The sequence below is a fragment of the Kribbella pratensis genome, from assembly GCF_004365355.1.
Classification (GTDB): Bacteria; Actinomycetota; Actinomycetes; order Propionibacteriales; family Kribbellaceae; genus Kribbella.
The window spans coordinates 1,442,679-1,499,064 of sequence record NZ_SODP01000001.1 but is presented as its reverse complement, the minus strand read 5'-3'; the positions used below and the strand labels follow the sequence as shown (position 1 = coordinate 1,499,064).

57 protein-coding genes (1 of these 57 running past the window's edge) are annotated in these 56,386 nt (G+C 67.9%); 25 read left to right on the top strand and 32 right to left on the bottom strand.

The genetic code is table 11. The features are described 5' to 3' along the window. Nucleotides 1–344 precede the first annotated feature (344 nt). Nucleotides 345–2,954: a P-loop NTPase fold protein gene (locus EV653_RS06995; RefSeq protein WP_134099080.1), complete on the top strand. Its 2,610-nt coding sequence runs from the start codon at nt 345–347 to the stop codon at nt 2,952–2,954. 534 nt (nt 2,955–3,488) lie between these two features. On the opposite strand, the gene EV653_RS06990 is transcribed toward EV653_RS06995, so the two are convergent. Then, nucleotides 3,489–4,001: an IS3 family transposase gene (locus EV653_RS06990; protein ID WP_134099078.1), complete on the bottom strand. Its 513-nt coding sequence runs from the start codon at nt 3,999–4,001 to the stop codon at nt 3,489–3,491. After that, nucleotides 3,998–4,330, bottom strand: a complete 333-nt coding sequence (locus EV653_RS06985) for a transposase (RefSeq protein ID WP_166679305.1) — start codon at nt 4,328–4,330, stop codon at nt 3,998–4,000. The genes EV653_RS06990 and EV653_RS06985 overlap by 4 nt, the downstream gene beginning before the upstream one ends. A gap of 327 nt (nt 4,331–4,657) precedes the next feature. Between EV653_RS06985 and EV653_RS06980 the strand changes: the two genes are divergently transcribed. Beyond that, nucleotides 4,658–6,073, top strand: a complete 1,416-nt coding sequence (locus EV653_RS06980) for a restriction endonuclease (protein ID WP_134099074.1) — start codon at nt 4,658–4,660, stop codon at nt 6,071–6,073. A 629-nt stretch (nt 6,074–6,702) separates the two neighbouring features. Here EV653_RS06980 and EV653_RS06975 read toward each other — a convergent pair. The 5 genes from EV653_RS06975 to EV653_RS06955 form a co-directional block, all read right to left on the bottom strand. Next, nucleotides 6,703–7,587 (bottom strand): carbohydrate ABC transporter permease, encoded by an 885-nt coding sequence (locus EV653_RS06975; protein WP_134099071.1) that lies wholly within the window; start codon nt 7,585–7,587, stop codon nt 6,703–6,705. Further along, on the bottom strand, nt 7,587–8,555 hold the full coding sequence (locus EV653_RS06970) for a carbohydrate ABC transporter permease (protein ID WP_130450307.1): 969 nt from the start codon (nt 8,553–8,555) through the stop codon (nt 7,587–7,589). The genes EV653_RS06975 and EV653_RS06970 overlap by 1 nt, the downstream gene beginning before the upstream one ends. Next, nucleotides 8,552–9,835 carry an ABC transporter substrate-binding protein gene (locus EV653_RS06965; protein ID WP_134099069.1) on the bottom strand — a complete coding sequence of 428 codons (1,284 nt, stop codon included), beginning with the start codon at nt 9,833–9,835 and terminating at the stop codon, nt 8,552–8,554. Before EV653_RS06965 ends, EV653_RS06970 begins: the two co-directional genes overlap by 4 nt. A gap of 208 nt (nt 9,836–10,043) precedes the next feature. Further along, nucleotides 10,044–12,179, bottom strand: a complete 2,136-nt coding sequence (locus tag EV653_RS06960; RefSeq protein ID WP_134099067.1) for a 3-hydroxyacyl-CoA dehydrogenase NAD-binding domain-containing protein — start codon at nt 12,177–12,179, stop codon at nt 10,044–10,046. After that, nucleotides 12,176–13,393 carry an acetyl-CoA C-acetyltransferase gene (locus tag EV653_RS06955; protein ID WP_134099065.1) on the bottom strand — a complete coding sequence of 406 codons (1,218 nt, stop codon included), beginning with the start codon at nt 13,391–13,393 and terminating at the stop codon, nt 12,176–12,178. Before EV653_RS06955 ends, EV653_RS06960 begins: the two co-directional genes overlap by 4 nt. A 62-nt stretch (nt 13,394–13,455) precedes the next feature. On the opposite strand from EV653_RS06955, the gene EV653_RS06950 reads away from it, so the two are divergent. Next, nucleotides 13,456–14,205, top strand: coding sequence for a MerR family transcriptional regulator (locus EV653_RS06950; RefSeq protein ID WP_166679304.1), 750 nt, complete (start codon nt 13,456–13,458; stop codon nt 14,203–14,205). Between the two features lie 135 nt (nt 14,206–14,340). Here the strand turns inward: EV653_RS06950 and EV653_RS06945 are convergent, their stop codons facing one another. The 3 genes from EV653_RS06945 to EV653_RS06935 are packed head-to-tail and all read right to left on the bottom strand — an operon-like array spanning nt 14,341 to nt 15,931. After that, nucleotides 14,341–14,607, bottom strand: coding sequence for a DUF6510 family protein (locus tag EV653_RS06945; RefSeq protein WP_134099063.1), 267 nt, complete (start codon nt 14,605–14,607; stop codon nt 14,341–14,343). Beyond that, nucleotides 14,607–15,365, bottom strand: coding sequence for a ferredoxin reductase (locus EV653_RS06940; protein WP_134099061.1), 759 nt, complete (start codon nt 15,363–15,365; stop codon nt 14,607–14,609). The genes EV653_RS06945 and EV653_RS06940 overlap by 1 nt, the downstream gene beginning before the upstream one ends. After that, nucleotides 15,335–15,931: a sulfite oxidase-like oxidoreductase gene (locus EV653_RS06935; protein ID WP_134099059.1), complete on the bottom strand. Its 597-nt coding sequence runs from the start codon at nt 15,929–15,931 to the stop codon at nt 15,335–15,337. The genes EV653_RS06940 and EV653_RS06935 overlap by 31 nt, the downstream gene beginning before the upstream one ends. 147 nt (nt 15,932–16,078) lie before the next feature. Here EV653_RS06935 and EV653_RS06930 point away from each other — a divergent pair, with 147 nt between their 5' ends. The 3 genes from EV653_RS06930 to EV653_RS06920 all read left to right on the top strand — a co-directional run bounded on the left by EV653_RS06930 (nt 16,079) and on the right by EV653_RS06920 (nt 17,918). After that, on the top strand, nt 16,079–16,282 hold the full coding sequence (locus tag EV653_RS06930; protein WP_134099057.1) for a hypothetical protein: 204 nt from the start codon (nt 16,079–16,081) through the stop codon (nt 16,280–16,282). Nucleotides 16,283–16,470: 188 nt separating this feature from the next. Continuing rightward, the gene (locus tag EV653_RS06925) at nt 16,471–17,184 is read left to right on the top strand and encodes a GAF and ANTAR domain-containing protein (protein ID WP_134099055.1); all 714 of its coding nucleotides are present in this window, start codon (nt 16,471–16,473) and stop codon (nt 17,182–17,184) included. Next, complete coding sequence (locus EV653_RS06920; protein WP_134099053.1) at nt 17,184–17,918, top strand: GAF and ANTAR domain-containing protein; 735 nt, start codon at nt 17,184–17,186, stop codon at nt 17,916–17,918. Before EV653_RS06925 ends, EV653_RS06920 begins: the two co-directional genes overlap by 1 nt. A 257-nt stretch (nt 17,919–18,175) precedes the next feature. Here the strand turns inward: EV653_RS06920 and EV653_RS06915 are convergent, their stop codons facing one another. From EV653_RS06915 to EV653_RS06885, 8 genes are read right to left on the bottom strand one after another with little or no spacing between them, the layout of a single operon-like run. After that, the gene (locus EV653_RS06915; protein WP_134099051.1) at nt 18,176–19,318 is read right to left on the bottom strand and encodes an acyl-CoA dehydrogenase family protein; all 1,143 of its coding nucleotides are present in this window, start codon (nt 19,316–19,318) and stop codon (nt 18,176–18,178) included. Between the two features lie 19 nt (nt 19,319–19,337). After that, nucleotides 19,338–20,456, bottom strand: coding sequence for a CaiB/BaiF CoA transferase family protein (locus EV653_RS06910; protein ID WP_134099049.1), 1,119 nt, complete (start codon nt 20,454–20,456; stop codon nt 19,338–19,340). A gap of 34 nt (nt 20,457–20,490) precedes the next feature. Further along, nucleotides 20,491–20,709, bottom strand: a complete 219-nt coding sequence (locus EV653_RS06905) for a hypothetical protein (protein WP_134099047.1) — start codon at nt 20,707–20,709, stop codon at nt 20,491–20,493. Further along, a complete protein-coding gene (locus EV653_RS06900; protein ID WP_134099045.1) occupies nt 20,706–21,452 on the bottom strand; it encodes an SDR family oxidoreductase in 747 nt (248 codons plus the stop codon). Before EV653_RS06900 ends, EV653_RS06905 begins: the two co-directional genes overlap by 4 nt. A 24-nt stretch (nt 21,453–21,476) precedes the next feature. Next, entirely contained in the window at nt 21,477–21,632 is a 156-nt protein-coding gene (locus tag EV653_RS41010; protein WP_166679303.1) for a hypothetical protein, read from the bottom strand. After that, the gene (locus EV653_RS06895) at nt 21,625–22,188 is read right to left on the bottom strand and encodes a DinB family protein (protein WP_238159607.1); all 564 of its coding nucleotides are present in this window, start codon (nt 22,186–22,188) and stop codon (nt 21,625–21,627) included. Before EV653_RS06895 ends, EV653_RS41010 begins: the two co-directional genes overlap by 8 nt. Continuing rightward, nucleotides 22,185–23,636, bottom strand: coding sequence for a cobyric acid synthase (locus EV653_RS06890; RefSeq protein WP_134099044.1), 1,452 nt, complete (start codon nt 23,634–23,636; stop codon nt 22,185–22,187). The genes EV653_RS06895 and EV653_RS06890 overlap by 4 nt, the downstream gene beginning before the upstream one ends. Before the next feature lie 9 nt (nt 23,637–23,645). Then, nucleotides 23,646–25,139, bottom strand: coding sequence for an MFS transporter (locus EV653_RS06885; protein ID WP_370357368.1), 1,494 nt, complete (start codon nt 25,137–25,139; stop codon nt 23,646–23,648). Nucleotides 25,140–25,283: 144 nt separating this feature from the next. Here EV653_RS06885 and EV653_RS06880 point away from each other — a divergent pair, with 144 nt between their 5' ends. The 5 genes from EV653_RS06880 (at nt 25,284) to EV653_RS06860 (ending at nt 29,826) form a co-directional block, all read left to right on the top strand. Continuing rightward, the gene (locus EV653_RS06880; RefSeq protein ID WP_134099039.1) at nt 25,284–25,586 is read left to right on the top strand and encodes a GNAT family N-acetyltransferase; all 303 of its coding nucleotides are present in this window, start codon (nt 25,284–25,286) and stop codon (nt 25,584–25,586) included. Then, nucleotides 25,583–26,113 carry a YbaK/EbsC family protein gene (locus EV653_RS06875; RefSeq protein WP_134099037.1) on the top strand — a complete coding sequence of 177 codons (531 nt, stop codon included), beginning with the start codon at nt 25,583–25,585 and terminating at the stop codon, nt 26,111–26,113. The genes EV653_RS06880 and EV653_RS06875 overlap by 4 nt, the downstream gene beginning before the upstream one ends. Nucleotides 26,114–26,123: 10 nt before the next feature. Further along, nucleotides 26,124–27,740, top strand: a complete 1,617-nt coding sequence (locus tag EV653_RS06870; RefSeq protein WP_134099035.1) for a LuxR family transcriptional regulator — start codon at nt 26,124–26,126, stop codon at nt 27,738–27,740. A gap of 52 nt (nt 27,741–27,792) precedes the next feature. Next, nucleotides 27,793–28,902: a flavin-containing monooxygenase gene (locus EV653_RS06865; protein ID WP_134099033.1), complete on the top strand. Its 1,110-nt coding sequence runs from the start codon at nt 27,793–27,795 to the stop codon at nt 28,900–28,902. A 99-nt stretch (nt 28,903–29,001) separates the two neighbouring features. Beyond that, nucleotides 29,002–29,826: a helix-turn-helix domain-containing protein gene (locus tag EV653_RS06860; protein WP_134103981.1), complete on the top strand. Its 825-nt coding sequence runs from the start codon at nt 29,002–29,004 to the stop codon at nt 29,824–29,826. Nucleotides 29,827–29,828: 2 nt separating this feature from the next. Here the strand turns inward: EV653_RS06860 and EV653_RS06855 are convergent, their stop codons facing one another. Together EV653_RS06855 and EV653_RS06850 are read right to left on the bottom strand one after the other, a co-directional pair. Continuing rightward, nucleotides 29,829–30,260: an organic hydroperoxide resistance protein gene (locus EV653_RS06855; RefSeq protein ID WP_134099031.1), complete on the bottom strand. Its 432-nt coding sequence runs from the start codon at nt 30,258–30,260 to the stop codon at nt 29,829–29,831. Between the two features lie 10 nt (nt 30,261–30,270). Continuing rightward, nucleotides 30,271–31,224 carry a quinone oxidoreductase family protein gene (locus EV653_RS06850; RefSeq protein WP_134099029.1) on the bottom strand — a complete coding sequence of 318 codons (954 nt, stop codon included), beginning with the start codon at nt 31,222–31,224 and terminating at the stop codon, nt 30,271–30,273. Nucleotides 31,225–31,274: 50 nt separating this feature from the next. Here EV653_RS06850 and EV653_RS06845 point away from each other — a divergent pair, with 50 nt between their 5' ends. Continuing rightward, nucleotides 31,275–31,925: a TetR/AcrR family transcriptional regulator gene (locus EV653_RS06845; protein ID WP_134099027.1), complete on the top strand. Its 651-nt coding sequence runs from the start codon at nt 31,275–31,277 to the stop codon at nt 31,923–31,925. Here the strand turns inward: EV653_RS06845 and EV653_RS06840 are convergent. The 4 genes from EV653_RS06840 to EV653_RS06825 all read right to left on the bottom strand — a co-directional run bounded on the left by EV653_RS06840 (nt 31,909) and on the right by EV653_RS06825 (nt 35,699). Further along, the gene (locus tag EV653_RS06840; protein ID WP_134099025.1) at nt 31,909–32,655 is read right to left on the bottom strand and encodes a sulfite exporter TauE/SafE family protein; all 747 of its coding nucleotides are present in this window, start codon (nt 32,653–32,655) and stop codon (nt 31,909–31,911) included. The genes EV653_RS06845 and EV653_RS06840 overlap by 17 nt on opposite strands. A gap of 147 nt (nt 32,656–32,802) precedes the next feature. Then, on the bottom strand, nt 32,803–33,957 hold the full coding sequence (locus EV653_RS06835) for an SPFH domain-containing protein (RefSeq protein WP_134099023.1): 1,155 nt from the start codon (nt 33,955–33,957) through the stop codon (nt 32,803–32,805). A 158-nt stretch (nt 33,958–34,115) separates the two neighbouring features. Beyond that, nucleotides 34,116–34,643 (bottom strand): NfeD family protein, encoded by a 528-nt coding sequence (locus tag EV653_RS06830; protein WP_134099021.1) that lies wholly within the window; start codon nt 34,641–34,643, stop codon nt 34,116–34,118. Between the two features lie 273 nt (nt 34,644–34,916). After that, on the bottom strand, nt 34,917–35,699 hold the full coding sequence (locus EV653_RS06825; protein ID WP_134099020.1) for an ABC transporter ATP-binding protein: 783 nt from the start codon (nt 35,697–35,699) through the stop codon (nt 34,917–34,919). 61 nt (nt 35,700–35,760) lie between these two features. Between EV653_RS06825 and EV653_RS06820 the strand changes: the two genes are divergently transcribed. From EV653_RS06820 to EV653_RS06785, 8 genes are read left to right on the top strand one after another with little or no spacing between them, the layout of a single operon-like run. Beyond that, a complete protein-coding gene (locus EV653_RS06820; protein ID WP_134099017.1) occupies nt 35,761–36,495 on the top strand; it encodes a hypothetical protein in 735 nt (244 codons plus the stop codon). A 53-nt stretch (nt 36,496–36,548) separates the two neighbouring features. Next, nucleotides 36,549–37,772, top strand: coding sequence for a phosphoserine phosphatase SerB (gene serB, locus EV653_RS06815; RefSeq protein ID WP_134099015.1), 1,224 nt, complete (start codon nt 36,549–36,551; stop codon nt 37,770–37,772). A 57-nt stretch (nt 37,773–37,829) separates the two neighbouring features. Then, nucleotides 37,830–38,702 (top strand): GNAT family N-acetyltransferase, encoded by an 873-nt coding sequence (locus tag EV653_RS06810; RefSeq protein WP_238159606.1) that lies wholly within the window; start codon nt 37,830–37,832, stop codon nt 38,700–38,702. Nucleotides 38,703–38,744: 42 nt separating this feature from the next. Continuing rightward, nucleotides 38,745–40,103: a glycoside hydrolase family 16 protein gene (locus EV653_RS06805; protein ID WP_134099011.1), complete on the top strand. Its 1,359-nt coding sequence runs from the start codon at nt 38,745–38,747 to the stop codon at nt 40,101–40,103. Nucleotides 40,104–40,128: 25 nt separating this feature from the next. Then, nucleotides 40,129–41,187: a cyanophycinase gene (locus EV653_RS06800; RefSeq protein ID WP_134099009.1), complete on the top strand. Its 1,059-nt coding sequence runs from the start codon at nt 40,129–40,131 to the stop codon at nt 41,185–41,187. An 8-nt stretch (nt 41,188–41,195) separates the two neighbouring features. After that, nucleotides 41,196–44,015, top strand: coding sequence for a cyanophycin synthetase (gene cphA, locus EV653_RS06795; protein ID WP_134099006.1), 2,820 nt, complete (start codon nt 41,196–41,198; stop codon nt 44,013–44,015). A gap of 45 nt (nt 44,016–44,060) precedes the next feature. Beyond that, nucleotides 44,061–44,579 carry a SigE family RNA polymerase sigma factor gene (locus EV653_RS06790; protein WP_134099004.1) on the top strand — a complete coding sequence of 173 codons (519 nt, stop codon included), beginning with the start codon at nt 44,061–44,063 and terminating at the stop codon, nt 44,577–44,579. Continuing rightward, nucleotides 44,579–45,316, top strand: coding sequence for a hypothetical protein (locus EV653_RS06785; RefSeq protein WP_134099002.1), 738 nt, complete (start codon nt 44,579–44,581; stop codon nt 45,314–45,316). The genes EV653_RS06790 and EV653_RS06785 overlap by 1 nt, the downstream gene beginning before the upstream one ends. A gap of 3 nt (nt 45,317–45,319) precedes the next feature. Here the strand turns inward: EV653_RS06785 and EV653_RS06780 are convergent, their stop codons facing one another. From EV653_RS06780 to EV653_RS06760, 5 genes are all read right to left on the bottom strand, one after another. Next, on the bottom strand, nt 45,320–46,171 hold the full coding sequence (locus tag EV653_RS06780) for a hypothetical protein (protein WP_134099000.1): 852 nt from the start codon (nt 46,169–46,171) through the stop codon (nt 45,320–45,322). Nucleotides 46,172–46,221: 50 nt separating this feature from the next. Further along, the gene (locus EV653_RS06775) at nt 46,222–47,907 is read right to left on the bottom strand and encodes a Mur ligase family protein (RefSeq protein WP_134098998.1); all 1,686 of its coding nucleotides are present in this window, start codon (nt 47,905–47,907) and stop codon (nt 46,222–46,224) included. A 3-nt stretch (nt 47,908–47,910) separates the two neighbouring features. Further along, nucleotides 47,911–48,681, bottom strand: a complete 771-nt coding sequence (gene fabI / locus EV653_RS06770) for an enoyl-ACP reductase FabI (RefSeq protein WP_238159795.1) — start codon at nt 48,679–48,681, stop codon at nt 47,911–47,913. Nucleotides 48,682–48,728: 47 nt separating this feature from the next. Further along, nucleotides 48,729–49,433, bottom strand: coding sequence for a 3-oxoacyl-[acyl-carrier-protein] reductase (gene fabG / locus EV653_RS06765; RefSeq protein ID WP_130450391.1), 705 nt, complete (start codon nt 49,431–49,433; stop codon nt 48,729–48,731). Between the two features lie 104 nt (nt 49,434–49,537). Further along, nucleotides 49,538–49,750, bottom strand: coding sequence for a dodecin (locus tag EV653_RS06760; protein ID WP_130450393.1), 213 nt, complete (start codon nt 49,748–49,750; stop codon nt 49,538–49,540). A 74-nt stretch (nt 49,751–49,824) separates the two neighbouring features. Here EV653_RS06760 and EV653_RS06755 point away from each other — a divergent pair, with 74 nt between their 5' ends. Beyond that, nucleotides 49,825–50,196: a DUF3099 domain-containing protein gene (locus EV653_RS06755; RefSeq protein WP_134098994.1), complete on the top strand. Its 372-nt coding sequence runs from the start codon at nt 49,825–49,827 to the stop codon at nt 50,194–50,196. A 190-nt stretch (nt 50,197–50,386) separates the two neighbouring features. Then, on the top strand, nt 50,387–50,590 hold the full coding sequence (locus EV653_RS06750) for a hypothetical protein (RefSeq protein WP_134098992.1): 204 nt from the start codon (nt 50,387–50,389) through the stop codon (nt 50,588–50,590). A 48-nt stretch (nt 50,591–50,638) separates the two neighbouring features. Here the strand turns inward: EV653_RS06750 and moaA are convergent, their stop codons facing one another. Beyond that, a complete protein-coding gene (gene moaA, locus EV653_RS06745) occupies nt 50,639–51,658 on the bottom strand; it encodes a GTP 3',8-cyclase MoaA (protein WP_134098990.1) in 1,020 nt (339 codons plus the stop codon). 57 nt (nt 51,659–51,715) lie between these two features. Here moaA and EV653_RS06740 point away from each other — a divergent pair, with 57 nt between their 5' ends. From EV653_RS06740 to EV653_RS06730, 3 genes are all read left to right on the top strand, one after another. Further along, nucleotides 51,716–52,507, top strand: coding sequence for an SURF1 family cytochrome oxidase biogenesis protein (locus tag EV653_RS06740; protein ID WP_238159605.1), 792 nt, complete (start codon nt 51,716–51,718; stop codon nt 52,505–52,507). Further along, nucleotides 52,434–54,278 carry a glycoside hydrolase family 15 protein gene (locus EV653_RS06735; protein ID WP_134098988.1) on the top strand — a complete coding sequence of 615 codons (1,845 nt, stop codon included), beginning with the start codon at nt 52,434–52,436 and terminating at the stop codon, nt 54,276–54,278. Before EV653_RS06740 ends, EV653_RS06735 begins: the two co-directional genes overlap by 74 nt. A gap of 63 nt (nt 54,279–54,341) precedes the next feature. Then, nucleotides 54,342–55,097 carry an SDR family oxidoreductase gene (locus EV653_RS06730; protein WP_134098986.1) on the top strand — a complete coding sequence of 252 codons (756 nt, stop codon included), beginning with the start codon at nt 54,342–54,344 and terminating at the stop codon, nt 55,095–55,097. A gap of 91 nt (nt 55,098–55,188) precedes the next feature. On the opposite strand, the gene EV653_RS06725 is transcribed toward EV653_RS06730, so the two are convergent. Together EV653_RS06725 and EV653_RS06720 are read right to left on the bottom strand one after the other, a co-directional pair. Next, on the bottom strand, nt 55,189–55,662 hold the full coding sequence (locus tag EV653_RS06725; RefSeq protein ID WP_134098984.1) for a carboxymuconolactone decarboxylase family protein: 474 nt from the start codon (nt 55,660–55,662) through the stop codon (nt 55,189–55,191). A 65-nt stretch (nt 55,663–55,727) separates the two neighbouring features. After that, nucleotides 55,728–56,386 carry the 3' portion of a DNA polymerase domain-containing protein gene (locus tag EV653_RS06720; protein WP_134098982.1) on the bottom strand. It continues 433 nt past the right edge of the window, so the window shows 659 of its 1,092 coding nt (coding positions 434–1,092); the start codon falls outside the window, past its right edge; the stop codon is at nt 55,728–55,730.

Sequence of the window (56,386 nt, the reverse complement as noted above, 5' to 3'; positions counted from 1 at the left end):
GCCACAATCGTCGTACCTCGAAGTCGTCGACGAACTCATCCAGCTCAGTCGTCCGCTCCGCACAACCACCAAAGTGGTAATCACACTCAAGCCGTCACGAGCCCTTCCGCGCGCCGTGCACCCCTCCGCAGCCGAACAACGTCGGCCTCCAGGAACGCCCCACCCTTCAACACCGAAACCCCAACCACCAACTGCTCCGGCCGCACCCCTGCAGCCACACCCGCGAGCTTCCCACCCGTCCCCACCGCACAGAACACCACATCGGGCACATCATCGGTAACTGTCTGTATCACCAGGTGTCGTTGAGCCCTCGGTACAGGGAACGACTGACCGAGAGGGAGCGGATGGCCACCGAAATTGAGCAGCATGCGTCAGATCTGCTCGAGCGTCTGTACGACAGTGACCGAGCGGGCGAGGACGGGCTCGAGGCGATGTCTGCTTACCTGGACAGCCTCGGCGTCGACAACTCGTACGGATATGACCTGATTGACCTACTGAATGATGCCGGCTATGTCAGGCAGGCCAGCACGCTGGGCGGTGCCTTCGGCCTAATCACAGCGGCCGGGAAGCTCGCTGTTCAGCGGTTACGATCCAGCCGCGCCGATCCGAAGATCCGCGAGGAGGTACTACACCGGGCGATGTTGCTGTGGCTGGACGAGCAGGAGAACAATCACGTCAGCCCATCGAGTTGGGAGCCATTTGTGCTCCTCGCATCGACGGCAGAAGGCGGCGGTTACAGCGAACGGCAGGTGCGGCACGCCGCAGAGTACCTCGCGGAGCGCGGCCTGATCACTGCCGTCAGCGTGGCCCAAGAGCGAGACGGCTGGGTCAGGCCGACCCTACCCGTCGCCGGAAGAACCTATCTCACCGAGACCTCCAGGGCGCGGGAGGTCGTACCGCTTGGCGACCGCGGATCACAGCGGCCACAGACCGGAGACGCCACCACCGCTGAGCAACCGAAGCAGGACAGTGAGGCGACCGCAGCTAACAGCACGGCGCCATTGCGCGCACTGGCCGCGCAACGGGTCGATATGGGCGACACAGACGGCGCTCACAGGCTCTATCGCGAAGCGATAGAGGCTGGCGACAGGGAAGCAATCCTTGAACTCGCCGTCATACTGATCCGCAGCGGCAACATCCGCGAGGCCTCCGATCTCTACAACGACGCGACGGCGACCAACGATCCTGTCGTGATCCGCGACCTCGCACGCGTGCTGGCCGAGGCTGGCGAGAGTCTCACGGCTGAGAGCCTCTATCGCCGGGCGATAGAGACTGGCGACAGGGAAGCGATGCGCGAACTCGCGAGCCTCATCCGGATCTACGATCCCGATGAGGCCGAGCGCCTGTACCGCGAGGCGAGTCAGGCCCGCCACCCGTCCAGGCAACATGCTGAACATCCCAGCTCACGCGAGGCAGCACGGACAGCAGACGACGAAAAGGAGCCGTCACGAGCACCGCTCCTTCCCGGTGCGATGGCTGACACCGTGCCGGAGCCTGGGGACGGGCGGGTCAAGAGTGCAGACACGCTCGATGTTGCACCCGAGGTCGAGATGCTTGTGTCCGTCCTGCTCGCGCGTGAGACGCCCTTGCCGCTGGCCGTCGGACTCTTCGGTGACTGGGGTAGCGGCAAGAGCTTCTTCATGGCACTGATGCAGGAACGGATCGACGAGCTCGCGAATCTTGCCAAGGCTGGGAGGCGAGATGCCTGGCCGTACTGCAAGGAGGTGAGACAGATTCGGTTCAACGCCTGGCACTACGTTGATACCGACCTGTGGGCGAGCCTAGCTGCGACCCTGTTCGACGAGCTGGCCAGTGCCGGCAGGCCCGATATGACCACCGCAAAGCTGAACGAACTCGATCAGGCGCGACGGAGAGTTGTCGAGACCAGGACCGAACGCCAGCGGCTGCAGCGTGAGGTGGAAGAGCTTGAGTTGAGGACAAATCGTCCGGTCGCCGCCACACGAGCTGCGCTCGCTGCCGCGCTGCGTGCGGTACGCGGTGAAGAAAAGCTAACCGACAGGCTTCGTGAGATCGCAGAGCAAGGCGTTCAAGTCTCGGATGACTCGGCAACGGAACTCGTCGACACCCTTGACGCGGTAGATAGAACGATCGGGAAGGCCCAGATCACCTGGCGGCTTTTCAAAGAAGAGGTGCTGTACCAGCGACGGAAAACAACTCTGATCACCTTTGTCGTGTTCCTCGCCCTAGCGGGCGCGGTATGGGCTGTAACTCAGTGGTCTCCTGGGGTCGCCGCACTCGGGCTAATCGGCGCCGTTATAGCCGCGGTGACGCCAGCGTTGAACGGTGCTTGGCGTGTGCTGCATTTGGCGCGTGAGGCACGCGCAGCTCGCCAGCAATCTGTGGATAAAAGACGCGCAGAGCTCACCCAAGCAGAGGCTGCAGAGCGGACGGCAAAGCAAGAGGTATCCCGCGATGAGCAGGAGCTTGCTGACGCAAGGAATAAGGGCTTGCGACTGCAGAAGCTCGTGCGCGAGCGGGCCACCAGTTCGGACTACCGCGATAAGCTGGGCGTGATGTCACGCGTCCGTCGCGACTTCGAGGACTTGGTCAGTCTGATGCCCAGTGGCAATCCAGGCGGCGCAGCGCAACTGGCAGAAAGTACAGAGATCCTGAGCCCGGGTAGTCCAGAGGTTCCCGATGTCGAGAGAATCTTCCTCTACGTTGATGATCTCGACCGTTGTCCACACGATAAAGTCGTCGAGGTTCTTCAGGCAGTCCACCTGCTGTTGGCGTTCAAGCTCTTCGTAGTCGTCGTCGGAGTCGACAGTCGATGGCTTACACGGTCGATCGCCGCACACTACGACAACCTTCTCGACGAGCCGGACAGCTACCTCGAGAAGATCTTCCAGATCCCCTTCGCGCTAGGAGCGATGACACCGCCGCTACCGGGAACTCATCGTCGCTTTAACCCCGCCTCTAACCCCCGGCAATGAGGGTCCTATCGGCCCCTTCGCCTCGCTCCCCGGAACTAGCGCCGACGCGGACGGCGCAGACGTCATGCCTGATCATGTCGTCTCCGCCGGTGACATCTCGGGCGGCGCTCCCGGCTTGACAGACACGACCGATCTCGTGGCAGTTCAACCGACGCCGCCCCGCCCTGAGTTGTTGTCGATTACGAAATCTGAGCAGGACCTCCTCGGCATGGTCAGCGACCTTGTCCCCACACCTCGCGCCGCGAAGCGTCTTGTGAACATTTATCGGATGTTGCGAGTCTCTGTGCCCGATAGCGAGTTGCCGGCATTTCTCCCCCGCGATGCTGCCACTGCGACGGACGATGGCGAGTACCAGGCTGTCATCCTTTTACTAGGCATCCTGATCGGACGTCCATCGGTCGCCCAGCAACTCTTCAACTCGCTGGCTGGGTCATCCGATGAGAGCACCGTCTGGCAGTTGCTCGACAAGTTCCCAGAGTTACACCAGCCTCTCCAACGCGTCCGCGGCCACATGACTGTCTCGCGTATCGATGCCTACCGTCGCTGGGCGCCTCGAGTGGCTCGCTTCTCGTTCCGCACGAGCACGATCCCAACTTCAGCATAGGGATGAGAACGCATCATCCGATCGGACAGCCCGACAACATCGGCCTGACAGAGATCGATCGCGAAGTCGCGGCCGATCAGGTCCGGGCGGGCGGGGGCGGCCGGGTCGGCGATGGTGGTCGTCTTCCACCGCCGGGGTGCCCGCCCGCGCCGGTCGGCGGCCCGCATCAGCCGGGCGACCCGCTTGCGCGAACACGGCTCCCCCTGGGCCCGGAGCTCGTGGTGGACCCGCGGTGCCCCGTAGGTGTGGCGGGAGTCGTCGTGGATCGTGGCGATCTTGCCGGTCAGCTCGGCGTCACGCTGCGCACGCATCGAGGGCCTGCTGGCGCGGTCGGCGTAGTAGGCGGAACGAGAGACCTTCAGCAACTCACACGCACGCTTGACGTTGTGGTCGCGCTGCTTCTCCGCCTCGATGAACGGGTAGCACGCAGCTACCCTGGTCACCGGGTCTCCTTCGCGAAGAAAGCCGTGGCCCGCTTGAGGATCTCGACGTCCTCGCGCAGCCGCCGGTTCTCCCGCAACCGCGCCAGCTCCTCCTTCCCGCTCGAGGTCAAGCCACCGACACCGGCGCCGGCGTCGCGTTCGACCTGCCTCAGCCACTCCCGGACCGCTGTCTCGGTCAGGTCGAAGTTCTTCGCGACCTGACCCACCGACCGGTCGCCGCGCTGGCACAGCTCGACGATCTCGGCCTTGAACTCGGGTGTGAACGATCGACGAGGCCGCGGCTTCTTCTTGCCATGGACTCCATGATGAACATCCTTTCCGGAGCACAAGCTCCTGATCTCGGATGTCCGTCAAACGGGTCAGGCCCACCCGGCGACGTACGGCGGCGAGGACTGAGGCGCTCTTCCCGGTTCCGGAGGCACCACGGACGACTGCACCCGATCTCTCTGAGGCCACCCGTTTCTATCAGCGTTGCCAGGTCGGCGTGCTGCTGAGGACGGTCCAGCTGAAGGACCGGCGTCTCACCCGACTCGGGGCCGATCGAGCCGCTGACGGCGTCGAAGGCCGAGGTAGCTCCACGAGAAGTCAATTGCTATCCAGGACTCCTGAAAAATGGGCTCTCGGTTCATGACGAGCACCGGCGCTACCATCCGACGGTGTTGAAATCTTCGAGCCTAAGTGATGCCCTCGCGCGGCTGGCGCTCATGTCTGACCGCCAGCGGGCTGGCCGGGAGTTCGAGGGCGTGGTCGCGAACATGTTTCGGCAGCAGCACTTCACGGTCGATCGCAAAGCAGGAGCCGCAGCCCCCCGCCAGACCGATCTGTTCGTCCGTCGGTCGAACGACGTCGTGTACCTGATCGAGGCCAAGTACCACCGACGGAAGGCCACTATCGATCACGTCGACTCGCTCTTCACGCGGCTCGAGGCGACGCCACCCGAGGTCATTGGGATCCTCTGCAGTAACAGCGGCTTCTCGGACGCCGTCATCGACCGTGTTCGTGAGCGCTCGAAGCGACCAGTCCTCCTGCTGAGTGGAAACGAGCTGCTCGCCATCGCGGATGGTCGTGAGGACCTGACCCGCCTGCTGCGCCGGAAGAAGGCAACGCTCCTGACACATCGTGAAGTTGAGCTCGATCGCCATTCGAACCGACTCACACGCAAGCCTTCAAAGCGCGCCGACCTGCCGGTATCTCACGGGCTATTTCGGCTCCCAGACGGGCAACAACGTGATGTACTCAGCAGTGGTGGTGACTTCGGACCGTTCGTCTTCGCTCCTAGCCTCTTAGACATCGACTGGGTCGCCGGCGGCGGAGTGGGTGTGTTCGCAGAAATCGAACTCGACGTGGGAGATGAAGCCGCGCTGATAGCACTCCTCCACGAACTAGCTGACATGGGTTGGATCACGCCGAAGGGACGATGGTCGATACAGCAGGCGACGACCAACTGGCACGGCTCCGGCGCAGGTATACTCGCACGGGAGATCAGAGGCTGGCGCCGACGCTACCGAGGTATCGACTCTCTCCATCACACCGAGGAAGCCACGTACTTCGACGTCTGTGACGGTGGCTTCTACACGCTCACTTGCGACCTCTCTGCGTCGAAGGAACGCATCGTCAGGCACGCGACCCTGTCGTTCCAACTGGTTGGGATACCGATCGACACCTCACCCCTTCGGCACCTCTGCGAGACGTTCGAAGTACGACACTCCGTCTTCTTTCGGCCGCGGGAGACGAAGTCGGTCGAAATTACGCACGCCGGGAAGATTCGAGACCACTCAGTCTCCCCGGTGGCGCTGGTGGTGCAGGAGGACGACGAGAACGGAGAGGTCTGGGTACGTGGCATCGTTGTCGAGCAGCCAGGATTCATACCCCCGACCGTGGATGGCAGACGAGGCGACAACTGGCTTGGCGGACACGCGGGTGACAGCCAGTACCTGATCTGCGACCTCCGCTCCTGGCATCCGCTTGGCCACCTCATCGACAATTATGAACTTCACTACTACGAAACTGCCTGGACGTCGGAAGCGCAGTTGGTTCATGTCGTCGCAGATTGGCGTGGACCAATCGGCTAGCGACGTCAAGACGCTGCCGCTCACGTGTCAGGGTTCGATGGCGGATGGAGGCTGACGTCAGAGTCCGGACGGCTAAGTGGTCCGGCAGGCGTGTCGCGCTTCGGAGCTCAATCAGATGAGCGGCAAACCGGTCTTCCATGCTGGTGAGGTAGTCCTGCGCCCGACAGGACATCTACGTGCAGCCCGGCCGCCGTGAAGCGCTGTCTCTCTAGACAGTTCGGCGAGACGCAGCGGGCGCGCTGCACTCCCCGCCGTCGCCTGCGATCGGCAGAGCGATTGCACGGTGGACCGGCTTGTGCGCCGCCGGAGCTGGCCAACAAACAGCCGCCGCGAAGCGGTGTCCTTTGGAGCCTGTCCGGTGAGACGCGGCGGGGAGCCTGGTGGACTCCCCGCCGGGTCGGGCGATTCGCCGGGGCAGCTGCCAGGGTGGACGGACACACACCGCCGGAGGCGGCCAATAGAACAGGCGCCGCGGAGCGGTGTCCTTGGGCGGTGAGCGGCATGGGGCGGCGGGGAGCCTGGTGGACTCCCCCGCCGTACGCGGGATTCGCCGAAGCTTTCCCGTTGGTGCGACCTACACGCCGCCGGAGGCGGCCAATCAGAAGAGTCGCCGCGTTGCGGTGTCAGTTCTAGTCTTTGATGCCTGACTGGGTTACGCCCTGGATTAGGTAGCGCTGGAGGAAGGCGAAGATGAGGACCAGCGGGAGGATTGAGACCGCTACGGCCATGAAGAGTTCGTGGATGTTGATGGTTTGGGCGGTGATGAACGTCGACATGGCCACCTGGATCGTCCATGACGACGAGTCCTGGCCGATGACCAACGGCCACAGGAACGAGTTCCAGTTGCCGATGAAAGTGATCGCCGCCAGTGCCGCGAAGAACGGCAATGAGTTCGGTACGACGATCCGCCAGAACACCCCGAAGTACCCAGCCCCGTCGACCCGCGCCGCCTCCTCGAGCTCCCGGGGGAAACCGAGGAAGTACTGCCGGAACAGGAACGCCGCGAACCCGCTGAACAGCGTCGGGATGATCAGGCCCCGAAGGGACGATACCCACCCGAGCGACGACACCACGATGAACGACGGGATGAAGGTCACCGCACCCGGGATCATCAGCGTGGCGACGATCGCGTAGAAGATCTTGTCCGCGTGACGATAAGGGATCCGCGCCAACCCGTACCCAGCCATAGATGCCAACAGCAACTGCCCCGCCGTGCCCAGGACGCCGACGACTGCAGAGTTGTACAGCGCCCGCGCCATCGGGACCTGGGTGTCGTCGAACAGTTCCTTGATGTTGCTCCATTGCAGATGCGACGGGAACAACGTCCAGTTCGGCGCCGTGATGTCGGCCTCGGTCGACAGCGCATTGCGCAGGATCAGGTAGAACGGCAGCAGGAACAGCACGACCGCGATGAACAGCGCGATCCATCGCAGCACCATGCCGACCCGTCCGAGAGTGCTCTGGGTAAACCCGATCGGTTGCGGCGTTCCCGTCGTACGTTCCGAGACTGCCATCAGTCGCCCGCCTTTCCGAAGCCGAAGATCCGGCTCTGCAGCAGCGTCACGATCATGATGATGACCGCCAGGATCAGGGCGCCGGCCGAGCCGTGCCCGAGGTCCTGGATCGAGCCGAGCGAGATGCCGTACAGGTAGACCAGCGGCGGCCGCGCGTAGTTCACGTTGCCGATCAGGTTGTAGAACTCGTCAAAGGCTTGATAAGCCGCGATCAGGTTCAGGATCAGTACGGCGACCGACGTCGCCCGCAACTGGGGCAGCGTGATGTACCGGAAGACCTGCCACCCGGGCTTCGCCCCGTCGACGTACGCCGCCTCGTACAGCGTGGGCGAGATCCGCTGCAGCCCAGCGATGAACAGGATCATGTAGAACCCGAGCTGCAGCCACAACCGGACGGTGACCAGCGGGAGCCAGTACCACGGTGGCGAGACGGTCGAGAGCCACGCGATGTTGTCGATACCGAACCAGCCGAGCACCGTGTTGGCGAGGCCGAACCGGACACCGTTGAAGATCGACAAGCGCCAGATCAGCGAGGCGACGACGTACGAGCAGGCGGTCGGCAGGAAGAACACCGACCGGAAGAACGCCCGCGCGATCTTGACCTGGTTGACCAGCAACGCCAGCACGAGCGAGAGCACGAACGTCAGCGGCACGATGAACACCGCGAAGATCGTGAACGTGCCCAGGCTGGACAGGAAGTTGTGGTCGGTGAGCATGTCGATGTAGTTGCGGAGCCCGACGAACTTCGACGGCGTCGCGGTGTTGTAGGCCTCGAAGAAGCTGAGGACCAGGCTCCAGATGATCGGCAGGTACGAGAAGATCAGCAGTCCGAGCACGAACGGCCCGACGAACACCCAGAACCACAAGGTGTTGCCGGCGATCCCCTTCTGCCGGCGCCGCCGCGGTCTCCGCCGCTCACCAGTGGTGACGGAATCCGCGGCCGACGGCGTCTTGGTCGGAGCGCTCATCCGAACAACCGGGAAAGCTCAGCGTTGACTGTCTTCTCGGCTTTCGCGATCTCGGCGGCGGGGTCGGCTCCCTTCTTGATGACGTTGGTCAGCATGTCGCCGAACGCCGTACCCATCTTCGGCGTCCACGCCGGGTTGTCGGTGTAGCCGTGGTCCTGGGTCAGCTTGACCGTGTCGGCGGCGACGCCGCTCTGCAGCTTGGAAGCCTTGGCCGCAAGGCTCTTGCGCGGCGGAATGTGGAAGCCGTAGTTCAGCGACCAGTCCTCCTGGTACTCCGACTTGTCGATCCACAGCCACTTGACGAACTTCTTCGCCGCGTCGATGTTCGGGCTCTTCGCGGAGACGAACTGCGTCCAGCCGCCGGAGTACACGGCCGGCTGGGCCTGCGCGTCGAGCTTCGGGAACGGGATGACGCCGATGTCGTCGCCCAGCGCCTTCTGCATTCCCGGCACCGCCCACATGCCGATGAACTGCATGGCCACCAGGCCCTGGTTGATGGCCGTCGGGTCCCACCAGTCCGTAGGCGCGCCGAGCAGGATGCTCTTGCTCGCGTAGAGCTCGTGCAGTTTGCCGAAGGCCTGGGCGGCTCGGGCATCGGTGAAGCCCGGCTTATTGTCCTTGGTGAGGAACTCCCCGCCGGACGAGTACAGCGCCGGACCGCCCATGACGTTGCCGCCGTCGTTGCCGACGAAGATGCCCTTCACCTTGTTCGTGGTGAGTTCCTTCGCCGCGGAGATCAGGTCGTCGACGGTCTCCGGCGGCTTGATTCCGGCCTTGTCCAACAGGCTCTTGCGGTAGTAGATGACCTGCGGGTCGATGATCATCCGGATCCCGTAGATCTTGCCGTCGAGCGTGTTGGTGGCCAGGTCGCCCGGCTGGAAGTCGTCCTTGACGTCGGCCATGATGTCGTCCAGCGGCACCACCTGGTTGCTCTTCACCATGGCGATGTTGAAGTGACCCTCGAACACGTCCGGGCCCTTGCTGGACAGCAGGCCGGAGGCGAGTTTGGCGTCGTAGTCACCGGGGGTCCACTGCACCGCCACGTTCGCGTCGGTGTAGGCCTTGGCGTACCTCTGTGCGGCCTGCTGCGTGCCCGTCTCGCCGTACTGGTGGTACCACTGCGACAGGTTGACCTTCTCCCCGCCGCCTCCGCCCCCTGAGGACGGTCGGCCGGTATTACCGCCGCAGGCCGCGGTGAACGCGGCCAGTGCGGCCAGTCCACCGGTCCGCTTGAGTAGATCCCGCCGGGACAATCCGGCGTTCGGAACATGAGCAGGCATGAATTCCACCTTCCCGAGAGGGAACGTCGCAGGGGTACGACGCACGGTTCCGAGTTACTTAACGACGTTAAGCATCTCTGAGTTGGCACAACTTACTACAGGTCAATCGTTGTAGAAGTGCCTAGCACGATGACTCAAAAGTGCGCCGTGCGCAAGACCGGACTGCGACCTTCTTTGTTGGAATGTGTGGAATGTTGTCAGGCCGTGATCACGTAAACATCTCAGCGGTGGCTGCCCTTCGGACCAGCAGTTCCGGCGGCTCGAACCGTGCACCGTATACAGCGGCCAATTCGCGCGACCGGGCAACGAAAGCTTGCAGTCCGTAGGCGTTGACGTACTGCAGCGCGCCGCCGTGCAACGGCGGGAAACCGATGCCGAAGATCGATCCGATGTTGGCATCGGGCACCGATCGCAGTACGCCCTCGTCGAGACACTTCACGGTCTCGAGCGCCATCGCGAACAACATCCGTTCCTGCAGATCGATCAGCGGTACGTCGTTGTCACGGGCAAAGTGCTCCCACAGTCCTGGCCACAAATGCTTCGGGCCGTCCGGCGGATAGTCGTAGAAGCCCGCGCCCGCAGCTTTACCGCGCCGGCCGAACTCGTTGACCAGCCGATCGGCAACCGCCATCCCGGGATGCTCGTCGAAGGCCCCGGCGCTGTCGCCGGCCGCACGCGCAGCGTCGCGGATCTTCTGCGGCAGGGTCAGCGTCACCTCGTCGAGCATCGCCAGCGGCGGCGCCGGGAAGCCGGCCTGGGTCGCGGCCCGCTCGATCATCACCGGGTCGACACCCTCGGCAACCATCGCGGCGCCTTCCATCACGAGCGTGCCGAAGACTCGCGACGTGAAGAACCCGCGGCTGTCGTTGACCACGATCGGCGTCTTCTTGATCTGCCGTACGACGTCGTAGGCGCGGGCGATCGCCGCGTCGGACGTCTTCGCCCCCACGATCAGCTCGACCAGCGGCATCCGGTCGACCGGCGAGAAGAAATGCATGCCGATGAAGTCGTCCGGCCGGTCGATCCCGTCGGCGAGGGAGGTGATCGGCAGCGTCGACGTGTTCGAGCAGAGCAGCGCGTCTGGCTCGACCACACCGGCGATCTCGGCGAACACCTTCTGCTTGAGACCCGCGTCCTCGAAGACGGCCTCGATCACCAGGTCGCACCCGGCCAGATCGTTCGGGTCCCCGGTCGGCGTGATCCGGCTGAGGAAGGCCTCGACGTCCGAAGCCGACAGACGCCCCTTCGAGACCTGCTTCGCCAGCAGCTTCTCGGAGTACACCTTGCCCTTCGAGGCGGCGTCCAGCGACACGTCCTTCAGCACGACCTCGATCCCGGCCTTGGCGCACACGTACGCGATCCCCGCGCCCATCATCCCCGCGCCCAGGACCCCGACCTTGCGGGCCGAGAAGCGGGGTACGTCGGCCGGCCGCGACCCGCCCGCGTTGATCGACTGCAGGTCGAAGAAGAACGCCTGGATCATGTTCTTCGCGATCTGCCCGGTGGCGAGCGAGACGAAGTACCGCGACTCGATCCGGGAGGCCGTCTCGAAGTCGACCTGGCTGCCCTCGACCGCCGCGCTCATGATCGCCCGCGGCGCCGGGTACGGCGCGCCCTTGAGCTGCTTGCGCAGGTTCGCCGGGAAGGCCGGCAGGAACGCGGCCAGCTTCGGCGAGGACGGCGTACCGCCCGGGATCTTGTAGCCGTCCCGGTCCCACGGCTGCTTGGCGTCACCGTCGTACGCCGTGATCCACCGGCGCGCCGCGTCCAGCAGATCCTCAGGGGCTACGACCTCGTCGACGATCCCGACCGACAAGGCATGCGCGGGCTTCATCCGCTGGCCCTGCAGCAGCACCTTCATCAGCGCGTCCTGCAGTCCGAGCATCCGGACCGTGCGGGTCACTCCCCCGCCGCCGGGCAGCAGACCGAGCGTCACCTCGGGTACGCCGAGTTCGATCCGGTTGTCGTCAGCAACGATCCGGTGATGGCAGGCGAGTGCAATCTCCAGGCCGCCGCCGAGCGCCGATCCGTTGATCGCGGCAACGACCGGAACACCCAACGTTTCAAGGGCTCTGAGCTGCCGCTTCACCTCCTCGACGGTGTCGAACACCTGTGGCGCATCCGACGGCTGGATCTGCGACAGCATCTCCAGGTTGCCGCCGGCAAAGAACGTCGACTTGGCGCTGGTGATGACGACGCCGCGCACCGACTCCTTCTCGGCCTGCAGCCGCTCGACGGCCGAGCCCATCGCCGCCAGATACGCGTCGTTCATCGTGTTCGCCGAGGCGGACGGGTCGTTCAGGGTCAGCGTGACGATGCCGTCGGAGTTGGTCCAGTCGATCATGCCGCAAGCCTCTCGATGATCGTCGCGACGCCCATCCCGCCGCCGACGCACAGGGTGGCCAGTCCGTACCGGAGCTCGCGCCGCTCCAGCTCGTCCAGCAAGGTTCCGATCAGCATCGCCCCGGTGGCGCCGAGCGGATGACCGAGCGCGATCGCGCCGCCGTTCACGTTCACCTTCTCGTGCGGTACGCCGAGATCCTTCATGAAGTGCATGACCGCCGCGGCGAACGCCTCGTTCATCTCGAACAGGTCGATGTCGCTCGCTTCCAGACCGGCGCGAGCCAGCGCCTTCCGGGCCGCCGGTGCCGGGCCGGTCAGCATGATCGTCGGATCCGCGCCGCTGACACCAACAGCGACCACCCGGCCGCGCGGGGCCTGACCGAGCGCCTCGCCCGCCTTCTCGTTGCCCACAGCAACCAGCGCGGCGCCGTCGACGATGCCGGACGAGTTGCCGGCATGATGCACGTGCTCGATCCGCTCGACGGTCAGGTACTTCTCCAGCGCCACCGCGTCGAACCCGCCGTGCTCCCCGATCGCCGCGAACGACAGCGGCAGCCCAGCCAGTGTCTCGACCGAAGTACCCGGGCGAACGAGTTCGTCGTGGTCCAGGATCTGCAAGCCGTTGCGATCCGTCACCGGTACGACGGAGCGGGCGAAGTACCCGTTGGCCCAGGCCTTCGCGGCGCGGGCGTGCGACTCGGCGGCGTACGTGTCGACATCGGTCCGCGAGAAGCCGTCGATGGTCGCGATCAGGTCGGCGCTGATGCCCTGCGGGATGAAGCCGGTCTCGAGCGCCGTCTCCGGATCCATCGCCCAGGCGCCGCCGTCGGAGCCCATCTTGACCCGCGACATCGACTCGACGCCGCCGGCGAGGATGAAGTCCTCCCAGCCGGAGCGCACCCGTTGCGCCGCCTGGTTGACCGCCTCCAGCCCGGACGCGCAGAAGCGGTTCAGCTGGACGCCGCCGGTCGTCTCCGGATAGCCGGCCATCAGTACGGCGGTCCGCGCGATATCCATGCCCTGGTCGCCGATCGGCGTGACGACCCCGAGGACGACGTCGTCGATCGCGGTCGCGTCCAGCTCGGGATGCCGCGTGCACAACTCCTGCAGCAAGCCGGTGATCAGCTGGATCGGCTTGACCTCGTGCAACGCGCCGGTCGGTTTGCCCTTGCCGCGCGGAGTCCGGATCGCGTCGTACAGAAACGCTTCACTCATGGAGCCGATTGTGACAGTTGAACTGTCATGATGGTCAAGTGCGGGTCGTTATGATCTCCGCCATGTCGGATGTCTCGGGGGCTGGCACACACTCCGATGACGCCACGCTGACAGTTGACGAACTGTCGGCGCGCGTCGGAATGACTGTGCGCACTTTGCGGTTCTACGCGGGCCGGGGCCTGATCCCGCCGCCGATCAGACGCGGGAGAGTCGGGTACTACGGACCCGAACACATCGCCCGCCTCGACCTCGTGCGCGAACTCCAGGCGCACGGTTTCACGCTGCAGGCGATCGAGGGCTACCTCGACCGGATCCCGGTCGACGCGACCCCGCAGGACATCGCGCTGCATCGCACGCTGCTGACGCCGTGGATGCGCGACCTCCCTGAAACGCTTGATCGGACGGCGCTGGTACGGCGTACCGGTCGCGAGCTCAGCGACGACGACATCGAGATGCTGGTCGCGCTCGGCGTCGTCGAGCCGACGCCGGACGAGGACGTGTTCCAGGTCGCGACCGCGCACCTCAGCCTCGGCGTCGAACTGCTCGACCTGGACCTGCCGGTCGAGGCGGTGCAGGACGCCGGCCGCATCTTCACCGAACACGGCCGCGCCCTCGCCGAGGAACTGACCGAGGTCTTCCGCACCAAGGTCTGGCCGCACTACCGCGACTCCGGCGGCCCGCCCGAGCACATCCAGCACCTGGTCGAACGCTTCAAGCCCGTCACGATCCAGGGCCTGGTCCTCGCCTACGAACGAGCCGTCGGCGAAACCCAGCGCGACACAATCCGCCGCACCCAAAACAAACCCCGCTAACCCGCCCCCCGCGGTCCACCACATCGCGGGGCGTTGAACAGGTTGTCGGCGGCTCGCACAGGTTATTGCCTGTTCACGGCCCCCGGCACGCCGGCGCACCCCCGCCCACAGTCTGCGTTCACGCCCTCCGCTGACTCACGAGTTCGGGACCCGCAGGTAGGTCAGCCCTCGGAGGTCGAGGTAGGTGTCGTTCGGCCTGGTGACGACGCGCAGGAGCACCGAGTCGCAGCCGGGGCAGCGGGCCACCATGCCCGGAGCGTCGACGAAGACGTGGGCCTCCGCGAAGACGCTCGTGCGGCCGCAGCCGTTGCACTGCGCGATGGCCGAGGTCAGATCGACGGCGAAGAGCTCGCTCAGGGATCCGGCGGCCGCATTGCCGTCCAGATAGTTGGTCTCACTCATCACGGGCCTCCAGTCGGTCCGAATCGTTCTGTCCTCACGCGCGCCGGATCGTGGCCCGCCGCGACGAGCAGATCCGCCACCGTCTCCACGAACGGCGTCGGCCCGCACACGTACGTCGTCGCGCCGTCCCCCGGCTTGAACGCGTGCTCCGAGATCACGTCGGCGTCGATCCGGCCGACCCGCGGCTCGCCCGCCGGCGCATCCCGCGTGTACACCAGCCGGACGTCGACATCGTCCGACGAGGCGAGCTCCTTGAGGTCGCTCACGTAGATCACGGACTCAGGCCGCCGCACGGAGTACAGCAGCCGGAACGGCGTCGTACTGCCGGCCGAGGCGTGCGCACGCAGCATCGCCCGCAACGGCACGACACCCGATCCGCCGCCGATCAGCTGCACCGGCCCGTCCTGCTCCGGCTTCCACACGAACCAGCCGCCGACCGGTCCGCGGATCTCCAGCGGATCGCCGACGTTCAGCACGTCGACCAGGTACGGCGAGACCTCGCCGCGGGGTACCTGCTCCACCGTCAACTCGATGGTCGAACTGTGCGACGCGGTCCACGCCGAGGCGATCGAATACGACCTCGAGGCCCGGTATCCGTCGGGCGCGGTCAGCCGTACGTCGAGGTGCTGCCCGGCGACATGCCCCGGCCAGTCCGGTACTTCGAGCTCGATCGTCCGAGCCGTCTCGGTCTCACGCCGTACGCCGGTGACCGTGGCGACCTGCCACATCAGTCGCCGGCGTATCGCTGTTCTTTCCATGGGTCTCCGTACTCGTGGTAGCCGGCCGTCTCCCAGAAGCCGAGGTCCTCGGTGTCGGACAGCACCAGGCCGCGGACCCACTTGGCGCTCTTCCAGAAGTACAGATGCGGGACGAGCAGCCGGGCCGGTCCGCCGTGCTCGGGGTCCAGCGGCTCGCCGTCGTACTCGTAGGCGATCCAGGACTGCCCGTCGAGCAGGTCGTCCATCGGCACGTTCGTCGTGTAACCGCCGTAGCTGTGCGCCATCACGTAATCGGCGCCGGTCTCGACGTCCGCGAGCAGTGTGTCGAGCGAGACGCCCTTCCAGGTCGTCTCCAGCTTCGACCACCGGGTCACGCAGTGGATGTCCTTGGTGATCTCCTCGGCCGGCAACGCCATCAGCGCGGCCCAGTCCCACCTGTACACCTCACCCGTCTCGCTGGTGACGGTGAACTCCCAGTGCTCTGGCAGCACATGCGGGGTCGGCCCCGCTGACAACACCGGGAAATCACGGGTCAGGTACTGCCCGGGGGGAAGCTCTGTCCCGCCCCGCCGCCGACCGGTGAATCCAGGAGACACGATGCCCATGACGACCTCCCTCGACTCCTGGATGAAGTCAACCACGCCGACGCCCGCGAAGCAGTGCCGCAAACGGGACCCAGGACTAGAATTTGTGTTTTACGCGCTGCCCCCGGACCCCGGCTCGCGCATCGTGAGCTACCGGGAGGAGCCTTGATGAGCGAGTGGTATGGCGTACCCGCCGCGACCGGCGGTAAGGACGCCCCACCGCCCCGATCCGACGACGCCACGGCGCCCGAGTCCGAAGCAGAGGGACCGCCGGACCGCAGGTCCGGCGGCCGAGGAGTGAAGATCGCGGGATCGGGTACGGGCGTGGCCCAGGGGACGACCATCGCGGGCGAGTCGGTCGATCGGACCTGACGCGGCTGCGGAAACAACTGTTGGTGGCGCGCGGCACTATGAGCAGGGCATCACTGATCCGGCCGCTAGAGTGGACCATCCGCCCGGCGGCGGTTCGAGTCTGGACGGAACGGGTGGATCACGACCGCAGCACGAGGGTGTGGGGGGCGATCAGAGCCGTTGCCAACGGCGATGAGTCTTCGCCCTCGTTGCTGCACGCAGTCACCGCATGCGCGCAGGTGCTGTTCGCTGCCGGCGCCGGGCTCGCCCTGACGAGCAGCAACGGGATGCTCGAGCCGTTGCTGGCCACCGATGCCGAGATCGGCGAGCTGGACGAGCTGCAGTTCTCCTTGGGCGAGGGGCCGAGCGGCGATGCGATCTCCACCGGCGCGCCGGTGCTCGAGACCGATCTGGCCGGCCTCGACGCCGGCCGCAGGTGGCCGGCGTTCTCGGCAGCCGTGGCCGGCCGGGGTGTCCACGGCGTCTTCGCGTTCCCGGTCGCCGCCGGGGCCGCCAGGCTGGGCGTGCTGAGCGTGTACCGGCGGCAAGCCGGGCCGCTGCGCACCGACCAGCTGCAGGATGCACTGGTATTCGCCGACGCGATGCTGGTTCTCGCCCTGGACCACCGTCGCGGTGTCAGCGCCGACCTGGACGAGGTGATCGAGGCCGCCTTCACCGCCCGCCGTGCCGAGGTACACCAGGCTGCGGGACGCCTCGCGGCACAGGAAGCCATCGGTGTTACGGATGCGCTGGCGCTGCTGCGGGCACACGCCTACAGCAGCGGCCGGCCACTACACCGCGTCGCCGCCGACGTGATGGCCGGAACCCTCAAGCTCGAGAGTGACTCGTCCCCACCCGCAGGACCGACCGATCCGAAGGAGCTGGGCCCTGACCATGCCGAGAAGGAACAGGAGGAGGACTGATGAGCGCAACTGACCGCAGAGTGCGGGAGGTGTTCATCGAACTGTCGGACACGCTCGTCGACGATTTCGACATCATCGAGTTCCTGGACCGCCTCGCGGCCCGGTGTAGCGAGTTACTGGGGGTTTCGGCCTGCGGCATCCTGCTGGCCGACCATCACGGCGTGCTGAACCTGGTCGCGGCGTCCACCGAACAAGCGCGCCTGGTCGAGCTGACCCAGCTGCAGAACTCGGAGGGTCCCTGCCTGGATGCGTTCAGCACCGGACATCCGGTGCAGCACCCGGACCTGCGGGAGGCCCAGGACCGGTGGCCGCGCTTCACCGCGGCCGCTGTCGGGGCCGGGTACCTGTCTGTGCAGGCGCTTCCCATGCGGCTGCGCGACACCGTGGTCGGAGCGGTGAATCTGTTCAGCAAATCGACCGGTCAGCTCGACGCGGACACGATCACCCTCGGGCAGGCACTGGCCGATGCCGCAACGATCGGCATCGTTCACCAGCGTGCCATGGCCAGGCAGGAGATCGTCACCGAGCAACTGCAGACGGCTCTCAACAGCCGGGTGCTGATCGAGCAGGCGAAGGGGTTCCTCACCCACAGCCTCTCGATCGACGTCGACGAAGCCTTCGTCGTTCTGCGGAGCTATGCGCGCGCGAACAATCGCCGGCTGACCCACGTCGCCGACGATGTCGTCCAGGGCCGCCTGGCGATGTCCGCACTCCGATCGGTGACGCCTGGGTAGCCGATCGTGACTTTCGGCGGGTGCCTGCCCTGGTGCGCCACCGGTTTGCCCGATACGCTGAGCCCGCCTGTTGAGGCATGCCCCAGACCCCGGCGCCCAATGTGTCGTGCCGCTCGGGAGGGGTGGGCACGGCACGGTGCCACGCAGCTTCGGTGCATTGCACCGCAGTGCTGACAGTTCAGGCGCAGGCCACGACTCGCCGCGGAGGCCTGCTGCGGACTACCTGCCGGCATCTCGCCGGCAGGGTAGTCCGTCAACTACACACCCATCGTTCGTCCGATGATCTCCTTCATGATTTCGGTGGTGCCGCCGTAGATGGTCTGGATGCGGGTGTCGAGGTAGGCCTTCGCGATCGGGTATTCGGTCATGAAGCCGTAGCCGCCGTGGAGCTGCAGGCAACGGTCGACGACCTTCTTCTGCAGCTCGGTGGTCCACCATTTCGCCATCGCGGCCTCGGCCACCGTCAACGTGCCGGCGTTCAGCTCCTCGATACAGCGATCGACGAAGACGCGGGCGATCTGGGTCTCGGTGGCGAGCTCCGCGAGGACGAAGCGGCTGTTCTGGAACGAACCGATCGGGCGGCCGAACGCCTTGCGGTCCTTCACGTACCGCAGGGTGTCCTCGAGCATGTTCTCGCAGGCGGCGGCCGCGACCACGGCAATGGTCAGGCGTTCCTGCGGCAGCTTCTCCATCAGGTAGATGAAGCCCTTGCCCTCTTCGCCGAGCAGATTCTCCACCGGCACCCGGACGTCGTCGAAGAACAACTCGGCGGTGTCCTGCGCCTTGAGGCCGATCTTGTCCAGGTTCCGCCCGCGTTCGAAGCCGGGCATGCCGCGCTCGACCACGATCAGCGAGATGCCTTGCGCACCGGCGGCCGGGTCGGTCTTCGCGACCACGATCACCAGGTCGGCGAGGATCCCGTTCGAGATGAACGTCTTCTGCCCGTTCAGCACATAGTGGTCGCCGTCGCGGCGCGCAGTCGTCTGGATGCCTTGCAGATCACTGCCCGCGCCGGGTTCCGTCATCGCGATCGCGCTGATCGTCTCCCCCGCGCAGAACGCCGGCAGCCAGCGTTGTTTTTGCTCCGGCGTCGCATAGTCGAGCAGGTACGCGGAGTTGATGTCGGTGTGGATCGTGAAGCCGACGCCACTCGCGCGGACCCGGGTCAGCTCCTCGAGCAGCACGGTGTTGAACCGGAAGTCCCGCGCCCCACCGCCGCCGTACTCCTCCGGCATCATGAAGCCGAGCAGGCCCGCCTCGCCCGCGGCCGTCCACAGCTCGCGCGGCACGATCCCGGCGTCCTCCCAGCTGTCGTGGTGCGGGACGATCTCCTTCTCGCAGAACGCGCGAACGCTCTCCCGGAAGGCATCGTGATCGGCGTCGAAGAGCTGTCGTTCCACGGGCGGTTTCCTCTCAGTTCTACGGTGTTGAATCCTGTTGGGCGGCGCCGGATTCCAGCAGGTCGTCGACGTCGGTGATGCCCCAGTCGGTCAGGGCCTCGCGGGTGTGCTCCCCCGGACGCGCCGGCGGGCGGCCCAGGCTGGTCGGCGTACGGTCGAAGCGTGGTGCGGGGGCCGGCTGCCGGACGCCGAGGTGGTTCACAAAGGTGCCTCGGGCAACGAGATGGGGATGGTCGGCCGCGAGTGGCAGGACGGGTGCGACGCAGGCATCGGAGCCGTCGAACACCTCCGTCCATTCCGCCTGGGTCCGTTGCCGGAAAGTCTCGGCGAGGACCTTGCGGAGGGCAGGCCAGTTCGACGGGTCGTTGCGGTCGGGCGCATCGATGCCGAGCTTCTCGATCAGTTCCGCGTAGAACTGCGGTTCGAGAGCACCGACCGAAAGATGCTTCCCGTCGGCCGTTTCGTAGACGTCGTAGAACGGCGCACCCGTGTCGAGCAGGTTCGTTCCGCGGTCCTGCCGCCAGGACCCGGCCGCGAGCGCACCGAGCAACATCGTGGTCAGATGCGACGACCCGTCCACGATTGCCGCGTCGACGACCTGGCCCTCACCGCTGTGCAACGCCGCGAGTACGCCGATCACCAGGTAGAGCGATCCGCCCGCGAAGTCGCCGAGCAGGTTCGCGGGCACCTGCGGCGGTCCGCCGGCGCGGCCGATCAGGTGCAGGCCCCCCGACAACCCGAGGTAGTCGATGTCGTGCCCGGCCGTCTGCGCGAGCGGACCGTCCTGCCCCCAGCCGGTCATCCGCCCGTACACCAGGCGCGGGTTGATCGCGTGGCACTCCTCGGGCCCGAGCCCGAGCCGCTCGGCAACACCGGGCCGGAAACCTTCGATCAGTACGTCGGCCTGCGCGACCAGCCGCCGTACGACGTCGACCGCGGCGGGCTGCTTCAGGTCGAGCGCCGCGCTCCGTCGACCGCGGTTCAGCAGGTCGAACTCGGGCGGGCCCAACGACACGTTGCCGCCAGGGCGATCGATGCGCAGGACGTCGGCGCCGAGCTCGGCCAGCATCATGCACGCGAACGGCGCCGGGCCGATTCCGGCCAGTTCGACCACCTTCACGCCCTCGAGTGGACCCATGGGCGCTATTGTGACAGCGCTACTGTCACAGTCGTCAAGTCAACTTGCGGGTCCCGGCCGGCGCACTGAGTGGGAGCGCGACCATCAGCGCGAGGATCACCGCCAGCCCGATCGACAGCATGCGCTCGTCGCCTTCAAGGTGGCCGAGATGGAACACGAGGTGCGGCCCGGCGTACGCCAGGTAGGCGACCAGCGCGAGCACCAGTTCCGTCACGGCGAGGATCCACAGGACGGTACGGACATATGTCCTCATGCGAGGTACTCCCCGAACGTGATCCGCCCGTACGCCGGCCCGTCGACCATCGCCGCACTGTCCGCGAACGCGCGGAACGCCTTGCCGGCAAGCCGCAGCGGCACCACCGGACGACGCACCGCCCGAGCCTGCTTCCATTGCCGGGCCAGCTCCGGCACGGCTCGCCGTTCCGGACCGCCGATGTCCGGCGCCCGTCCGTTCACCGGTGGTTGGTCGACCAATTCGGCAAGGCACACGGCGACATCCTCGACGGCGATCGGCTGCAACGAGATGCTCGGAGCGATCACGGCCGGGAGGAACCGCTGGGCGCTCAGGACCCGGTCGATCAGGTTGTGGAACTGGGTCGCCCGCAGGATCGTGTACGGCACGCCGGACTCCGCGACCACACGTTCGGCCGCCAGTTTGGAGCGGTAGTACGGCAGTGGGATGCGGTCGATCCCGGCGATCGACATCACGATGACGTGCTTCACGTCGGTGGCCGCGGCGACCAGGTTCCGGGCATGCTGGACGTCGCGGCGGCCCTGGCTGGTGGCCAAGTGGACGATCACGTCCGCGCCCTCGACGGCCGCGGCGAGGCCGGTGCCGGATGTAAGGTCCGCGACGACACGATCGGGAGCGTCCGGACCGCGCTGGGATCCGGCAGTCCGGCTGAGCACGCGGACCTGATGATCCGTTGCCCGGAGTCGGGTCACGGCCGGCCGGCCGAGGGTGCCGGTGCCGCCGGTGACGAGGATCGAGCTCATGTGGTGTCCCTTCGGTTCACCAGTTCAGATCCGGCAGCCCTCCGATCTGTGACAACTGCGTCCTCGCAAGGCGAGCTTGTCCGCGCGGACGTGAGCTGCTTGATCGACAGGTTTGGTGACGGCCTTCGCGAGGTACGCGATCCCGAACAACCGCCCGCGCAACCGCTCGAAATCATCCATCCAGGAAGGTCTCCGCGGCCCGCTGGATCGTCGTGTAGTACTCCGTCCAGCCGGTCTCGTCGAGCAGGTCGGAGTCTTTGCCGCCCTGGCCGTCGATCAGTTCGCGGATGATGTCCGCGTGGCCGGCGTGGTGCGCGGTCTCGTCGACAACGCGCACGAGGAGCGCGCCGAACGTCGTACTGCGACTGCCCTCCGGCCAGTGCGGGACCTCGGCGGGGTAATCCAGGTCGAGGTCGGCGATCGAGCGATCGCTGTGCGAGCAGGCCTCGCGGTAAAGCCCGGTGAGGTACTCCGTCGACTCGGTCGGCCTGGCCCACAGGTCGGTGCCTCCCCAGATCGAACCGTCCGCCTGCCAGGGCAGTTCCTCGGCTGGTGGGCGGCCCACGCTCGTCCCGAGGTAGACGTACTCGATACCGGTCAGATGCTTCACCAGTCCGAGCAGGTTGGTGCCGGACGGGACCAGCGGACGGCGGCGGTCGTATTCACTCAGCCCTTCGAGCTTCGCGAGCATCAACGCACGAGTGCCCTGGAGGTAGTTCTGCAGCTCGGACTTCACGGGGCTCCTGGTGCGACGAAGGGGACGGGCGGGGCGCCGTGCTCGATCAGTCGCATGAGGGCGGCGGTGTCGGCGTACTCCTCGATCATGTCGGCGAGACGGTCCAGCCGCTCGGCGCGCAGGCCGGCGAACGAGACGGAGCCGTCGGGCGCGGGCTTGCCGGTCAGGTTCGCGATGTCGGCGAGGAAGGCGTGCCGCGCGGCGTCGTCGTCGAGGAGGCCGTGCCAGATGGTTCCCCAGGTGTTGCCGAGGCGGCAGCCACCCGGGAATGCCTCCGCCTGTCCGGTCACCTCAACCACGCCGTGGTGGATCTCGTACGCCGTTGCCGTGGGCCGTGCCAACGTTTTCTCGCGGGCAAAGGTGGTTGCGACGGGCAACAAGTTCAGTCCGGGGTGATCGCCGCCCGACTCGACTGCGTGCGGATCGGACACGACTGATCCGAGCACCTGGTATCCGCCACAGATCCCGAGAACCGGCAGACCGGACGCAACCCGAGTGGTAATGGCGTCGGCCAGGCCGTTGGCACGGAGCCAGGCCAGGTCCGCGACCGTGGCGCGGGATCCGGGGAGGACGACCAGATCGGCGTCGCGGATCTCCGCGGGGCTGGTGGTGAAGAACACGCTGTTGGTCGGCTCGACCGCGAGCGCGTCCAGGTCGGTGAAGTTGCTGATGCGCGGGAAGCGCACGACCGCTATCGACAGCAGGTCGCCCGGCGAGGTACGTCGTACCGGGATGTCCAGTGCGTCCTCGGAATCCAGCCACAGCTCGGGCAGCCACGGCAGCACGCCGTACGTCGGGCGGCCGGTGACCGAGGCAAGCATGTCGATCCCGGGCTGCAGGAGCGAGACATCGCCGCGGAACTTGTTCACGAGGAACCCGCTGATCAGAGCCTGATCGGCCGCGTCGAGCAACGCCACCGTGCCGAACATCGACGCGAACACTCCCCCGCGGTCGATGTCACCGACCACGACGACCGCCGCCCTCGTGTGCTGCGCGAGCCCCAGGTTCACGTAGTCGGACTGCCGCAGGTTGATCTCGGTCGGACTGCCCGCGCCCTCGCTGATCACCACGTCGTACCTCGACGCGAGATCGTCGTACGCCGCGAACGCCGCCTTGGCGAGCTCGGCCCGCTCGGTCAGGAAGCCCCGCGCGCTCAACTCGCCCCAGGGCTGTCCCATCAGCACGACGTGGCTGCGGCGATCGCTGCCCGGCTTGAGCAGCACCGGGTTCATCGCCGCCTCGGGTTCGGCGCCCGCGGCAACGGCCTGGATCCACTGCGCCCGGCCGATCTCGATGCCGTCGGCGCAGACCATCGAGTTGTTCGACATGTTCTGCGCCTTGTACGGCGCGACCCGCACGCCCTGCCGCGCCAGCCAACGGCAGATGCCGGTGACCACGGTCGTCTTGCCGGCATCCGACGTCGTACCAGCGATCAGCAGCGAACCCACTCGGTCATCTTAGGGTCCGGGGTTGCGGCGCTCCATCCGCGGCGCCCGCGGCGTCGCGCCCTGGAACCGGGTCGCTCCACCGGCCGCCGACAGCGGCTTGGCGACGTTCTCCAGCGACCTGCCCTCCGCGTCCACACCGAACACCCAGGCGATGATCCCGCCGGCCAGCATCACGGCCGCGCCGACGATGTAACCGACCGTCAGCGGCCCGCGCGCCGGGTTGTCGCCCGAACCGATCAGCGACGCGAACAGGAACGGCGCGATCACACCACCGGTCAGCTGCGAGATCGCGAAGAAGAACGAGATCGCCTGGCCGCGGAGTTCGATCGGGAAGATCTCACTCACCGTCAGGTACGCCGACGACGCGCCGGCCGAGGCGAAGAAGAACACCACGCACCACAGCCCGGTCAGCGAGGCCGCGTTCAGGACGCCGGCGTTGAACAGCAGCGCGGTGACGAACAGCACGACCGCCGACAGCGTGTAGGTGCCGAGGATCATCTTCCGCCGGCCGATCGTGTCGAACAGACGGCCGAGCAGCAGCGGGCCGGCCAGGTTGCCGATCGCGAACGGGAAGAAGTACAGCGCGACACTCGAGTCGCTCAGGCCGAAGTACGACTTCAGAACCAGCGCGTAGGTGAAGAAGATCGCGTTGTAGAGGAACGCCTGGGTAACCATCATCGAGAACCCGAGGAACGAGCGGCTGCGGTAGTCGCGCAGCATCACCCGCGCGATCTCGCGGTACGTCACCGGCGGATAGTCGACCAGCTCGATCGCCTCGTCGTCGCCGACCTCACGCAGTTCGCCGCCCTGCCGCCGTACCGTCTCCTCGATGTCGTCGACGGTGCGCTCGGCCTCCTCGACCCGGCCGTGCGTCATCAGCCAGCGCGGGCTCTCCGGGATGTGGCGGCGCAGGTAGATGATGACCAGACCCATCACCGGGCCGATCAGGAAGCACAGCCGCCAGCCCCACTCGATCGGGATGATGTCCTTGTTCAGGAACACCAGGCCGACCGCGGAGCCGATCAGCGCGCCGGCCCAGTAGGTGCCGTTCACGCCGATGTCGACGCGGCCGCGGTACCGCGACGGGATCAGCTCGTCGATCGCGGAGTTGATCGCGGCGTACTCACCGCCGATACCCATACCGGCGATGAACCGGAAGATCAGCAGCGAGGTGATGTCCCAGGAAAGCCCGGCGAGACCGGAAGCGAGCAGATAGACGAGTAGCGTGACGATGAACAGGCTGCGCCGGCCGAGCCGGTCGGTCAACCGGCCGAAGACGAGCGCTCCGACCACCTCACCGGCCAGATAGACCGATGCCATCAGGCCGACCTGCGACGTGCTGAGGTGGAGGGTCTCCGGCTCCTTCAGCACGTTCCCGACCAGTGACACCAGCTGGATCTCGAGGCCGTCGAGGATCCAGGAGACACCCAGACCGACGACGATCATCCAGTGGAACCGGGTCCACGGCAGCCGGTCCATCCTGGCCGGCACGAGACTCGGCATCGCTCTTCCCTGTTCCAATGCGTGCTCGCTCATCCCTGCTCCTCCCGGGCCCAAGCGGTTCGAACACCACCTGCGCCGGTACCCCAGGAGTGATGTGATCCAAACCGTCGGTCACTGCGCGATCGAGGTGGCTAGAGTTGCCGCATGGAGAGAAACATCGATGTCGTGGACGCCAAGGACAAGAGTCGGTACGAGGCGCACGACGCCGACGGCACCCTGATGGGCTTCGTCGACTACAAGCTGCACCCGGGCGTGATCGCCTTCCTGCACGCCGAGACGCTGCCCGAGTTCCGCGGCCGCGGCGTGGCCGGGCGGATCGCGACGAAGTCCCTCGACGACGCGCGGGCCCTCGGGCTCCGGGTCAAGCCGGCCTGCCCGTTCTACCAGGAATTCCTGCAGGAACACGCGGAGTACGCCGACCTCGTCAAGCTGCCGGAGGCCAAGTGACCGCGCCAGTGATGGGCAAGCTCGACTGGCAGCCCGCGGCCGAGGTGCCGGAGTTGCTCGCCGCGCCGGTTCGCGCCGGGCTCGAGGGCGTCACGGCGTACGCGGCGGCGATCGACGCGGACCTGGCCGACACCGCGGCGTTCTGCGCGGAGTACGACGTGCCGATGGCGGCATCGGCGAACTGCGTGATCGTGCTCGGCAAGCGGGGCGGCGAGGAGTCGTACGCCGCGGTCCTGGTGCTGGCGACGGACCGGGCCGACGTGAACGGCGTGATCCGCAAGCACCTCGGCGTACGGAAGATCTCGTTCGCGGCCCAGCACGACGCGGTCAGCACGACGAGCATGGAGTACGGCGGGATCACGCCGATCGGACTGCCGGCGGACTGGCCGGTGCTCGTCGACGAGGCGGTGGTGAATGCCGGGCAGGTGGTGATCGGCAGCGGGATCCGTGGGTCGAAGCTGCTGGTTGACGGCGCCGAGCTAGCGAAGTTGCCGACAGCAACAGTCCTGGATCTGGCGCAGCACTAGGGGTCGGACGATGGAGCAGCACGACTGGCCCGCGGAGTACGCCGAACTGACGGCGGCGGACCAGCGTGCTGCCCTGCAACCGGCTGAGCTCGAACGGCTCGCGGTCGCTGCTTTCGTCCTCGGTCACGACGACGAAGTGGCGGCGTACCGCGAGCGGGCAGTCGAGGGACACCTCGCACGTGGCGACGCCGATGCGGCGGTCCGGAGTGGGTTCTGGCTCGGGTTCCACCTGCAACAGCGCGGTGAGCTCTCCCGCGCGGCCGGCTGGCAGGCACGGATCACACGCCTCGTGCCGGAGGGGAACGTCGAGCTTGCCGGGCGGGTCGCGATGGCCGAGGCCGCGATGAAGATGAACTCCGGCGATCCGGCCGGTGCACTGCCTTTGTTCGAGCAGAACCTGCAGTGGGCGACCGAGCCGGACACGATCGTGCTGGCAGCGCTCGGCCGCGGGAACTGCCTCGCCATGCTGGGTCGCGGAGCCGAGGCGCTGATCGCGCTCGACGAAGCGATGGTCCACGTCACTGGGGGTCAGGTCGGTCCCGAGGTCACCGGGATGGCGTACTGCTCGGTCATCGCCCTCTGCCTCAACATGTACGACATCCGCCGCGCCCAGGAGTGGACGCGCGCTCTCACCGGCTGGTGCGACTCGCAGCCCGGTCTCGTCCCCTACCGAGGCGCCTGCCTGGTGCACCGCGCCCAGATCCTCCAGTTCCGCGGCGCCTGGTCCGAGGCCGCCGACGCAGCCGAGGACGCATGCCGCCGGCTGTCAGCGGGAACGGTCGGATCGGCGTGGTACCGCCTGGCCGAGGTGGAGCGCCAACGCGGCAACTTCGAGGCTGCCGAGCACGCGTACCAACTGGCGTCCGGAGACGGCATGGACGTGCAACCTGGTCTGGCCCGGCTGCGAGCCGCGCAGGGCAGGTTCGACGTTGCAATCGCTGGGCTGGAGCGGGCGCTCGCGGAGGACCTGTTCTCACCCAATCGCCCGATGCTGCTCGCGGCGCGGGTCGAGCTGGCGATCGAATGCTCCGACCGCGAGACCGCGCGGAAGGCTGCCGCCGAGCTCAACGAGCTCGCTCCGGCGGAATCGCCGTACCTGCAGGCGTTGGCGGCGTACTCCGAGGGCGCGGTGCGGCTCGCCTGCGATGATCCGCGGGGCGCGATCGCGCCGTTGCGGCGGGCGTGCACGCTGTGGCAGCGGCTCGAGATGCCGTACGAAGGCGCTCGCGCACGGCTGCTGGTCGCAGACGCCTGCCGGCAGCTCGGAGACACCGACGCGGAACAGATGGAGCTGGACGGCGCCCGAGCCGTCTTCGAACGCCTCGGCGCCGACGGCGACCTGACGATGACCGAACAGCCGGTCGATCCGTTCGACGGCACAGGTCTCACTCCGCGGGAGAAAGAGGTGCTCTGGTGGCTCGCGACCGGTGCGACCAACCGCGCGATCGCCGACCAGCTCTTCCTCAGCGAGCGGACCGTTGCTCGGCACATCAGCAACATCTTCAGCAAGCTGCACGTCTCCAGCCGAGCCGGCGCGACGGCGTGGGCCTACAACCACGCGGTGACTCGGAAGAGCTGGGCACAGATCAGCCATATGGGTAGAAATGACCACTCGCCGCCGGGATGAGTTGGCGTGATAGGTGGATGTGCGTCGTGCTGGGCCGCCCTACCGTGAACTTATGGACAGGGTCGGGGTTGTGGTGGTCGGGGCGGGACAGGCTGGACTTGCGATGGCGTACTACCTGCGCCGACGGGGTGAGGACTTCGTCGTGCTGGACGGGAACGACCGCGTGGGTGACTGCTGGCGCGGGCGGTACGACTCGTTGCGGCTGTTCAGCCTGCCGCGGTACGCGAGTCTGCCGGGTTTGCGCATCGGCACCAAGGACTGTCCGAACCGCGACGAGATGGCCGACTACCTCGAGCAGTACGCCGTCCATCACGAGCTGCCGGTGCGGACCGGCGTTCGCGTGACGCGGTTGTCGCGGGACGGCGACGGGTTCGTGGTGGAGACGAACGCCGGCGACTGGCGGGCTGATCAGGTCGTGGTGGCGGCCGGGATGCACAGCACGCCGCGGTGGCCGTCCTTCGCCGGTGAACTCGATCCGTCGATCCGGCAGCTGCATTCGCTGGACTACCGCAATCCTGGACAACTGCGGGACGGCACCGTGCTGATCGTTGGTGCGGCCAACTCTGGCACCGACGTCGCACTGGACGTGGTCAAGACCCATCGCACCCTGCTCGCCGGAAGGCACCCCGGCCAGGTGCCGGTCGACATCGACTCGACCGTCGGCCACGTGTTCACGCCGGTCGTCATGTTCCTCTTCAAGTACGTCCTCACCCGACGTACGCCGCTGGGACGCAAGGCGATCGCCAACGCGCTGAAGAACGGTCTGCCACTGACCCGCAACAAGCTCGACCATCTCGATGCGGCCGGCATCGAACGGCTGAGCCGGATCGACGGCGTCCGCGACGGCAAGCCGGTCACGGCCGACGGCGACGTACTCGACGACGTGACGAATGTGGTCTGGTGCACCGGTTCCGATCCGGACCACAGCTGGATCGACCTGCCGGTGTTCGGCGACGACGGCCGGCCGCGGCACGAGCGAGGCGTAGCCTCCGACGTACCCGGGCTGTACTTCCTCGGGCTCGATTTCCAGTACGCGATCGCCTCCGCCACCATCCAGGGCGTGGACCGCGACGCTCGCTTCCTCGTCAAGCATTTGACCCGACACGCCGCTCGTTTCACCCGGCGGAGCGCCGATCGGACGATACCCGTGGACAGGCGGTAGCATCACGGGCTGAAATGGGTGCGTGGCTGGGCGTGGGTCAGGGTGAGTGATCAGGTGTCGGTGAGCGGCGGCGAAGGTGGACCGACCGCTCTGCGGATCATGCTGGGTGGGCAGCTGCGGCGGATGCGTGAAGCCGCCGGGATCAGTCGCGCCGACGCGGGCTGGCAGATCCGGGCCTCGGAGTCCAAGGTCAGCCGGATGGAGCTCGGCCGGGTCGGGTTCAAGGAACGCGATGTCAGCGACCTGCTCGAGCTGTACGGCATGGCCGACGAGGACGAGCGGTTCCGGCTGATGGAGCTGGCCCGGGCCGCGAACAACCCCGGCTGGTGGTCGCGGTACGGCGATGTGATGCCGAGCTGGTTCACCAACTACGTCGGCCTCGAGGTCGCCGCCGCGCTGATCCGGACGTACGAGGTGATGTTCGTCCCCGGCCTGCTGCAGACCGAGGAGTACGCGCGGGCCATGGTCCAGCTCGGCAAGTCGACGTTCCTGCCGCACCAGGAGGTCGACCAGCGGGTCGAGCTTCGCGTGACCCGGCAGCAGATCCTCACTCGCGCGAACCCGGCCCGCCTCTGGGTCGTCATCGACGAGTCCGTGCTGCACCGGCCGGTCGGCGGCGAGAAGGTGCTGCGGGCGCAGATCGAGCACCTGATCATGTGGTCGCAGCAGCCGAACATCACGCTGCAGGTGATGCCGTTCAGCAGCGTCGGGTACGCCGGTGCGGGCGGCGCGTTCAGCCTGCTGCGGTTCCCGGAGGGCGACCTGCCGGACATCGTCTACATCGAGCACGCGGCGAGCGCGCTGTACCTCGACAAGCTCGAGGAGGTGGACGAGTACGTCGCGATCATGGAGGGCCTGACCATCTCGGCGGCCCCGGTGTCCGCGACCGAGGGCCTCCTGAAAGAGGCCCTCGCGCGGATCTAGCCTCAGGCGACCTTGAGGTCGACCTTGAGGTTGCCGCGGGTGGCGTTGGAGTACGGGCAGACCTCGTGCGCCTTGGCGACGAGCTCCTCGGCGACCGCGCGCTCGACACCCGGCAGACTCACCACGAGCTCGACCTGCAGGCCGTAGCCGGCGCCGCCGTTGATCGGCCCGATGCCCACCTCGGCCGTGACGGTCGAGCCGTCGGAGTCCTGACGGGCCTTGCGCGCGACCAGCTTCAGCGCGCTGTGGAAGCAGGCCGCGTAACCGGCCGCGAACAGCTGCTCCGGGTTGGTGCCGTTGCCGTTGCCACCCATCTCGACCGGCGGCGCGACCGTGACGGCGAGCTTGCCGTCGTCGGTCGATACCTTGCCGTCGCGGCCGCCGTCCGCGGTGGCGCGAGCGGTGTACAGAACCTTCTCAACAGCAATTGTCATATCTGATCTCCTAGCGAGTGGGGTCGAGCAGGAGCTTGCCCACGGTCTTGCGGGCACGCATGTCTTCGTGAGCGGTGGCGGCGTCGGACAGCGCATACTCGCCGCCGACGATCGGGCGCAGCCGGCCGTTCGCGGTCAACTCGAACAGCTCGGTCAGCGCGGCGCCGAAGCGCTGCGGGTCGCGGAGGCAGTCGACCAGCCAGAAGCCGGCGACCGTCTTCGAACCCTTCATCAGCCGGGCGGGCTCGATCGGCTTGGCGGCCTCGCGGCCCGCCGCCCCGAAGGTCACCAGGCGGCCGAACGGCGCCAGCGCGGCGAACGATTCGTCGAATGTCGGCCCGCCGACCATCTCCAGCACGATGTCGACCGGCTTGCCACCGTTCGCGTCGAGGATGCGATCCTTCAGACCTTCCGGCGTGCCGTCGATTGCGGCGTCGGCGCCGAGCTCGAGGGTCTGCTGCCGCTTCTCCTCCGACGATGCGGTCGCGATCACCCGGCCGGCGCCCCACAGCTTCGCGAGCTGGATGGACAGGTGACCGACGCCGCCGGCGCCCGCGTGGACCAGGACGGATTCACCGGCCTGCAGGTGCGACGAGTGCTTCAGCATGTACCACGCGGTCGTACCCTGGACGATCAGCGCGAGCGCCTGGCCGTCGGTGACACCTTCCGGCACGTCCCAGGCCCGCATCGGGTGGATCAGCGCCTTCTCGGCGTACCCACCGGAGCCGGTGAGGGCCACGACGCGACGGCCCTCCGCAGTACGGCCGACCACCTCGCCGCCCGGGATCATCGGGAGCTCCGCCTTGGACAGGTAGCTGTTCTCGACCTGGTGCGTGTCGGCGTAGTTGATACCCGCCCGGTCGACCGTGATCAGGACCTGTCCGTCGCCGGGGACCGGCTCCGCGACATCGCTGATCTTGAGGACCTCGGGTCCACCGAACTCGGTGATCTGAATGGCTCGCATACACCGTACTATACACTGTACGTTATGAACGTCGGAGGGAGGTGCGTCACATGGCCAGGACACCGCGGAACACGCTCAGCCCGGAACTGATCGTGCGGACCGCACTCGAGGTGATGGAGTCGCGCGGCACGGACGCTTTCAGTCTGCGCGGCGTGGCCGCCGAGCTCGGCGTCGGCCCGATGGCGCTCTACACCTATTTCCGGAACAAGGACGAGCTGTACGACGCCGTCCGCGACCACCTGATGGGCCTGCTGCCCGCCGTGCCCGGCGATGCGGCGTGGCCGGACCAGGTGCGCACGGTCTGCCGGTCGTTGCGGCTGCTGATGCTCCAGCATCCTTGCCTTGCGCAACTACTCGCAGGGCGGCCGTTGAGCGGCCACGAAACGGCGCGCGTCGCCGAGGGGCTCCTCGGCGTACTGCGGGCCGCCGGGTTCGACGCGGAGACGGCGGCCCGCACACATACGACGTTGTTCACGTATGTGCTCGGCTCGACATCGTGGGAGATCCAGATGGCGGCAGAGCGGCGCGATCCCGAGGCGTGGCGGCGGTTGCGGGCCACGATGGAGTCGCTGTCGGCGCGCGACTTCCCGTCGGTCGTCGAGCTCGCGCCGGAGCTGGCCCGTACGACGGGCGGCGACGAACAGTTCGACTACGGGCTGGATCTACTCCTGGCCGGCCTGCAGCTCAGAACACCAGCGTGACGATGGCGAGGATGCCGATGCAGACGATGAGGGCACGGAGTGCGATCGGCGGTAGCTTGCGGCCGTAGCGCGCGCCGACGAAACCGCCGATCGTCGAGCCGACCGCGATCAGGCCGGCCGCGAGCCAGTCGATGTCGTGGACGACGATGAACAAGATCGCCGCGACGCTGTTCACGACCGTGGCCAGAACGTTCTTCAAGCCGTTCATCCGCTGCAGGTTCGAGTCCAGGCCGAGGCCCAGGATCGCCATCAGCAGGACGCCTTGCGCGGCGCCGAAGTACCCGCCGTACACACCGGTGGCGAAGACGGCCGGGATCACCCACCAGGCGCCGCGATGCAGGTGTGACGGAGCGCTGATCCATTTCGACAGCCACGGCTGGAACGCGACCAGCAGACAGCCGAGCAGGATCAGCACCGGCACGACGGCGTGGAACGCGGAGTCCGGCAGCGTCAGCAGCAGCACTCCCCCGACGATGCCGCCGGCCAGCGACGCCGGGATCAACCGCAGCATGCGGCCGCGCTGGCCTTCGAGCTCACGCCGGTAGCCGATCGCGCCCGCTGCAGTACCCGGTGCCAGACCGACGGTATTGCTGACGTTCGCGAGCACCGGCGGGATGCCGACGGCAAGCAACGCGGGGAAGGTGAGCAAGGTGCCCGACCCCACGACGGCGTTGATCGTTCCCGCGCCCATCCCCGCCACCAGGACGAACACCGCTTCGTACCATGTCATCGCTGCCTGACTTTACGCACCCGATCGCGCCTCGCGCTCACCAGTCCGCACATTGGGCAGACAGTATGCGATCGACTGGTAGTCAATCGACAGCACAAGGGCCTCCCCGGATGACCGGGGAGGCCCGTGTGGAACGACGTACAGCTGTCAGCGCTGCGGCGGCTCCGCGGCCGGCGGCTCCGGGGACGGAGCAGGCGGCGGGATCGACGGCGTGGCCGGCGCAGCAGCCTGGCTGCGGGTGCTGACGGCCGCGGACTCGGCAGCCGCGATCGCCTCGCGTACCGCGTTGTCGGCCTCCGCCACCGCTGCCGGCGCGGCAGCGGACGAGTCGAGCTCGGCCACCTCGCCGTTGGACAGCTCCGGCGCGTGCCAGTCGCCCTCGGCCTTCTGGGTGATGCCGGCCACCTGGCCGACCGCGCTGCCGAGACCCTTGAGCGCGTCGCCGATCTCGCTCGGCACGATCCACAGCTTGTTCGCGTCGCCCTGGGCGATCGACGGCAGCATCTGCAGGTACTGGTACGCGAGCAGACCCTGGTCCGGCTTGCCGGCGTGGATCGCGTTGAAGACCGTGGTGATGGCCTGCGCCTCACCCTGCGCCTTCAGGATCCGTGCCTGCCGCTCGGCCTCGGCGCGGAGGATGCGGGACTGCTTGTCACCTTCGGCGGTGAGGATCGCGGACTGCTTCTGACCCTCGGCGGACAGAACGGCCGACTGCCGCATACCTTCCGCGGTGAGGATCGCGGCGCGCTTGTCCCGGTCCGCGCGCATCTGCTTCTCCATCGAGTCCTGGATCGAGGGCGGCGGGTCGATCGAGCGGAGCTCGACCCGGTTGACCCGGATGCCCCACTTGCCGGTCGCCTCGTCCAGCACGTACCGGAGCTTCTCGTTGATCTCCTCGCGAGACGTCAGCGTCTGCTCCAGGTCCATACCACCGATGATGTTTCGCAGCGTGGTCATGGTCAGCTGCTCGATGGCCTGGATGTAGTTCGAGATCTCGTACGTCGCCCGGACCGGGTCGTTGACCTGGAAGTAGATGACGGAGTCGATCGACACCATCAGGTTGTCCTCGGTGATGACGCCCTGCGGCGGGAACGCGACCACCTGCTCGCGCATGTCGATGGTGTAGCGGACCTTGTCGACGAACGGCGTCAACAGGTTCAGGCCGGGCTGCAGACCGGTCTTGAACTTGCCGAACCGCTCGACGATCCCGACGGTCTGCTGCTGCACCACCCGGACGGACTTCACCAAGGTCACGATCACCAATAAGGCGACCAGTGCCAGGACTATGAGGAACGCGGTCACTTTGACCCTCCACTCGAACGGACCCTCAGGACGGACAGTCTTCCGTATCGACGGGGCAGGCGCCGTACCGGTTCCCGGCGCGTCGGATGCCTGATCGAGCAGCTATTTGCACGTCCTGCACCTTCGACACTACTGCGCGCAGGGGCCCACTCAACCGGTCAGCTCTGGGGCGGGTCCGACGGCTTCGGGTCCTGGCTCGGCTCGGGCAGGTCCAGCTGGTGGTGCAACGGTTCGCCGACCGGGTACACGACCGCGGTCGCGCCGTCGATGTGCATCACCTCGACCCGCGTCCCCGGGGCGATCGTCGAGATCTCGTCGTACGGCCGGGCGGTCCAGAGCTCACCGCCGAGCCGGATCGAGCCCCCGCCGTCGGGGTGGATCTCCTTCACCACTGTCCCGGACCGGCCGATGATGTGCGCCGTGCCGGTCTTCAGCTCGGTGCCGTGATGGATCTTGCGGACGATCATCGGGCGGATCGCCCCCAGCATCGCGGCCGCGGTGATCAGCCCGACGACGATCTGCAGCCAGAGCAGTCCCGGGAAGAACGCCGCGACCCCCGCGGCGGTGAGCGCACCGGCGGCCAGCATCAGCAGCGTGAAGTCGAGCGAGGCCAGCTCGGCCAGGCCGAGGACGGCGGCGATCATCAGCCATGCCGCCCACACGTTGTCCCGCAGCCAATCCATCATTTCCCAAGCCTATCCACGTCTCGGCCCGCAAGCAGATGTTTGGACGCGTCACCCCTCCGCCCAGTTCCCCGAACGTCTGAGGGGTCAACCCCTGAGTTGCAGGGTTCGGCCGCCAGAATCTGCCTGCCTATCCCACCGATTCCGGGGTTGACCCCTGAGATGGCGGGAGAGCGACGGGCGGGAGGGCGAGGGGCGGTCGGCGGGAGGGCGAGGGGCGGGGGCCGGACGGCGAGGGGCGGTGGGCGGGACGGCGTGGGTGGGTGCGTGGGTGGGTTAGAGGGCGCGGGCGGTGTAGCGGCCGTCTTCCTGCTTGAGGGTGAGGGCGAGGTCGAACGTGTCGCTGAGGGTTTCGGCGGTGAGGGCTTCGTCCATCGGGCCGGCAGCCACGACCCGGCCCTGCTTGAGGAGAAGGGCGTGGGTGAAGCCGGGCGGGATCTCCTCGACGTGGTGGGTGACGAGGACCATCGCGGGAGCGCCGACAGCGGTCGCGATCGAGCTGAGCGAGCGGACAAGCTGTTCGCGACCCGTAAGGTCGAGGCCGGCCGCCGGCTCGTCCATCAGCATCAGTTCGGGGTCGGTCATCAGCGCGCGGGCGATCTGCACCCGCTTCCGCTCCCCCTCGGACAGCGTCCCGAAGGTCCGGTCGGCGAGGTGCGCGATCCCGAGCTCGGCCAGCAGGGCGTCGGCGCGCTGGTGGTCCAGGTCGTCGTACTGCTCGATCCATCGGCCGAGCACGGCGTACGACGCGGAGACGACTACGTCGGAGACGCGTTCGCTCTTGGGCAACCGGTCGGCCAATGCGGCACTGGTGAGTCCGATCCGCGGCCGCAGCTCGAACACGTCGACGGCGCCGAGCACTTCACCGAGCAGCCCGGCGACACCGATCGTCGGGTGAAGCTGTGCGGCCAGGATCTGCAGCAGCGTGGTCTTGCCGGCGCCGTTGGGCCCGATCACCACCCAGCGGTCGGCCTCGTCGATGGTCCAGTCGATCCCGTCCAGCAGCCGCGCGCCACCACGGACGATCGTCACCCCGGCCAGCTCCACCACTGCAGTCATGCTCAAAACCTAAGGGGTCGCCGTGGATGGCGTGTGGTCGGGTGGTGAGAGACTTGCGGGCGTGCTGACGACCTCCGCCTCGGTACGGTTCACCGTGTGGACGAACGCGATGCTGACCGGCGCCTGCGACCCCGATACCGCCGCGTCGAAGATCCTCGGTGACGACGTCGGTCACCACGTCTCCGGACTGGCCGGACACCCCGAGCCTGCCACCTTGCCGGTCGCGCTCAACCTGCTGCGTGCCGCGGGTACGACGCAGGCGCACCTCGCGCTGCCTGTCCCGGGTGACCCGATCGGTCTGGCCGGACCGCCGTCGTTCAACGAGGCCGCCTTGGAGACCGGCGAGGCCGTCGTCCTCACCGGGCCCGAGCTCGGGCTGGTTCCGTCGTACGTCGGACCGGCCGTGCAATGGTCCGTGCTGCCGGCGGCGAGCCCGGCGCCGGCTGACTTCGGTGAGGCGGACCGCGGTCTGCGGCTGGCGCTGATCGACGCGGCCGAATCGTTGGCCGCGCTGGACGTCGCGCGCTGGAATCCGGAGGTCGCGGACGCGCTGATCGACATCCGGAAGATCGGTCGCGGTCGCGGCGACGATCTTGCTCCCGGCTACGAACCACGCGCGGTGAAGACCGCCGCGACCGCGCGCCGCTGTCTGGCGATCGCGGACGCTGCGCTCGCGGACGACGGTTCGGCGGTCACCGGGGCCGAGGCCGACGCCCGCCGGCGGGCGCTTCTCGACCTGGCCGCCGCGGCCCGCCGGGCTTTGGTCGCGGCGTGCGCGCCGCCGGTTCATGCTTGAGATCTGGACCGGCCATTGGACGGTCATCTCATTTATGTAGCGTTCGGGGTGCGATGACTGATCCCACTGAGCTTGAACTCGAGACTGCAGCGGCCGAGCGGCCGACCCTGCTGGTGACGTTGACGGGGACCGACCGGCCCGGCCTGACCTCCGCGGTTCTCTCTACGATCGCGTCGCGCGGGCTCGAGGTCATCGACGCCGAGCAGGTCGTCCTGCGGGGGCGCCTCGTGCTCGGTGTACTGCTGTCCGCGCCGCGTGACCACAAGGACCTGAAGGACGAACTGAAGGCGCTCGCCACCGCGCTCGACGTCGACATCTCGGTGAAGAAGGGTGTCGGCGACAACGAGCCGCGGCGCAAGGGCCGCAGCCAGGTCACCGTGATCGGCCGGCCGCTGTCGGCCGCCGGGCTGGCCGCGATCGCGGGCCGGATCGCCGACACCGGCGCGAACATCGACCGGATCAGCCGGATGGCGCGGTATCCGGTCACCGCGATGGAGATCGCGGTCTCGGGCGCCGATCCGGAGCGGCTGCGGACGGTCCTCGCGCTCGAAGGCGTCCGGCAAGGGCTCGACGTCGCGGTCCAGGACGGCGGCCTGTACCGGCGGGCCAAGCGGCTGATCGTGATGGACGTCGATTCGACGCTCATCCAGGGCGAGGTCATCGAGATGCTCGCCGAGCACGCCGGCCGGCTGGAGGAGGTCGCCGCCGTCACCGAGAAGGCGATGCGCGGCGAGCTGGACTTCGAGGAATCGCTCCGGCATCGCGTCGCGGCACTCGAAGGCCTGCCGGCCACCGCGCTCGACGAGGTGTACGCCGCGATCGAGCTGGCGCCCGGCGCCCGGACCTTGGTCCGCACGTTGAAGCGCCTCGGCTACCAGTTCGCGATCGTCAGCGGCGGGTTCAGCCAGATCACCGACCAGCTCGCGGCCGAGCTGGGTATCGACTACGCGAAGGCGAACGAGCTCGAGATCGTCGACGGCGTACTCACCGGCCGCGTCGTGGGCGAGATCGTGGACCGGGCCGGCAAGGCGGCCGCGCTGCGCGAGTTCGCTGCCCGCTCCGGGACTCCGCTCACCCAGACCGTTGCCATCGGCGACGGCGCGAACGACCTCGACATGCTCGCCGCGGCCGGCCTCGGCGTCGCGTTCAACGCAAAGCCGGTGGTTCGTGCGGCTGCCGACACTCACCTCAGCGTCCCCTACCTCGACACGATCCTCTACCTGCTCGGCATCACCCGCGAAGAGGTGGAAGTAGCCGACGCCGAGAGCCCGGCCTGATCGCAACAAGCTGCAAAACGTCGCGGCCGACCGGCCGGGATGCGGCAGGATCGGGCCATGGACTTCACCGACCGGCCGGCCACCTTCGATGACGCGGACGCCATCTACCGCCTGATCGCCGCCAACGAGCGCGAGTGGCACGGGCAGGCCGAGGTGATTCCGGATCAGGTGGCCGCCAATCTGAGCCGGCCGTTGATCCGGCTGGAGCGCGACACCCTGGTCGTCGTCGCTCCGAACGGCGACCTGGCGGCGTGGGCGTGGTTGCACGACGGCAAGCACGCGCAGATCGACGTCCACCCGTCGTACCGCGGGCTCGGGATCGGGACGCGGCTGCTCGACTGGGCGGAGGCAGGTTCGCGGGCGCGCGGCAGCGAGTGGTTCGCGCAGATCGTCGACGATGCCGATCTCGCCGGGACCGAGCTACTGCGGTCCCGCGGCTGCGACGTCCTGGCGACGAACTGGTTGTTGGAGCGACCAATCAGTCCGCACCCGTTGGCTGTCCCCGAAGGCATCCGGCTGTCCGGGTACGACGCGTCCCGCGCGCAGGAGGTGTACGAGCTGATCGAGGCGGCGTTCGCGGCGTTCCAGCCGCGGCGCAAGGGCTTCGAGGAGTGGAGCGAGCTCACAGTCGGGCGGTCGACGTTCCTCCCGGACGTGTCGACGCTCGCGTACGCCGGAGACGAGGTGGTCGGTGCGGTGATCGCGCTCGACGCCGACGAGGGGTACGTCGAGCAGCTCGCCGTCCGGGACGACCAGCGGAGGAAGGGCGTCGCCCGCGCGATGCTCGACCGGACGTGTGCCGAGTTCCTCGCCCGCGGTCGCAGTACCTGCATACTCTGGACGCATTCCGGTACCGGCGCGCTGGCGATGTACGAACGCCTCGGCATGCGGGTCCGCCGCAGTACGACGGTCTATCGAACGCAGCTGTGACGAACTGTTGACAGTGTGCGATGAGAGCGCTCCCATAGGTTCATGCGTACCCGCCCCTTTGTACTTGCGCTGCTGGCGCCTCTGCTGGCCGTCGTACCGCTCGCGCAGGCGAGTGTCCCGCCGCCTACGGACGGCTGGACGACGGTGTGGAGTGACGACTTCAACGGGTCGAGCGGCTCTCTGCCGTCCGGCTCCAACTGGATCATCGACACCGGGCACGGTTACCCGGGCGGCCCCGGGAACTGGGGTACCGGCGAGATCCAGAACTACACGAACAGTCCGGACAACGTGTCGCTCGACGGCACCGGGAACCTGCGGATCACGCCGCGCCGGGACGGAGCCGGCAACTGGACCTCGGCGCGGATCGAGAGTCAGCGGAGCGACTTCAAGCCGCCGTCGGGCGGTGTGCTGGCGATCGAGAGCCGGATCCAGATGCCGAACGTGACCGGTGACGCGGCGCTCGGGTACTGGCCCGCGTTCTGGGCGCTCGGTGCGCCGTACCGCGGGAACTACTGGAACTGGCCGGGCATCGGCGAGTTCGACATCATGGAGAACGTCAACGGGATCAACTCGGTCTGGGGCGTGCTGCACTGCGGCGTGAGCCCGGGCGGCCCGTGCAACGAGACCACCGGGATCGGCGCGAACCGCGCGTGCCCGGGGTCGAGCTGCCAGTCCGCGTTCCACACCTACCGGTTCGAGTGGGACACGTCGGTGTCGCCGAACCAGTTGCGCTGGTACGTCGACGGGCAGCAGTTCCATTCGGTCAGCCAGGGGCAGTTGCCGGCTGACACCTGGTCGAACATGACGTCGCATGCCGGGTACTTCGTCCTGCTCAACCTGGCGATCGGTGGCGCGTTCCCGGATGCGCTCAACGGCCCGACGCCGCGCGCGTCGACCGTGCCGGATCGCCCGATGACGGTCGACTACGTCGCGGTGTCGACGAAGGGCGGCGGCACCACTCCGCCTCCGACGACTCCCCCGCCGGGCGGCTCGTCGGCGTACGGCACGTTGCAGGCGGAGTCGTACGCGGCGCAGTCCGGGATGGGCCTGGAGACGACCACGGACACCGGCGGCGGCCAGAACCTGATGCAGATCGGGAACGGCGACTGGGCGCAGTACAACGGCATCGACTTCGGCAGCACGGCGGCGACGCAGTTCGTGGCACGTGTGGCGTCAGGCGCCGGAGGAGGGGTCAGCGGACTGGTCGAAGTACGCCTCGACAACCGATCCAACGCCCCGATCGGCAGCTTCGCGGTCGGCAACACCGGCGGCTGGCAGTCCTGGCGGACCATCCCCGCCAACATGTCGTCGGTCACCGCCGTCCATACCGTCTACATCACCTTCACCAGCGGCCAACCCGCCGACTACGTCAACCTCAACTGGTTCACGTTCGGTCACTGAGGGGGTCAGCACCTATTCTTCGCGTATGTCTGAACTGCCGGGTGGGCCTGGAGCCCTGTTTGCGATCGGTGGCGCCGAGGACAAGCTGAAGAAGCGGACGGTGCTGCAGGAGTTCGTGGAGGCGGCGGGCGGGCCCAAGGCGCGGATCGTGGTGGTGCCCACCGCCTCCGCGCTCGGGCCCGATGTCATCGACGTCTACCGGGCCCTGTTCGCCGCGCTCGGGGCCGAGAGTGTGGTCGGCGTCCGCCCGGAGAACCGGGAGGACGCCGACGACCCGGCGTTCATCGCCCCGCTGAACGACGCGACCGGTGTGTTCATGACCGGCGGCAACCAGCTCAAGCTCGCGGGTGTCGTCACCGGTACTGCGTTCGGCCGCGCCGTCACCGCCGCCCACGCGCGCGGCGCAGCCGTCGGTGGTACGTCGGCCGGCGCGAGCATCCTGGCCGAGCACATGATCGCGTTCGGCCGCTCCGGCGCCACTCCGCGGCAGCGGATGAGCCAGCTCGCCGGCGGTCTCGGCCTGGTCCAGGGCGCGATCGTCGACCAGCACTTCGCCCAGCGGAACCGTTACGGCCGGCTGCTGTCGCTCGTCGCGCAGTCCCCCGGCCTGCTCGGGATCGGCGTCGACGAGGACACCGCGGCCGTGTTCCGCGGCTCGCACCTGGAGGTCGTCGGCCGTGGCGCGGTGACGATCTTCGACGGCAGCCGGATCACGTCCAACGGGCATTACGCGGGCCGTTCCGAGCCGCTGCTCGCGTCCGGCGTCGTCCTGCACGTCCTGCCTGCGACCGCGACGTTCGACCTCCGGGACCGGGTCCTGCTGTCGTTCGGCAAGCAGCCGCCTGCGACCGAGCTCGCCGTGATGGAGGCAGCCGAAGCGGACCTGCGTAAGCTCGCCAAGGAGATCGCGGCCGAGGGCGTCTCGCCCAAGTACTACGCGGATCGCAAGAAGCGGGCGGGACGCCGTACCACCAAGAAGTCCGCCAAAGCGGTAGGAGCCGGGGAGTCCAGACCGGAGGCGACCGAGCCGATCACGGCCGGCGCCGAACCCGAACTCCCCGACCGCACGCAACCAGAAGTGTGATGCCCCGCATGACCGAGACCACCGGTACAGTCGCCCCCTCCCCAGCCCCCTCCCCCGATCTGAAGATCATCGAGACCCGCGTCTACCGCGGCCCGAACATCTGGAGCTACGACCCCGCGATCCATCTCGTCGTCGACCTCGGATCGCTGGAGAGCTTCCCGTCGAACACCATCCCCGGCTTCACCGAGCGACTGCTGGCCGACCTCCCCCGGCTCGACCAGCACCACTGCTCGCGCGGCCGCCGCGGCGGGTTCATCGAGCGCCTGTACGAAGGCACCTGGCTCGGCCACATCGCCGAACACGTCGCGCTGCAGCTCCAGCAGGAGGCCGGCCACGACATGCGCCGCGGGAAGACCCGGCAGGTGAAGGGCTCCCCCGGCATCTACAACATCACCTACGCGTACGCCGACGAAGCGGTCGGACTCGCGGCGGGCGAGCTCGCCGTACGGTTCGTGAACAATCTGGTCCAGCCGGATCCCACGTTCGACTTCACCACCGAGCTGGAGAAGTTCATCAAGCAGGCGGAGCGGACCGCGTTCGGCCCGTCGACGCAAGCGATCGTGGACGAGGCCGTCTCCCGGGACATCCCGTGGATCCGGTTGAACAAGGCCAGCCTGGTGCAGCTCGGTCAGGGCGTGCACGCGAAGCGGATCCGGGCCACGATGACGTCCGAGACCGGCTCGATCGCGGTCGACGTTGCCAGCGACAAGGACCTCACCACCCGCCTGCTCGCGTCCGCCGGTCTGCCGGTGCCGCGGTCGGAGTCGGTCCGCACGGTCGAGGAAGCGGTCAGCGTCGCGAACAAGATCGGCTACCCGGTCGTGTGCAAACCCCTCGACGGCAACCACGGCCGCGGCGTGTGCCTGAACCTGCAGGACGCCGACGCCGTCCGTGAGGCGTTCCCGATCGCGGCCGAGCAGTCCCGGCGCGGCTCCGTGATCGTGGAGAACTTCGTCACCGGCAAGGACTACCGCTGCCTGATCATCAACGGCCGGATGGAGGCGATCGCCGAACGCGTGCCCGCGCACGTGGTCGGCGACGGCATCCACACCGTGGCCGAGCTGGTCGACATCACCAACGCCGACCCGCGCCGCGGTGTCGGCCACGAGAAGATCCTGACCCGGATCACGATCAACGCCGCCGCGCGGCAACTCGTCCGCGACCAGGGCTTCGAGCTGGACGACGCACCGCCCGAGGACGTGATGGTGAAGCTGACGCTCACCGGCAACATGTCCACCGGCGGGATCTCGATCGACCGGACCTGGGAGGCGCACCCGGAGAACGTCGAGATCGCCGAGGAGGCGGCCCGGATGATCGGGCTCGACATCGCCGGTATCGACTTCATCTGCCCGGACATCACCCAGCCGGTCCGTGAGACCGGCGGCGCGATCTGCGAGGTGAACGCGGCGCCCGGGTTCCGGATGCACACGAACCCGACGATCGGCGAGCCGCAGTACATCGCGAAGCCGGTGGTGGACATGCTGTTCCCGCCGGGCGCGACCAGCCGGATCCCGATCGTCGCGGTGACCGGTACGAACGGCAAGACCACGACCGCGCGGATGATCAGCCACGTCTTCAAGGGTCTCGGCCGCAAGGTCGGCATGACGTCGACCGACGGCATCGTGATCGACGAGCGGCTGGTGATCCGCCAGGACGCGTCCGGGCCGAAGTCGGCGCGGATGGTGCTGCAGAACCCGCGGGTCGACTTCGCGGTGTTCGAGGTGGCGCGCGGCGGCATCCTGCGCGAGGGCCTCGGGTACGAGCGCAACGACGTGGCCGTGGTCCTGAACATCCAGCCCGATCACCTGGGCCTGCGTGGCATCGACACGCTCGAGCAACTCGCGGACGTGAAGGCGGTCCTGGTCGAGGCGGTGCCGCGCACCGGGTACGCCGTACTGAACGCCGACGATCCGCTGGTGCGGAAGATGCGCCGGAAGTGCTCGGGGCAGGTCGTGTGGTTCAGCATGGCCGAGCCGGGCAGCGAGGTCCGCGACTACATCGAGGGACACTGCCGTCGTGGTGGCCGCGCGGTCGTGTTGGAGCGGTCCGACCTCGGCGACATGATCGTGGTCAAGCACGGCCGGCGGTCGATGCAGCTCGCCTGGACCCACTTGCTGCCGGCAACGTTCGGTGGGCGGGCGATGATGAACGTGCAGAACGCGATGGCGGCCGCCGCGGCCGCGTTCGCTGCGGGCGCTTCGCTGCACGACATCCGCCAGGGTCTGCGGACGTTCAGTACGTCGTACTACCTGTCGCCCGGGCGGTTGAACGAGATCGACGTGGACGGGCGGACCGTGATCGTCGACTACTGCCACAACGCGCCGGCGATGCGGATGCTCGGCGATTTCGTCGATCGTCTCGGCGAGAGCCTGACCGCGTCGTCCGAGCTCGGGCGGCCGTCCCGGATCGGCGTGATCGCGACCGCGGGCGACCGCCGCGACGACGACATCCGCGAACTGGGCGAGGTCGCGGCGCAGCACTTCGACGTGGTCGTCGTCCGTGAAGACGCTCGGCTGCGCGGACGCAAGCGCGGCGAGTCGGCGGCCCTGATCGAGGCCGGAGTCCGTGCCGCGATGGAGCGCGGCGCCCGCTGCCGCCAGGTCGACACCGTGCTCGAGGAGCTGGACGCGGTCAAGCATGCGCTCGGCCGCTCGAACCCTGGCGACCTTGTCGTGCTCTGCGTGGACCAGCACCAGTCGGTCCTGGCCGAGCTCGAATCGGTCTCCCACCTCGCCCAGGCCGGCGCCCGCTCGGGCGACGAGGGCGGCGACCCCGACTTCGTCCCCCCAGACGAGGAGCCCGCGGAACCCGAACGGGAAACCGCCTGACCTGTCACCCTGCGAGGCTGTTCACCGCGTTGTAGGAGTGTGCGGATGACAGCCGAGGACGACTTCGACGAGTTCGTGCGGGCGCGGTGGACCGCGACCGCACGACTCGCCTATGCACTCACCCTGGACCATCAGAAGGCCGAGGACCTGGCGCAGGACGCGTTCACCAAGCTCTGGTTCCACTGGCGGAAGGTGCGCGACGGCAACCCCGAGGCGTACCTGCGCAAGATCATCGCCAGCACCTTCCTGTCCGGTCGCCGACGCCGCTGGCTCGGTGAGCGGCCCACGGAGACGCCACCGGAGACCGTCGTCGATCCGGCGACGGTCCAGGTGGACGAACGCCTCGCCATCCACCAGGCGATGGCACGCCTCAGCCCACGGCAGCGCGCCGCCGTCTACCTCCGGTACGCCGAGGACCTGTCCGAGCGCACCGTCGCCGACCTCCTCGGCTGCTCGGTCGGCGCCGTGAAGCAGCACACGCGCCGTGGGCTGGAAGCGCTCCGCGCCGACCTCACGTTCGCCGGCCCGGACCAACTGGCCGACCTCACCGAAAGGGGGATCTGATGACTGACGATCTCGGAGCCAAGCTCGCGCTGCTCACCGATGACCGGCCCGAACCCGCCGACCCAGCGGCGCCGATCCGGGCGCGGATCAGGACCCGCCAACTGCATCGCCGTACGGCGGCCGCGGTGTGCGCGGCGGCCGTAGCGATCGCCGTCGTCGTGGCGGGCTCGGTCATCGGCTCGATCAAGTCGGCAGAGCCCGGCGTCGCGACGCCCGGGCAGCGGACCCAGGGCCTCAACTTCACGTACACCCGGCTGCCTGAGCCGTGGTCCGACGAGCCGGCGTTCACGACGCAGCCGGACGCGCTCAAGTACGGACCGGCCTTCTACGTCACCGACGGCAGCATCCCCAACGAGCACTGGGCGGTCGCCTCGTACTACAGCGACGGCTGTCTCGTCATCACCGACGAAGGCCCGGCGAAGAGCTTCGGCGGCGCCCAAGGCTGCTTCGACCAGAACTGGCAGCCCGACCAGCGTTCGCAGTACAAGACCGTCCCGGCGGTGATCCCGAACCTGTCCTCCCCCATGCCGCTGACCATGGTCATGGGCGCAGTGTCCGCGGAGGCGCGCAAGGTGCGCATCACCGCCGGCGGCAAGACCTACGACACCGATGCGATCGGTACGCCGAACAGCAGCCGCTTCAGGTTCTTCGCGGTGGTCGTCACCGCGACCGAGTCCCAGATCACCGCGGTCACGCCGCTGGATGCGGCCGGGAAGGTCGCCCCCAGCCCGCGGTAGGAGCTAGTTCACCGGCTGGCGGCGCGGCAGGAGGCGACGCGGAGCCTCCTGCTGGTCGATCCAGTCGAGGTCGTCGGAGAGTACGGCGTCGTTCGACCGGTCGGCGTACGGGTCGGGAGGCGGCGGTGGTGGCGGGAGAGCGCGGAGCTTGAGCGCCACCATCGGGATCGCGAGCAGTACGGCGACCACCATCCACGGCCAGTATTCGCGCAGCAATGGCTGGAAGGACTGGAAGAACGCCTCGGTCGACGCGTCACCGACGGCGTCCATCGGCTTGCCGTGGGAGCGGGCAACCACCTGCACGGCCTCGACCAAGCCATTGCACACCAGGTAGAACCCGGCCAGCGGAATCCACGAGCCCACTGAGCGCCATCCGCGCTTCCAGCAGGCGAGGTACAGCAGCAGCGCGAGCCCGGCGCCGACCAGCAGGCCGTTCAACTGCCACAGCCATCGCCAGTCCGCCAACTGCTCAGCCGGGCGCTGCGCGTACCAGGCCACCGGCAGCGCGAGCGCGAACGCGGCGACCACCGAGCTTCTGGTGCCCAGGGCACCGAACAGCGCGCCGACAGCACTTGCCACCAGCAACGTGATCAGCATGTCCCGGTCGGAGAACGAGTTCCCGGTCAGCCACCACGTGCCCGCAGCAACGACCAGCACCACCGGCACGGCGACCCGCACGCGACCGATCAGCAACCCGGCCAGCACGCCGCCCGCGAATCCACCGAGCAGCACCAGATCGATCCGCGGCGGCACGAAGTACGTCGCACCGTCCGGCAGCCCTTTCAGGTACGTCGCGGAGAAGCCGCCCACGAACCAGGCGACCACCGCGGCCGGAATCGACCACAGGTAGCGCATACAAACCCCGTTCCCACCCCCATCCATCCCATTGAGGAGGCGGACGGGGCTTAGTGCTGGGCTCTCTCGACCTTGCTCTTCAAGGTCTCCGGTGTGTCGACAGTAGCCCCCTCGGACCGCAACCAGGCGTCAAGACTCGCCCGATCCTGCAGAGACATCACTGCCACCACATCGCCCGGCCGCGCCTCCGCGACCAGTGCCTGCGCCGCCTCGAGCTCGGTCGGATACGCCGGTACGTCGTCCACGCCGACCGATGCCGCGCCCTCGCGGAACACCGCCTCGAGCTCCGCCGGCGGCCGTCCGCGCAGGTAGTCGCTCTTGTGACCGATCGCCACCCGGTCGGTCGCCCGCGCACCCATCGCCCCGAGCGCCGCGACCATGTCGTCGGCCCGGTCCCCCGGCGAACCGAGGGCCAGCATGAGCCGCCCGCCTTCCGGCCGGACGCCGTTCATGATCTCGATCAGCGCTTCGAGCCCGGCCTCGTTGTGCGCGAGGTCGATGACGACGGTGAAGTCGCGCAGCGAGTACATGTTCATCCGGCCGGGGTTGTTCTCGTTCGGCGCGAACGTGCTGAGCCCTTCGATCACCGCCGCCCGCGGCAACCCGAGGCCCAGCGCCGCCGACGCCGCGGCCAGCGTGTTCTCGACGTTGTAGTGCGACAGCCCCGACAGCGTCATCGGTACATCGACGACCTTCAGCAACGGCTCCGGATCACGCGACTGGTCCAGCACCGTCACGAACCCGTCGAGCACCGTCGTCGCCCGGCCGCCCTCGTCGAGGACCGTCCGGATCGACGGCGAATCGGCTTCACGCGAGAACACCCAGCACTTGGCCGGCGAGCCGAGCCGCATCGCGAACGTCCGCGGGTCGTCGCCGTTCACCACACACCAGCCGCGCGGCCGGGTGATCTGGGTGATGACCGCCTTCACCTCGGCCAGCTGGTCGATGGTGTCGATCCCGCCCAGACCGAGGTGGTCCGCGGTGACGTTGGTGACGACGGAGACGTCGTTATAGGCGATGCCGACCCCGCGGCGCAGGATCCCGCCGCGCGCGGTCTCGACCACCGCGAGCTGGATCCCGGGCTGGGACAGCACCTGCGCCGCCCCGCTCGGGCCGGAGAAGTCGCCGTACTTGATCAGTTCGCCGTCGAAGTACACACCGTCGGTGCTCGACCAGCCGACGTGCAGGCCGGCGGCGCGACCGATGTGCGCGATCATCCGCGACGTCGTGGTCTTGCCGTTCGTCCCGGTCACCGCGACCACCGGGACCTTGGGCCGCAGCGTCGGCGGCGGGTTGCCCGGCGGCTCGTCCCGCACCCGCTCGCCCACGGCCGCGATCAGCTCGCTCAGGTCGTCGGCTCCGAACGCGTCCAGTACCTCGACGATCGCGGCCCCGAGAGCCCGCGCCCGGGCCTCGTGCGCCCACGGGAACGCGACGACCAACCGGCGTACGTCGTTCTCCGGGCGGACCCGGACGCCGATCCGCCCGATCCCGGCCTCGCGCGCGATCCGTCGTACGACGTGACCGACGACGCGGATCGCGAACCGCTGCCGGAAGCCCGACCCGATCCGGCCGGGCCGGGTGGCACCGAGGCCGATCGCCTGCGCGTAGGCCTTGGCCGCCGGTGCGGGCGCATCCACGAGCGACGAGACGTCGAGCGTCAGCTTGACCGCGGCACGACTGAAGTAGAGGTTGGCGCCGTCCAGGACGCGGAGCTCAACCAGCGAGGTGGCCACCTATCACGCACCCATCGCGTGGTAGCCGCCGTCGACGTGGACGATCTCGCCCGTGGTCGCCGGGAAGAAGTCGCTGAGCAGACCGACGATCGTGCGGCCGGTCGGCTCGAGGTCGGACGGGTCCCATCCGAGCGGGGCGCGGTCCAGCCACGGCTCCTCGAACTTCTCGAAGCCCGGGATCGCCTTCGCGGCCAGCGTCTTCAGCGGGCCGGCCGAGACCAGGTTGCAGCGGATGCCCTGGGCACCGAGATCGCGGGCCAGGTACCGGCTGGTCGACTCGAGGGCGGCCTTCGCGACGCCCATCCAGTCGTACCCCGGCCACGCGACGGTCGCGTCGAAGGTCAGCCCGACGACGCTGCCGCCACGGCTCATCAACGGCGCGCAGGTGACCGCAAGCGCCTTCAGGCTGTACGCCGAGACGTGCACCGCCTGGGAGACGTCCTCCCACGGACCGTCCAGGAACTTCCCGCCGAGGATCGTCTCCGGGTTCCCGTACGCGATCGAGTGCACGACCCCGTCCAGGCCGTCGACATGCTCGCGGACCGCATCCGGCAGCGCGGCCAGGTGCTCGGGATTCGTGACGTCGAGCTCCAGTACCGGCGGCTCGGTCGGCAGGCGTTTCGCGATCCGCTTGGTGATGCTGAGCGCGCGGCCGAAGTTCGAGATCAGCACGGTGGCGCCCTGTTCCTGCGCCACCTTGGCCGTGGCGAAGCCGATCGACGAGTCGAGGGTGACTCCGGCGACCAGGATCCGCTTGCCGTCGAGGATGCCCACCGGCATGCCCTTTCCAGTAGTGATGAAGAGCCAGTAGAGATGAAGAGTTAGTTGCCCATGCCGATGCCGCCGTCGACCGGGATCACCGCACCGGTGATGTAGCCGGCCTCCTCGGAGGCGAGCCAGCGGACCGCGTTCGCGATCTCCTCGGTCAGGCCGAACCGGCCGAGCGGGATCTGGCTCAGGTACTGCTTCTGGGTCTCCTCCGGCAGGACCGCGGTCATGTCGGTCTCGACGAAGCCCGGAGCCACCACGTTCGCGGTGATGCCGCGGCTGCCGAGCTCACGGGCGATCGACCGGGCCATCCCGATCAGGCCGGACTTGCTGGCCGCGTAGTTCACCTGGCCCGGGGAGCCGAGCAGGCCGACCACCGAGGAGATGAAGACGATGCGGCCCTTGCGCAGCCGCAGCATGCCCTTCGCCGCCCGGCGTGCGACCCGGAACGAACCGGTGAGGTTGGTCTCGATCACGGAGTCCCAGTCGTCGTCGGACATCCGCAGCAACAAGGTGTCGCGGGTGATGCCGGCGTTCGCGACCAGCACCTCGACCGGACCGTGCTGCTCCGCGATCGTGTCGAAGGCGGCGTCGACCTGCTCCTGATCGGTGATGTCGCACTTCACGCCGAGGAAGCCCTCCGGCGGCGGGCTGGTGTTGTACGTGACCGCGACCTGGTCGCCGGCCTCCTTGAACGCGGCGGCGATCGCCAGCCCGATCCCCCGGCTACCGCCGGTCACCAACACAGACCTACCCACAAGCCCTCCTCACCCGTCAGCACACAAGTCAGCGGCACGAACGCTACAACGCCGCGGCCCGTCCCCGCTCGACCGGGGACGGGCCGCGGTAGATCAAGGGGAGATCAGGAGTCTTCGAGGCGGAAGCCGACCTTCATACCGACCTGGTAGTGGTCGATCTGGTTGTCGACGACGTGGCCGCGGATCTCGGTCACCTCGAACCAGTCGAGGTGACGCAGGGTCTCGCCGGCCCGGGCGATGCCGTTGGTGATCGCCTGGTTGATGCCCTCCTTGGAGGTGCCAACGATCTCCGTGACGCGGTAGGTGCGATCGGTCATGCGACATTCCTCTCCATCCTGGCTGCGCGGGGGCGGGCGGCGCGGCGTACCGTTGTTCTTGCTGAGGAGGATAGATGTCGCGACACCGTGAGCGGACCGGCGAAACCGTCATTTCGGTGACGAGTGCACAGCCGGGCCGGTCCGAGGATCTGGACAGCCGGATCGTGCGCTACGCCTGGATGATGTCGATCCGGATCGTCTGCTTCGTGCTGGCGGTCCTGACCCCGTCGCCGTGGCGCTGGTTGTTCGTCGTCGGAGCGATCGCCCTGCCGTACTTCGCGGTGGTGCTGGCGAACGCCCACCGGTCCGTGACACAGCCCGCCGCCGCCCCCTACATCGCACCGTCGAGGCTCGCGATCGGCGAGCGCCCGACGGTCGTCGTACCGCAGGACGAGGACCCGCATCAGGGCCCTCGTCAGGACCCCCGGACCGACACCGAAAAGTGATCTTGGCCGGGACTGGAAAACTTGGAGTGATCCGTGTCAGAATCTCCCGCGTGCTCTGAAGTTCATCAGTGAAATTCAGGGACTTGATGCGGCGTCGGACGGCTCCCCCCGTGGCTGTCCGACGTCGCTTCATTTTGCCCAGGCTATTGATTATTGAGACATCAGGAATGCAGAGGAATGGCGCCAGCGCATGAGTGAAGAAGCCGCACCGGCGGTCTGCTCCGCCAAGGGCTGCGGCAGGCCTGCGACCTGGGCGGTGCGGTGGAACAACCCGAAGATCCACACACCCGACCGGCGCAAGACCTGGCTCGCCTGCGACGAACACAAGGAGAGCCTGTCCGACTTCCTGGCCCGGCGGTCATTCCTGCGCGAGGTCGAACCATTCACCGAGTGAATGTCAGCTAGCGAAAAAGTACATTTCCGGATTGGGCCGGTATGACCGTCATCCGCCGATCGCGGACATCGGCCGGGACGGCTGCAGGAAGCTCGGATCGTTGATGCCGTGGCCCGGGAGTTTCTGCAGCATCGCGCGCCGCCAGCGGTCGGCCAACTCGGCATCGTCCGCGCCGTTGCGCAACGCGGTCCGGAGGTCGGACTCGGTGCGGGCGAAAAGGCAGTCCCGGACCTGACCGTCGGCGGTCAGCCGGACCCGGTCGCAGTCCCCGCAGAACGGCCGGGTGACCGAGGCGATGATGCCGACGGTCTGCGGACCACCCTCGACCAGGAACGACTCGGCCGGCGCACTCCCCCGCTTCGACGCGTCGTCGGGTGTCAGCGCGAACCGGCCGGACAGCGTTTCGAGAATCTCGTCGGCGGTGATCATCGTCGAGCGGTCCCAGCCGTGCTGCGCGTCGAGCGGCATCTGCTCGATGAACCGCAGTTCGTAGCCGCGGTCGAGACAGAACTCCAGCAATTCCGGCGCTTCGGCGTCATTCACGCCGCGCATGAGGACGGCGTTCACCTTCACCGGGGTGAGACCGGCGGCCTGGGCCGCCTCGAGCCCGGCGACGACGTCGCTCGCGCGGTCCCGGCGGGTGAGCCGCTTGAAGGTGTCCGGGCGAATAGTGTCGAGGCTCACATTCACCCGATCCAGGCCGGCGTCCTTCAGTGCCTGCGCCTGCCGGGCGAGGCCGATCCCGTTCGTGGTCAGCGAAACCTCGGGGCGGGGCGTGAGTTGCGTCGTACTGGCGACGATGCCGACCAGGCCCCGGCGGAGCAGTGGCTCGCCGCCGGTGAAGCGGATCTCGTTCACGCCGAGGTGCGTCACGGCGATCGACACCAGCCGGATCACCTCGTCGTCGGTGAGCAGCTCGGGCTTGGCCAGCCAGTCCAGCCCCTCTTCGGGCATGCAGTAGGTGCAGCGCAGATTGCAGCGGTCCGTGAGGGAAACCCGGAGGTCCGTGGCGACCCGGCCGTACCGGTCGGCCAGGCCGGTCTGAGTCGTCTCCTGGATCGCTGTCATCACACCAGCGTACGTGCCGCGCGTCGACGATTTCAGGGCATGGCTTAAGTTCGAGATGTGGGTCGCTTGATGAACGTCCGCTGGATCGTCGCCGCGCTGGGTGTCCTGGTGCTCGCGTTCGTGTGCGTGCAGCTCGGTCGCTGGCAGTTCCACCGCCTCGACGAGCGGAAGGCGCGGAACGAGGTGACCCGGACCAACCTGGCCGCGGCACCGGCTCCGATCGACCAGATCCTGGGCCCGCCGGGCGTCGTCGGCGACCAGCACGCCTGGCGCACCGCCGTCGTCACCGGGCGGTACGACGCGGCCAAGCAGATCGTCCTCAAGTACCGCAACATCGACGACCGGCCGGGCTTCGAGATCGTCACGCCGCTGGTCCTCGCCGACGGCAAAGCGGTCCTGGTCGACCGCGGCTTCCTGCCGAGGCAGAGTTCGGAGCTGATGCCGCTGAAGATCCCCGCGGTGCCGACCGGCGAGGTGACGGTCACCGGACGCCTGCAGCGCAGCGAACGCGGCGGCCACACGAACGGCGGCGTCCCGAACGGTGGTACGGCGCGACTCATCAACGGACCGGATTTCGCGAAGGTCCTCGGGCTGAACCTGTACGACGGCTACCTGATGGTGACCAAGCAGGAGCCGCCGAACGATCCGGCCTTCAACGGCTTCCCGGGTCCGGAGATCGACGACGGGCCACACTTCTTCTACGGCCTGCAGTGGTGGTTCTTCGCGCTGCTGGCCGTCGGCGGACTCGTCTACTTCTCCCGACAGGAGGTCCGCGGTGCCAAGAAGCCCGCGCCAGAGCAGCCAGAAGTCGTCGAGCGGCCCGAGGCCCGCGCCGGAGCGAAGGATTGAGGATTACGCGCTGATCGGTGACCTGCAGACCGCCGCGCTGGTGTCGAAGCAGGGATCGATCGACTGGCTGTGCTTCCCCCGCTTCGACTCGCCGGCCTGCTTCGCCGCGCTGCTCGGCACCGAGGACAACGGTCACTGGCGGATCGCGCCGCGGGACGCGGACGCCGTCAGCAGCCGGCACTACCGCGGGGACACGCTCGTGCTGGAGACCGAATGGTCGACCTCGACCGGCACGGTGCGCGTGATCGACTTCATGCCGCCACGGGATTCCGCGCCGGACGTCGTACGCATCGTCGAAGGCGTCAGCGGGTCGGTGGAACTGCGGTCGGAGTTGAAGCTGCGGTTCGACTACGGCCACGTCGTTCCGTGGGTACGCCGGTCCGACGGGCAGATCGACGCGATCGCCGGACCGGACGCGGTGTCGTTGCGGTCCGACGTCCATCAGTACGGGCGCGACCTGACGACGTACGCCGATTTCCGGGTCGCGGAGAACGACCGGGCCTGGTTCGTGCTGACCTGGCATCCGTCGCACCATCCGGTCCCCCAGCCGACGGACGCGCTGCAGTCGCTGGAGCCGACCGAGACGTTCTGGCAGGACTGGATCGGCCGGAGCCAGAGCTCGACCGACTTCGGCGAGGAGGTCACGCGGTCGGTGCTGACGCTGAAGGCGCTCACCTACGCGCCGTCCGGCGGCATCGTGGCGGCGCCGACCACGTCGCTGCCCGAGACGCTCGGCGGCCGGCGGAACTGGGACTACCGGTACTGCTGGTTGCGGGATGCAACGATGACGCTGTCCGCGATGCTGCGCGCCGGCTACAGCGACGAGGCCGAATCGTGGCGGAACTGGCTGCTCCGCGCGATCGCCGGATCGCCGTCGGACCTGCAGATCATGTACGGCGTGACCGGCGAGCGCCGGCTGACCGAGTTCGAGGCCGGTTGGCTGCCGGGGTTCGCGGAGTCGGCGCCGGTCCGGATCGGGAACGCGGCCGCCGAGCAGCTGCAGATCGACGTGTTCGGCGAGGTGATGGACGTTCTGGCGCTGGCCCGCGAGCACCAGATCGGCGCGACCGACGAGGCGTGGCAGGTGCAGCGCGGTCTGATGGCGCATCTCGACGACGTGTGGGACCAGCCGGACGAAGGGATCTGGGAGGTCCGCGGCGGGCGGCAGCATTTCACGTACTCGAAGGTGATGGCCTGGGTCGCGTTCGACCGGGCCGCGCGGGCGGTGCAGCGGTTCGGGCTGAACGGGCCGGCGAAACAGTGGCGGGCGCGGGCCGACGAGATCCATCGGGCGGTCTGCGAGCAGGCGTACGACGCGGACCGGAACACCTTCACGCAGGCGTACGGGAGCAAGGCGCTGGATGCCGCCGTACTGCTGATCCCGCAGGTCGGGTTCCTGCCGGCCGACGATCCCCGGGTGGTCGGGACCGTCGACGCGGTGCAGCGGGAGCTGGCGTCCGACGGGTTCGTCCGGCGCTATCTGACCGAGCACACCGACGACGGCATCAATGACAGCGAAGGCACGTTCCTGATCTGCTCATTCTGGCTCGCTGACGCGCTGGCGATGATCGGCCGGGTCGGCGAGGCCCGCGATCTCTACGAACGACTCGTTGCCCTACGCAACGATGTCGGCCTGCTGGCCGAGGAGTACGACGTGGCATCGGGCCGCATGCTCGGGAACTTCCCGCAGGCGTTCTCCCATCTCGGCCTGGTCAACACCGCCTGGCATCTGACCACAGCCGAGTCGCCCTTGCGCAAGTCGGCGTACTAGTTCTTGCCGGGGGCTACGAACTGTCGAGGTGCGCCGCGAGGTGTGGTGGGGCAGGATGGTGGTGTGGACCTCGGACTGCGCGATCGCACCTACATCGTCACCGGCGCCAGCGCCGGACTCGGCTTCGCCACCGCGAAAGCCCTTGCTGCCGAAGGCGCACGGCTGGTGATCTCCAGCCGCAACGAGGAGTCGATCTCCCGCGCCGCGGCCGAGCTCGGCGAGAACGTCGTCGGCATCCCTGTCGACAACGCCGATCCGGAGAGCGCGGAGCGGCTGGCCGCGACCGCGGTCGCCAAGTGGGGTGCGCTGCACGGAGCGCTGATCAGCGTCGGCGGGCCGCGGCCCGGGACGGCGCTCGACAGCGAGGAGGACGACTGGCGGTCGGCGTTCGAGAGCGTCTTCCTCGGCGCGCTGCGGATCGCTCGCGCCGTCGCCCGGGCCGGATCGGAGGGTACGTCGATCGCCTTCGTGCTGTCGTCGTCGGTGAAGTCCCCGATCAACGGACTCGCGATCTCGAACGGTCTCCGCCCCGGCCTGGCGATGGTGGCCAAGACGCTCGCCGACGAACTCGGCCCGAACGGCACCCGGGTCAACGGCCTGATGCCCGGCCGGATCTCCACCGACCGCCTGAAGGAGCTCGACGGCAAGAGCGGCGACCCCGAGGCCGCCCGCCGCGCGTCGGAGAAGACCATCCCGCTGCGTCGCTACGGCACCCCCGAGGAGTTCGGCCGGGTCGCCGCCTTCATCCTCTCCCCCGCCGCCTCCTACCTGACCGGCACGATCATCCCGATCGACGGCGGGGCCCTCCGCACGATCTAGTTTGGTGGGTATACCCACCAAATGCAGGGTTGGCCAACCGGATTCCGGTTGGCCAACCCCCGGTTCGATGGGTGAACCAGCCAAACGCTGATCAGCCCCACTGGCCGGGGACGTAGTCGCCGGCCGGCTGGGCCGTCATGACGTTGAGGCGGTTCCAGGTGTTGATGGCGGCGATGGCTCCGACCAGCGCGGCCAGCTGGTTCTCGTCGTAGTGCTTGGTCGCGTTCAGCCAGACGTCGTCAGGGACACCGCCGGCGGCATCGGCGATCCGGGTGCCGGCCTCGGTCAGCGCCAGTGCTGCACGCTCGGCATCGGTGTAGACGGTCGCTTCGCGCCACGTCGCCACCAGGTTGATCCGGACTGGGGTCTCGCCGTGGTGTGCGGCGTCCTTCGAGTGCATGTCGACGCAGACGGCACAGCCGTTGATCTGGCTGGCCCGCAGTTCGACCAGTTCGAGGGTCGAGAGCGGTACGCCGGCGTCCAGCGCGACCCGGGCGGCCGCGTTGAGGTGCTTGATGAACTTGCCCAGCACCGGGTTGGTGAGCATATCCAAACGGGCGTCCATAGTGGTGTTTCTCCTTAGCGGATGAACTCTTTGACACCACTACGACGAGACAGCTTCCCGAACTGTCAGTCCGGTGCGATCCGGTTGCCCTGCTCGTCCCAGTGCTCTGCGACCTTCTTGCTCGGCTGGACGCGCGGCGGCTCCCCCGGCATCTTCGGGTAGTCCGGCGGGAAGTTCAGCTCGCCGCCGGGCAGCTCCTCCCACAGCCGCAGCAGCGCATCGAGCGAGTACGCCGTGTCGTCCATGTCCGCCCACGGATCACCGTCGACGAGGTACTCCGGGACCGTGTGCAGGTTGAACGCCCGCGGGTCGTCCACCTCGGCGAGCCGCTCCCACGTCATCGGCGTACTGACCGGGGCACCCGGCCGCGGCCGCAACGACCACGCACCTGCGACCGTGCGATCGCGGAGGTTCTGGTTGAAGTCGAGGAAGATCGCATCCTCGCGGCGCTGCTCCTTCCACCAGGCAGTGGTCACACCGTCGTCCCGGCGCTCGAGCTCACGACCGAGGCCGATCGCGGCGTGCCGGACCTCGTCGAAGGACCACTCCGGCCGGATCCGCACATAGATGTGGATGCCACGGTTGCCGCTGGTCTTCGGGTACCCCTTGAGGCCAAGCTCTTCGAGCAGTTCGCGGGCCACGTCGGCGACCCGTCGGGCGTCGGCGAAGGTTGCGCCCGGCTGCGGATCGAGGTCGATGCGCAGCTCGTCGGGGTGGTCGAGAT

Coding starts and splice junctions, on each gene's coding strand:
- EV653_RS06850 (WP_134099029.1), bottom strand. CDS start 31,224: ATGCGAGCCATTCAGATCACCGAGTTCGGTGGACCCGAGGTCCTCAAG.
- EV653_RS06755 (WP_134098994.1), top strand. CDS start 49,825: ATGTCGCGACACCGTGAGCGGACCGGCGAAACCGTCATTTCGGTGACG.
- EV653_RS06780 (WP_134099000.1), bottom strand. CDS start 46,171: ATGCGCTACCTGTGGTCGATTCCGGCCGCGGTGGTCGCCTGGTTCGTG.
- EV653_RS06865 (WP_134099033.1), top strand. CDS start 27,793: ATGGACAGGGTCGGGGTTGTGGTGGTCGGGGCGGGACAGGCTGGACTT.
- EV653_RS06855 (WP_134099031.1), bottom strand. CDS start 30,260: ATGACAATTGCTGTTGAGAAGGTTCTGTACACCGCTCGCGCCACCGCG.
- EV653_RS06725 (WP_134098984.1), bottom strand. CDS start 55,662: ATGGACGCCCGTTTGGATATGCTCACCAACCCGGTGCTGGGCAAGTTC.
- EV653_RS06805 (WP_134099011.1), top strand. CDS start 38,745: ATGCGTACCCGCCCCTTTGTACTTGCGCTGCTGGCGCCTCTGCTGGCC.
- EV653_RS06970 (WP_130450307.1), bottom strand. CDS start 8,555: ATGAGCGCTCCGACCAAGACGCCGTCGGCCGCGGATTCCGTCACCACT.
- EV653_RS06840 (WP_134099025.1), bottom strand. CDS start 32,655: ATGACATGGTACGAAGCGGTGTTCGTCCTGGTGGCGGGGATGGGCGCG.
- EV653_RS06900 (WP_134099045.1), bottom strand. CDS start 21,452: ATGAGCTCGATCCTCGTCACCGGCGGCACCGGCACCCTCGGCCGGCCG.
- EV653_RS06870 (WP_134099035.1), top strand. CDS start 26,124: ATGGAGCAGCACGACTGGCCCGCGGAGTACGCCGAACTGACGGCGGCG.
- EV653_RS06930 (WP_134099057.1), top strand. CDS start 16,079: ATGAGCGAGTGGTATGGCGTACCCGCCGCGACCGGCGGTAAGGACGCC.
- EV653_RS06910 (WP_134099049.1), bottom strand. CDS start 20,456: ATGGGTCCACTCGAGGGCGTGAAGGTGGTCGAACTGGCCGGAATCGGC.
- EV653_RS06950 (WP_166679304.1), top strand. CDS start 13,456: ATGTCGGATGTCTCGGGGGCTGGCACACACTCCGATGACGCCACGCTG.
- EV653_RS06955 (WP_134099065.1), bottom strand. CDS start 13,393: ATGAGTGAAGCGTTTCTGTACGACGCGATCCGGACTCCGCGCGGCAAG.
- cphA (WP_134099006.1), top strand. CDS start 41,196: ATGACCGAGACCACCGGTACAGTCGCCCCCTCCCCAGCCCCCTCCCCC.
- serB (WP_134099015.1), top strand. CDS start 36,549: ATGACTGATCCCACTGAGCTTGAACTCGAGACTGCAGCGGCCGAGCGG.
- EV653_RS41010 (WP_166679303.1), bottom strand. CDS start 21,632: ATGGATGATTTCGAGCGGTTGCGCGGGCGGTTGTTCGGGATCGCGTAC.
- EV653_RS06995 (WP_134099080.1), top strand. CDS start 345: ATGGCCACCGAAATTGAGCAGCATGCGTCAGATCTGCTCGAGCGTCTG.
- EV653_RS06860 (WP_134103981.1), top strand. CDS start 29,002: ATGCTGGGTGGGCAGCTGCGGCGGATGCGTGAAGCCGCCGGGATCAGT.
- EV653_RS06880 (WP_134099039.1), top strand. CDS start 25,284: ATGGAGAGAAACATCGATGTCGTGGACGCCAAGGACAAGAGTCGGTAC.
- EV653_RS06965 (WP_134099069.1), bottom strand. CDS start 9,835: ATGCCTGCTCATGTTCCGAACGCCGGATTGTCCCGGCGGGATCTACTC.
- EV653_RS06960 (WP_134099067.1), bottom strand. CDS start 12,179: ATGATCGACTGGACCAACTCCGACGGCATCGTCACGCTGACCCTGAAC.
- EV653_RS06810 (WP_238159606.1), top strand. CDS start 37,830: ATGGACTTCACCGACCGGCCGGCCACCTTCGATGACGCGGACGCCATC.
- EV653_RS06785 (WP_134099002.1), top strand. CDS start 44,579: ATGACTGACGATCTCGGAGCCAAGCTCGCGCTGCTCACCGATGACCGG.
- EV653_RS06905 (WP_134099047.1), bottom strand. CDS start 20,709: ATGAGGACATATGTCCGTACCGTCCTGTGGATCCTCGCCGTGACGGAA.
- moaA (WP_134098990.1), bottom strand. CDS start 51,658: ATGACAGCGATCCAGGAGACGACTCAGACCGGCCTGGCCGACCGGTAC.
- EV653_RS06790 (WP_134099004.1), top strand. CDS start 44,061: ATGACAGCCGAGGACGACTTCGACGAGTTCGTGCGGGCGCGGTGGACC.
- EV653_RS06920 (WP_134099053.1), top strand. CDS start 17,184: ATGAGCGCAACTGACCGCAGAGTGCGGGAGGTGTTCATCGAACTGTCG.
- EV653_RS06800 (WP_134099009.1), top strand. CDS start 40,129: ATGTCTGAACTGCCGGGTGGGCCTGGAGCCCTGTTTGCGATCGGTGGC.
- EV653_RS06760 (WP_130450393.1), bottom strand. CDS start 49,750: ATGACCGATCGCACCTACCGCGTCACGGAGATCGTTGGCACCTCCAAG.
- EV653_RS06750 (WP_134098992.1), top strand. CDS start 50,387: ATGAGTGAAGAAGCCGCACCGGCGGTCTGCTCCGCCAAGGGCTGCGGC.
- EV653_RS06845 (WP_134099027.1), top strand. CDS start 31,275: ATGGCCAGGACACCGCGGAACACGCTCAGCCCGGAACTGATCGTGCGG.
- EV653_RS06825 (WP_134099020.1), bottom strand. CDS start 35,699: ATGACTGCAGTGGTGGAGCTGGCCGGGGTGACGATCGTCCGTGGTGGC.
- EV653_RS06945 (WP_134099063.1), bottom strand. CDS start 14,607: ATGAGTGAGACCAACTATCTGGACGGCAATGCGGCCGCCGGATCCCTG.
- EV653_RS06885 (WP_370357368.1), bottom strand. CDS start 25,139: ATGCCGAGTCTCGTGCCGGCCAGGATGGACCGGCTGCCGTGGACCCGG.
- EV653_RS06940 (WP_134099061.1), bottom strand. CDS start 15,365: ATGGAAAGAACAGCGATACGCCGGCGACTGATGTGGCAGGTCGCCACG.
- EV653_RS06975 (WP_134099071.1), bottom strand. CDS start 7,587: ATGGCAGTCTCGGAACGTACGACGGGAACGCCGCAACCGATCGGGTTT.
- EV653_RS06830 (WP_134099021.1), bottom strand. CDS start 34,643: ATGATGGATTGGCTGCGGGACAACGTGTGGGCGGCATGGCTGATGATC.
- EV653_RS06935 (WP_134099059.1), bottom strand. CDS start 15,931: ATGGGCATCGTGTCTCCTGGATTCACCGGTCGGCGGCGGGGCGGGACA.